Origin of the sequence: Bacillus nitratireducens (genome assembly GCF_036320425.1) — a bacterium.
In the GTDB taxonomy this organism is placed as follows: Bacteria; Bacillota; Bacilli; order Bacillales; family Bacillaceae_G; genus Bacillus_A; species Bacillus_A nitratireducens.
The window spans coordinates 173,015-213,402 of record NZ_JAUMJO010000008.1 but is presented as its reverse complement, the minus strand read 5'-3'; the positions used below and the strand labels follow the sequence as shown (position 1 = coordinate 213,402).

Genomic DNA, 40,388 nt, shown 5'->3' with positions numbered 1-40,388 from the left:
TCCCTGAAAGATGATCAGGTTGATAGGTTCGAGGTGGAAGCATGGTGACATGTGGAGCTGACGAATACTAATAGATCGAGGACTTAACCATATAATATGTAGCAATGTTATCTAGTTTTGAGAGAACATAAAAAACTTGTTGACTTTTGAAGTGAATAAGTTATAATAATGATTGTCTCAAAAGAATAATGTCTGGTAATGATGGCAGAGAGGTCACACCCGTTCCCATACCGAACACGGAAGTTAAGCTCTCTAGCGCCGATGGTAGTTGGGACCTTGTCCCTGTGAGAGTAGGACGTTGCCAGGCAATATTATTCCGCAGTAGCTCAGCGGTAGAGCTATCGGCTGTTAACCGATCGGTCGTAGGTTCGATTCCTACCTGCGGAGCCATTGGAGAGCTGTCCGAGTTGGCCGAAGGAGCACGATTGGAAATCGTGTATACGTCACAAGCGTATCAAGGGTTCGAATCCCTTGCTCTCCGCCATAGGATTTATGATATTTGGCCCGTTGGTCAAGTGGTTAAGACACCGCCCTTTCACGGCGGTAACACGGGTTCGAATCCCGTACGGGTCACCACTTTTGGAGGATTAGCTCAGCTGGGAGAGCACCTGCCTTACAAGCAGGGGGTCGGCGGTTCGATCCCGTCATCCTCCACCATATAAATTATATGAATAATATTGTCGCGGGGTGGAGCAGTACGGTAGCTCGTCGGGCTCATAACCCGAAGGTCGCAGGTTCAAATCCTGTCCCCGCAACCAAATGGTCCCGTGGTGTAGTGGTTAACATGCCTGCCTGTCACGCAGGAGATCGCCGGTTCGACCCCGGTCGGGACCGCCATTTTAATAAGGCTCGGTAGCTCAGTCGGTAGAGCAGAGGACTGAAAATCCTCGTGTCGGCGGTTCGATTCCGTCCCGAGCCACCATTTATTTTAATAAAATATGCCGGCTTAGCTCAATTGGTAGAGCAACTGACTTGTAATCAGTAGGTTGGGGGTTCAAGTCCTCTAGCCGGCACCATGTAAGTTTCGGAGGGGTAGCGAAGTGGCTAAACGCGGCGGACTGTAAATCCGCTCCTTCGGGTTCGGCAGTTCGAATCTGCCCCCCTCCACCATTTACATAGGGGCATAGTTTAAAGGTAGAACTGAGGTCTCCAAAACCTCCAGTGTGGGTTCGATTCCTACTGCCCCTGCCAAATATATATACACAACATGGCGGTTGTGGCGAAGTGGTTAACGCACCGGATTGTGGCTCCGGCATTCGTGGGTTCGATTCCCATCAGTCGCCCCATTTTTATTTTAAAAATTACAAATAATCTAATTGATACTTACATATAATTAAGTAAGAAATCGATGGGCTATAGCCAAGCGGTAAGGCAACGGACTTTGACTCCGTCATGCGCTGGTTCGAATCCAGCTAGCCCAGCCATTTTTGCGGAAGTAGTTCAGTGGTAGAATACAACCTTGCCAAGGTTGGGGTCGCGGGTTCGAATCCCGTCTTCCGCTCCATTTTAACTTCATATGGCGGCATAGCCAAGTGGTAAGGCAGAGGTCTGCAAAACCTTTACCACCGGTTCAAATCCGGTTGCCGCCTTTCTTATTGTGCCGATGTGGCGGAATTGGCAGACGCGCACGACTCAAAATCGTGTTCCTTCGGGAGTGTCGGTTCGACCCCGACCATCGGTATCAAGAACGGCGTAACATCAAGACTCTATACTAATTGTATAGAGTCTTTTTGTGTTTTCATTACACGACAAAATAAGCACTAATAGTGCGTAGGAGGTAGTGTGCGGTGGGTAAGCGACGAACTTTAGATACAGTTGGAAGAAACTATGAAGTACTAAAAGGATAAAACTGAACGTTCGGTTTTATCCTTTTATAGAATTTCAGTAGAATATTACATATACAATAATTTTTTCCAGCACTCTAGAGAGAATTTCTCCACCCAGGTGACATGAAGTTAAATCCGACACCACCAGTAGATATTAGTACATTATCAACGGTTAAGTTTGTAATTTCTAAAAACCTCTTTTCAAACTCTTCTCTGTTGTACTTGTACATAGTTGAGTGGCACGCCCACATTGGCGTTGAAGTACTCAACCAGTCCCCTAATTCCTTTAATTCAGGAAACAACTCAAATCGAATTGGTTCATCTAATTTCATGAATCTCACTTGATAGATAGTTGGGTTTAGCTTTTCTCCTATCCCTTTAAGACTATGTGCTTTTTTCTCATTTGAATGTTTCATAATTACTTTCCCCCATCTTTCCTTCAAATTTTTTCCTATTTTAATTATACAGCAATAGAAAGTGATTATAGGAATATTATGGGAATCGGTGATGTAAAAAGACTCTAACAGAAATGTTAGAGTCTTTTTTGTTAAATTATGTTACCTGATTCTAAAATTCGTAATAAACGTAGGAATTCATGTATAATATAACTTGTCGAAAGAACAAAATGATAGTAATTTATATTATGTCTGTAATATGAATCAAAAATGAACTTTTTATATTTCTTTTAAAAATGTGTTGAATACACATTATATTTCATATTAATATTTTTATGTAGATTTAAAATGGGAAAGAGAGTGGAAAGTATGGGTCGTAAATGGAATAATATTAAAGAAAAAAAAGCATCAAAAGATGCAAATACAAGCCGTATATACGCGAAGTTTGGACGTGAAATTTATGTGGCAGCAAAACAAGGCGAGCCAGATCCAGAATCAAACCAAGCGCTTAGAGTTGTATTAGAACGTGCGAAAACATACAACGTACCAAGAACAATTATTGATCGTGCAGTTGAAAAGGCAAAAGGCGGTTCAGAAGAAAATTATGATGAGCTTCGTTATGAAGGATTCGGACCAAACGGATCTATGGTAATTGTAGATACACTTACAAATAACGTAAACCGTACTGCAGCAGATGTACGAGCTGCATTTAGCAAAAACAGTGGTAACATGGGCGTAAACGGTTCTGTAGCTTATATGTTTGACGCGACAGCTGTTATTGGTCTTGAAGGTAAAACATCAGATGAAGTTCTTGAAATTTTAATGGAAGCAGATGTAGATGCACGTGACATTCTAGAAGAAGAAGAGTCTGTTATCGTTTATGCTGAACCTGATCAATTCCATTCCGTACAATCTGCACTTAAAGATGCTGGTGTTGAAGAATTTACAGTTGCAGAATTAACAATGCTTGCACAAAATGATGTAGAACTTCCTGAAGATGCTCAAGCACAATTTGAAAAAATGGTTGATGCATTAGAAGATTTAGAAGATGTACAGCAAGTTTACCACAACGTAGACTTAGGAGAATAATAAGACAGAAGATCCTTTCGTTTAACGAATAGGGTCTTTTTTTTGTGAAGTTAATTACGATGATGAATTATTAAAGGTGTTTTGTTGTAGTTATGGAATATGATTATAGATAGTATTTTAAATGATTGTATTTCTAGGAGGTATTTCTATGGAGCATAAAACACCAAAGCATATCGTTGCCGTAGCAGGCTATTTAACAAATGAAAAGAATGAGGTGCTTTTAACAAGAGTGCATTGGCGAGCGGATACGTGGGAAATGCCTGGGGGACAGGTAGAAGAAGGAGAAGCACTCGATCAAGCTGTTTGTAGGGAAATAAAGGAGGAAACAGGATTAACGGTAAAGCCTATCGGAATTACAGGTGTTTATTATAATGCTTCTATGCATATTTTAGCTGTTGTGTTTAAAGTGGCATATGTGAGTGGTGATATAAAAATTCAACCTGAAGAAATACAAGAGGCTAAGTTTATTGCTTTAAATGAAAAGAACATCGATGAGTATATAACGCGTCCTCATATGAAATCAAGAACTGTTGATGCGATGAGAGCAACGCATTTCATTCCATATGAAACGTGGGAAGTACAGCCATATAACCTTATAGGCAGGTTGTAAGAAAAGGGTAGCTATTTGAGATACACTCAAATAGCTACCCTTTTCTTATGTATATTACTTCAGAAAAAGGTCAAAATGATAATAAAGCTAGTATTGATTTTTAGAACGTTTGTTCTGTATAATGATGATATATCATATATAATTAGATTACTAGATGTTCAAAAATAGAAATTTATAGATGATATAATAAAAGAATAAAGTGGAATTAAGGAAGTATACTGCTCTTAATTTCTACGCTGCTATTGGTTATGAATGTTTTAAAATAATGTATATTCAACATTTCATATGAATAGTAGATAAAAAAGGACTGTGATACAATACATTTTTACACCTTACAATGTTGTAAGGTACGTGTAAGAGAAATCGATGGGATATTCTTTTACAACAAGGTATTCTTAAGTTAAGAGTTATATATGCTGTGTGGAAAAGAGGTGTTCGAGATGAAAGAACGAGTATTATCTAGAGTGAACTATCATCAAAAAGTTGCATTAAATCCATTAAATAAATTTCTTTATAAAGCCATTATATTATTATTATTGTTAAGTTTTGCATTATTATTCGTTGGAAATGTAATGATTGAGCGAAGTGATATTAGTAAATTACATGTACCTGCTAATTTAGAGGTGCCAGAATCATTAACACACGCATTTATTGCGACGGAAGATAAAAGATTTTATCATCATAACGGTTTAGACTATATAGCGATTATCAGGGCGTCTATTGAGAATATAAAAGCTGGTGGTGTTGTGCAAGGAGGAAGCACGATTACACAGCAGTTATCTAAAAATGCTTTCCTATCTAATGAACGTACATTTTCCCGTAAGTGGAAAGAAATTTTTTATACGAAAAAGATTGAACGTACATTCACAAAGGATGAGATATTAAAATTGTATGTAAGTAATATTTACTACGGAGAAGGCGCATGGGGGATTGAAAAAGCAGCAAACCTTTACTTCGGTAAAAAAGTGAATCAATTAACACTGGCTGAAAGTGCAATGATGGCTGCTGTAGTAAAAGCACCGGCTTATTACTCACCTGCACAAAATTATGATAAAGCAGTTGAGAGACGGAATGTAGTTTTAAGGTTAATGGAGAAAGAAGGCTATATAAATCATGATGAATATGTGCAAGCAGTTAGCGAGAAACTAGTAATTCGTCATGATATAAAAACAGAGCAATCCATGTTAAAAAATGCCCGTGAAAAAGCAGTAAGTTAAAAGAAGTTCCTATATAGGAGCTTCTTTTTTTGAATAATTTGTGACAAAAGACGACACAATATTGTCACAAATGTTGTATTTTTGTAATTTATGTGAGCGTGTTCATTGCGTGACCGATATAAGTGTTGATATTATGTGTATTGTGTACAATGCTGTATACAGAATATGAATTTAAAGAGGAATGTATATGAAATCAAATAAACTCATGGTTCTTGGTGTAGTTTTTTCTATCGCAGTATTGATTGTAATCGGAACAATTGCGTATAGCATCATAAATGACAAAAAAGATAAAGGGAATGAGATGTTTGCTTATTCTACGCAACAATCTTTAGGGAAAGATGATGCTCCAGTTAAGGTAGTTGAATTTGGAGACTTCAAATGTCCTGCTTGTCGTACTTGGGATGTAACAGTATTACCACGATTAAAAGAAGAATATATTGATAAAGGTAAAGTGCAGTTATATTTTATTAACTTCCCATTTATCGGAAAAGACTCTGATTTAGGTGCAGCTGCTGGTGAAGCGATTTATAAACAAGATCAAGATTCATTCTGGATTTTCTATGATGAGATTTATCAAAATCAAAAGAAAGATACGGAAGAATGGATTACAGAAGAATTACTTCTTAATATTGTGAAAGAAAAGCTTCCGAAAATTAATGTAGAACAGTTTAAAAAAGATTTACACAGTAAAGAAATGAAAGACAAAGTACGTAAAGATTCAGATCGTGCTCAAAAATTAAAAGTTCAAGGTGCTCCTTCAGTATATATAAATGGAAATCTTGCAAATCCTGATTTCGATAGTATGAAGAAGGCAATTGATAAAGAATTGAAAAAGTGATGAGTTATCTCATCACTTTTTCGACTTTTTTCGATAAAATTCTTGCTTCGTATTTTTTTACATGCTATACTACTTTACATAAGTTATTTTAATATCTTATATTTATTTCATATTTGCGGGTGTAGTTTAGTGGTAAAACAAGAGCCTTCCAAGCTCTGGTCGAGAGTTCGATTCTCTTCACCCGCTCCAAATTTTATTTAATGTTTTTCTAATAAATTGTGATCAACGCAGTGTTTCGTTTCTAAGATAAACGAGGCATTGCGTTTTTTAATGTTTGAAAAGCGTAATTGTATGCGAAAATAGAAGTAAAGAATAGTATTCCAAAAGTGAATTACTAACCAATATAGTCGTTACATAAGGGATAGATTCATCGGAGGAGGCGATAAAGAATGGATTTTGAACAATTAAAGCAAGAAGTAATTGCGTATAGTAAAACGATTGGTATAGATAAAATAGGGTTTGCTAGTGCATCACCATTTGAGGAATTAAAGCAACGATTAATCCAGCAGCAACAATTAAATTATCAGTCTGGATTCGAAGAGCCTGATATAGAGAAGAGAACGAATCCACAGCTTTTACTACCTGGTGCAAAATCAATCATTGCGATTGCTTTAGCGTACCCTTCAAAATTAAAAAATGCACCATTAAGTAAGCGTGGAGAACGCCGCGGGATTTTTTGTCGTGCTTCGTGGGGACAAGATTATCATCTCGTTTTACGAGATCGTTTGCAAAAGTTAGAGGCATATTTAATCGAGAAACTTCCGGATATAGAAGTGAAATCAATGGTCGATACAGGTGAACTAAGTGATCGAGCTGTATCAGAACGTGCCGGTATTGGATGGAGTGGTAAGAACTGCGCTATTATTACGCCGGAATTTGGTTCGTATGTATACTTAGGAGAAATGATTACGAACGTCCCATTCCCTCCGGATCAGCCAATAGAAGATCAATGTGGAAGTTGTACGAAGTGTATTGATATTTGTCCTACAGGTGCTTTAGTACAGGGTGGACAGTTAGACTCGAAGAAATGTATCGCATTTTTAACACAGACAAAAGGGTTTCTGCCTGAAGAATATCGCGATAAAATAGGAAACCGTATATATGGATGTGATACATGTCAGACTGTTTGTCCAAAAAATAAAGGAATGGATTTCCACAACCATCCTGAGATGGAGCCTGATCCTGAGTTAGTTAAACCGTTATTAACACCACTTTTAACAATTAGTAATCGTGATTTTAAAGAGAAGTATGGAATTATGTCTGGTTCATGGAGAGGTAAAAAACCATTGCAACGAAATGCTATTTTAGCACTTGCGCATTTTAAAGAAACAGCAGCAATTCCTGATTTAATCGGTGTTATGAAAGATGACCCAAGACCAGTACTTCGCGGAACAGCAGCATGGGCACTTGGGAAAATTGGCGGAGATGGAATAGGCGAAGCAATTGAAAAAGCGATGGAACGTGAGAAAGATGAAGAGGTTCTTCATGAAATGAATCGTGGACTTGAATTGTTAGCACAGAAAAAAGAGTAGATAATATCTCCCTTTTTCATATTGTAATATGGGAGGGAGACGAAATGGTTGTAAAAGCGAATATTGAAAAGCAAGTACAACAGTTTTTAGCATATATCACAGAGAAACGAACTGACGTGGATGGTATTGCTGAAGATTTATTACGAATGGTACAGAGAAAGAAACAATTGTTTCAAAAACGTAGTGCAGATATAGTGAAAGCAACTGCCGATATTTCTTTCATGAGACAATTAAATAGTAGTGAGCATCAAGAAATTGATTATCAAGTACACTTTAAATATTTAATTAAGCATAAAGAATTATTTTATATCGAAGAGGAACAATTAAAACGACGAGTTTGTCTGAAAAATAATCGTGTAATAGATGATTATGCTCTTGAGGTGTCAGAAGAAATAGGGATAGGTGAAAAGTTAGAACGAGAAGTCACGAAAGAAAAATACGGTTCATATCAATATAATCGTTTAGAGGCAGTGAAATATGCAGAGCGTTGGTGGGATGATCGCAATCCTGTATACCGTAATTTCCCTGATAATTGTACAAATTTCATTTCACAATGTCTGCACACTGGAGAAGTGCCAATGAACGGACATCCTAATATTCGTAAAGGGTGGTGGCAAAGGGGAAACCAATGGAGTTGGAGCTGGGCTGTAGCACACTCTTTTTATTGGTATTTGTCAGGTGCTACAACAGGGCTTCGGGCAGAAGCGGTAGAAAAGCCAGAAGACCTAATTCTTGGCGATGTAATTGCGTATGATTTTGAGGATGATGGTAGGTGGAATCATACGACAATTGTAGTAGCAAAGGACGCAGATGGTATGCCGCTTGTAAATGCACATTCAGCGAATAGCCGTCGGCGTTATTGGAATTATGAAGACTCTAGTAAATATACACCGCAAATGAAATATAAATTCTTTCATATTATTAATGGGTAGAGATTTTTCGTTCAAGTGGTATAATACGTAGTAGACAAAAAATAGAGGTGAATATCGCGTGGGAGTACATGTTGTTTTATATCAACCAGAAATTCCAGCAAATACAGGAAATATTGCACGTACGTGTGCAGCAACTGGAACAGAATTACATTTGATTAGACCGCTTGGATTTTCAACGGATGACAAAATGTTAAAGCGTGCAGGATTAGATTATTGGCAGCACGTAAAAGTTACGTATTATGATTCAATCGAAGAATTTTATGAGAAAAATAAAGATGGTGAATTCTTCTATTTAACAAAGTATGGCGAGAAAGCTCATACAGCATTTGATTATAGCAAACGTGAGAAGGATTACTATTTCGTGTTTGGAAGAGAAACAAATGGATTACCAGCTAATGTAATTGAAGAAAACTTCGATCATTGTTTACGTATTCCAATGACGGATAAAGTACGTTCATTAAATTTATCTAATACAGCAGCAATTTTAATTTATGAAGCGTTCCGTCAACAAAATTATCCAGGATTAGATTTAGAAATCGTTTATTAAAAGTCGCCATTTGGCGACTTTTTTATTTATTTTAGAAAATATGTAATCATACATTTTAAAAACGGTACATATTCATATAGAATGAGGTATATGAATAAAAATAGATAAGACAGGTTGAGATAAATATGAAGGAACAATATAACAATCAAAATACCTATTTAAGTATGATAGATATGGATTTAGTAAAACAGGGACTGCTACATGCTATTCAAGATTTAGTTTTTATTGTGAAAGTTATTGATGATGAAACTTTTAAATATATTTATGTGAATAAAATAGGAATGGATTATGCCAGGCTAGGAACAGAATGTTATGGAAAAACTTTTGCAGAAGTATTACCAGAAGATACGGCAAGGGTATTACAAAGGCAATATGCAAAAGTAATGAGAGAAGCGAGAGCAAATACATTTTGTGATGTAATTAGTTTACCAACTGGTAATATACATTATGAATCTTTACTTAATCCAGTATGTGATGTAAATGGAATATGTCAGTTTATTATTTGTATTACTAGGGATATTACAGCACAGGTTAAGGAAAAAGTGGAAATAGAAGAAAAACAAATGTTATTTAAGTCATTACTAGAATATAATAATGACTCCATTGTATCTGTAAATTCTATTGGGAGAATTACATATGCAAATCCAGCAACATATGAAATATTTGGATATCGATATGAAGAACTAAGTAATCAATTTGTTTTTCAGTTTATAAATAAGGAATATGAACAGGCTTTTCAAACTATATTTAAGGGGGTTTTACAAGGAAGAGCACAACAAATTGTTGCAAAGAAATATATTCATAAAGAAGGATATGAACTTTATATTTCCGTTAGGACAATCCCCATTATTGTGAATAGTGAAATCGTCGGGGTGTACATAGTTACGAGGGATGTTACAAGGCAAGTATTAAATGAGATGAAAACAGAATATTTGGCTTACTTCGATCAGTTAACAGGGTTAATGAATAGAATATCATGTACAAATAAACTAAATGAATTTTTAGCTGAGAATAAAAAATTCGCATTGGTTTTTATAGATTTGGATGAATTTCACCTTATTAATGATACATTTGGTCATAAAGAAGGAGATCAAGTCTTAAAAAAGGTTACTGAATGCTTACGAGACGTAAAAATAGAAGATATGCATTTATTTAGAGAACATGATGATCAATTTGTTATGTTAATAGAAAATATAACGAGAGAATGCGTAGAGGAAGTTGCACAAACAATACTAAAAAAAATTAGTGGGCATTTTGTACTAGAAGAAGAGGATGTTTATTTGAGTGCATCAATTGGGATTGTAATGGCCCCAGAAGATGGAATGGATGAAAAAATACTTTTCCAAAGAGTCGACGCAGCTTTGGAAAAAGCCAAGGAAAAAGGAAAAGGGTATTATCATTTTTATTGTAGTGGATTAGATTGTGAACGTGAACAAAGGTTTATAATAGAAAATCAGTTACATCGTGCTATAGAAAAAGATGAATTTTTCCTATATTATCAACCTCAAATTAATATTGAAACGGGAAAGATAGCCAGTATGGAAGCCTTAATAAGGTGGGAGAATAAGGAGCTAGGATTGGTCTCGCCAAATCAATTTATCCCGCTTGCTGAAAGAACAGGATTTATTATTAAACTTGATGAATGGGTAGTACATCAAGTGTGTGAACAAATACGTGAATGGTTAAATAAAGGGTATGAAGTTGTACCAATTGCAGTTAATATTTCAGCTAGACATTTTCGTTCTATTACATTGATAGAGATGATTACACGCGCTTTAAACAAGTACAATGTCCCACCTCATTTATTAGCAATAGAAGTTACAGAAGGGGCTCTTATACATAAAGATGTATCGAAAAGAGTGCTATTGCAGTTAAAAGAACAAAATTTAAAAATTCATTTAGATGACTTTGGAACGGGATATTCATCTTTAAGTTATTTAAAAACATATCCGATTGATACGTTAAAAATTGATCGTTCTTTTATGGAAGGTATATATATAGATGAAAGAGATACGAATATTACGGCTGCAATTATTCATTTAGCACATACTCTAGGATTAAATGTAATTGCAGAAGGAGTAGAAAAAGCGGAACAAATACAATTTTTAAAGGAAAAGAATGTGAAAATCGTACAAGGCTATTTTTATAATCGTCCTTTATCGATATACGATGTGGAAAATATTTATTTTAAATAGTTTATAAAAACAAGAAAAAAAGTGATGTGCTAAAAAGCACATCACTTTTTATGTGTACCTGGCGTATCGTTATAACCAGATGTGAAAATAGCTGTAAGAAATGTGAGTGATACACCTAAAATTAATAATAACTTCATACTAATTTCCTCCTTACTTTTTCGGTTTACGAATCTTATTTGTGAATCGAAATGTATGTAAGGTTCCTAGAAGAAAAGAATTTATTTACAATGAATAGTAGCGTGAAAACGTTAATACCCTTATTATACAGAATTTTCTTTGAATTTTGGAGAGAATTTTATAGAGCTATTATATATTTCGTTTTGATTTAAAGAATGTTTAAGGACATCCTAGCATACCTTTTATAATAATCCGATTGAACAAGGAGATGGGGGAGGAGCTATAATGGATATTCTAAAAAAGATTGAACAGCATCGAGCAGCAGAAGAACGTTTACAATGGGAAGGTACGTTTGCGGAGTATTTGGAGCTTGTGAAAGAAAGACCATGGGTGGCTCAAACAGCACACTCTCGCATTTACAATATGATAAAAGATGCCGGAATTGAAGAAGTTGATGGTAGAAGAAAATATAATTTCTTTAGTAATCAGCTGTTTGGATTAGAGGATGCGTTAGAACGCCTTGTAGAAGAATATTTTCATCCATCTGCAAAACGATTAGATGTTAGAAAACGTATTTTATTATTAATGGGTCCTGTTAGTGGTGGTAAATCAACTTTAGTTACGATGTTGAAACGAGGATTAGAAACATATTCACGTACAGATCGAGGGGCTATTTTCGCAATTAAAGGTTGCCCAATGCATGAAGATCCATTGCATTTAATTCCGCACCATTTACGTGATGACTTCTTTGATGAGTATGGAGTAAGAATTGAAGGGAATTTATCACCATTAAATGTGATGCGTTTAGAGCAAGAATATGGATCAAGAATTGAGGATGTAGTTGTAGAGCGTATTTTCTTCTCTGAAGATCGCCGTACAGGGATTGGTACATTTAGTCCATCTGATCCAAAATCACAAGATATTGCCGATTTAACAGGTAGTCTAGACTTTTCTACGATTGCAGAATATGGTTCAGAATCAGATCCTCGTGCGTACCGATTTGATGGAGAATTAAATAAGGCGAACCGAGGTATGATGGAGTTCCAGGAAATGTTAAAGTGTGATGAGAAGTTTTTATGGCACTTATTATCACTTACACAAGAGGGGAATTTCAAAGCAGGTAGATTTGCGCTTATTTCAGCAGATGAATTAATTGTAGCGCATACGAATGAAACAGAGTATCGCTCCTTTATAGCAAATAAGAAAAATGAAGCATTGCACTCAAGAATTATTGTAATGCCAGTTCCTTATAACTTACGAGTTAGTGAAGAAGAACATATTTATGAAAAAATGATTCGTGAAAGTGACGTGTCCAATGTTCACATTGCACCGCATACACTTCGAGTTGCAGCAATGTTCACTATTTTAACTCGTTTAAAAGATCCGAAGCGTCCGGATATTGATTTAATTAAAAAGATGCGTTTATATGATGGAGAAACGGTAGAAGGTTATAATGCGATTGATGTAGAAGAATTGCAACGTGAATATCAAGATGAAGGTATGAAAGGTATTGATCCTCGTTATGTTATTAACCGAATTTCTTCTACAATTATTCGAAAAGAGGTACCATCTATTAATGCACTAGATGTACTTAGATCGCTAAAAGACGGGTTGGATCAACATCCATCAATTAGTAATGAAGATCGAGAGCGTTATATGAATTTCATCTCATTAGCGAGAAAAGAATACGATGAAATTGCTAAGAAAGAAGTACAAAAAGCGTTTGTTTATTCATACGAAGAATCAGCTAAGACACTCATGGATAACTACTTAGATAACGTTGAAGCGTATTGTAATAAATCAAAATTACGTGATCCGTTAACGGGAGAAGAAATGAGCCCAGATGAAAAACTTATGCGTTCGATTGAAGAGCAAATTGGAATTTCAGAAAATGCTAAGAAAGCATTCCGTGAAGAAATTTTAATTCGAATTTCTGCTTATGCCCGTAAAGGAAAGCGCTTTGATTATAATTCACATGAACGTCTTCGTGAAGCGATTCAGAAAAAACTATTTGCTGATTTAAAAGATATAGTGAAAATTACAACATCAACGAAAACACCAGATGAAAATCAGCTTAAGAAAATCAATGATGTTGTTGCACGCTTAATTGATGAGCATGGATATAATTCTTCATCTGCGAATGAATTGTTACGTTATGTAGGTAGTTTGTTAAATCGATAGTTTGATAACAAAACGCTGTCTCTTGTTCTTGGGACGGCGTTTTGTTATCTATTGATACTTGTAAAAAGTGTCATAGCTTGTCCAAATATAATAAATTAAGATGCGATTTTATGAATTTATTGTCAATTATTTTTACAATATGCATATGATAGAGTAACCAACCATTCATACGAAAAAAGCCAACACAATACAATATGTTGCAATACGAAAATGTGTGCAACAATGCATTGTGTTTCTTTCTTATCAACGGCTGAATGTTTCTTTCTATTATGTGAGTGGCAAAATTTTGTTTAGGATGCTCGGAGTATTGTATGAAAAACGCTATATATGTTTATGGGATGATTTTCAATGGGCAGTTACCTTTCAAATATTCTAGCTTGGCATATTACAGAACAAAATTTATAGATTGCTGTTCATAGAGGAAGACAATTACAGTAAGGAGGGAAAGGAATGGGCGAAGAAAACCAACCAAATTATACGATTTCACAGGAAAACTGGTCCCTCCATCGCAAAGGATATGACGACCAACAACGCCATCAAGAAAAAGTGCAGGAGGCAATCAAAAATAATTTACCAGACCTTGTAACAGAAGAAAGTATAGTTATGTCTAATGGCAAGGATGTTGTGAAAATACCGATTCGTTCTTTAGATGAATATAAGATTAGATACAATTATGATAAAAATAAACATGTTGGGCAAGGAAACGGTGACAGCAAAGTTGGTGATGTCGTTGCGAGGGATGGATCAGGTGGTCAAAAGCAAAAAGGACCAGGAAAAGGGCAAGGGGCAGGAGATTCAGCTGGGGAAGATTATTATGAAGCGGAAGTCTCAATTTTAGAATTAGAGCAAGCGTTTTTCAAAGAATTAGAGCTGCCGAATTTAAAGAGGAAAGAAATGGATGAAAACAGGATTGAGCACATTGAATTTAATGACATTAGAAAAACAGGATTATGGGGAAACATTGATAAGAAACGAACGATGATATCTGCATATAAACGAAATGCAATGGGCGGCAAAGCATCCTTCCACCCGATTCACCAAGAAGATTTAAAGTTCCGTACTTGGAATGAGGTGTTAAAGCCAGATTCGAAAGCCGTTGTATTAGCGATGATGGATACGAGTGGATCGATGGGAATATGGGAGAAGTATATGGCACGTAGCTTCTTCTTTTGGATGACAAGATTTTTGCGCACAAAGTATGAAACGGTAGATATTGAGTTTATTGCCCATCATACAGAGGCAAAAGTAGTTACAGAAGAAGAGTTCTTTTCAAAAGGAGAAAGTGGCGGAACGATCTGTTCTTCCGTATACAAAAAAGCACTTGAGCTAATCGATAATAAATATTCACCAGACCGCTATAATATTTATCCATTCCATTTTTCAGACGGTGATAATTTAACTTCGGATAATGCTAGATGTGTAAAGCTTGTTGAAGAGCTGATGAAAAAATGTAATATGTTTGGGTATGGGGAAGTGAATCAATACAACCGCCACAGTACGCTGATGTCAGCCTATAAAAATATTAAAGATGAGAATTTCAGATATTATATTTTAAAGCAAAAAGCAGATGTATTCCATGCGATGAAGAGCTTCTTTAAAGAAGAATCAGGTGAAAAGATGGCATAATCCCTTTTAAAGGGATTATTTTTTTGTAAACTTTTTATTTTTTTAGTTGACAATGATAATGAAAATCATTATCATTTATTCAAGAAATGATAATATTTGGATTTATAGATTTTGGAGGAGATGTAAAGTTGAAAAAAACTAAAAGAAAACATATCAATGCAATGCTAGTGGCGGCAGCCTTAGCGCTACCGTTTGCTGTGTATTCAACACCTGCTTTAGCAGCGGTAGCAATCGAGGCTAATAAAACGGGGTATGCTTTAGAAGATGGTACATATGATGCTGTTATTAAAGCGTATAAAGATAAAACGAATGAAGAGTCTATGGCAGCTGTTTATATAAAGGATCCTAAGTTAACGATTGAGAATGGAAAGAAAATTGTAACGGCAACGTTAAGTGAGAGTGATTTCTTCAAATACTTGAAAACAGAAGATATTCATACTCCTGGTGTGTTTCATGATGTAAAAGTAATATCAGAAGATAAAAAGAAAAATGGAACGAAAGTGATTCAGTTTGAAGTAGGGGAATTAGGAAAGAGGTATAATATGCAAATGCATATTTATATTCCGACAATGGCCTATGATAATAAGTATCAAGTGCAATTTGAAGTAAATACATTGAATTTAGAAAACAATGTTCCAGAAGAACAAAAGGAAAATAAAGAGGATAAAGTGGATCAACAAGATGAAAGTGGAAATGTAATAGTAGATAAGCAATTACAAATGCATATTAATAAATATAACTTGAATAGAGAGAATCTAAATACGCCAATAACTAAGGAAGATTTATTAAAAGTTAAATCTTTAATAGTTGTTGAGGCAAAAAGTAAAGGGATAAAAGATGTAAGCGGTCTAGAATATATGACGAACTTAGAAAACTTAACGTTGGAAGAAGTTAAGTTAGACAATATGCAGTTTATCTCGAAGTTGAGACAGTTGAAATCAGTAAATATAACTTATAGTGAACTTCAAAATATTGAACCTTTGGCTGAGTTAGAGAATATTGAGAATTTAAGTTTAAGAAACAATAAAATTTCAGATGTAAGCCCATTGAGTCAAATGAAGAAGATTAAAATATTAGATTTAAATAGTAATGATATAAAAGATATAACACCATTGTTTACAGTAACTTCTTTAAGGACTCTAACTTTGGCAAATAATCAAATTAGTAATGCTAATCTTGCTGGGATTGAGCAATTGAAAAATGTGAAAAATTTATCTTTAAGTAACAATGGACTTACTAATATCGAGCATATTACCTCAATGAAAAAATTAGTGGAGTTAGACCTTTCTAAAAATGAATTAAAAAACATCGAACCTTTATTAAGATTATCTACTGTACAATCACTTAATTTAGAGGAAAACTATATTTCAGATATAACGCCACTTAGTCAATTAACAGGTTTATATGATTTAAAGCTGGGTTCGAATGAAATTCGTGATGTTAGACCTGTTCAAGAATTAGGAAAAAGAATGTATATCGATATTCAAAGACAAAAAATCTTTTTAGATGAAGCAGGCGTGGATGAAGAAATAAAAATTCCAATATACAATCTTAAAGGAGAAACACTTCAAAATATTTATGTGAAAAGTGAAGAGGCTACTCTGAATAACGGGTTTATAAAATGGAATAGTCCTGGAGAAAAAATATATGAATTCAAACTAGATACGAATTCTGCTGAAAGTAAAATAAGATTTAATGGGACGGTTATACAAAGTATAGTTGAAAAACAAACAGAAAGTAAAAATGTAATTCTTGATGGAAATTTACAACAGCATATTAATAAAAAGAATTTTGGTAGAGAGAATCTAAATGCCCCTATAACAAAAGAAGATTTATTACAGATTAAAACTTTAGAGATACTTAAAGAAAAAGGAAAAGAGATAAAAGATCTAACTGGTTTAGAATACATGACGAACTTAGAAAACCTCACTTTAGAAGGAGTAGGGTTGAAAAATATTGAGTTCATTTCAAACTTGAAACAATTGAAAGAGGTGAATGTATCTCATAATAAAATTGAAGATATAACGCCGTTATCTTCACTGGAAAATTTACAGTGGTTAAACCTTGCGGATAATCATATTAAAGATGTATCAGTTCTTGGTTCAATGTTAGACCTACTCAGTTTAAAATTAGCTGGAAATGAGATTCGTGATGTAAGGCCGTTAATACAATTAGGTCAATGGTTTTCAATTGATGTTGGAAGACAAAAAATCATTTTAAATGAAGCAAAAGTAAATGAAGAAATTCAAGTTCCCGTATATGATTTAGAAGGAGAAACTATTGAGAATATTAAACTAACAAGTGAGGGTGGAACGTTTAATAACGGAGTAATGAAATGGAGTACTCCAGGTGAAAAGGTATATAAATTTGATTTAGATTCGGATGAAACTAGTATAAGTTTTAACGGAACAGTAATCCAGAATATAGTTGAAAAAGAAGAAGTAAAAGAACCAACAACGGAAGTTGAAGGGTCAAAAGAAGAAGTAAAAGAACCAACAACGGAAGTTGAAGGGTCAAAAGAAGAAGTAAAAGAACCAACAACGGAAGTTGAAGAAGCAAAAGAAGAAGTAAAAGAACCAACAACGGAAGTTGAAGGGTCAAAAGAAGAAGTAAAAGGACCAACAACGGAAGTTGAAGAAGCAAAAGAAGAAGTAAAAGAACCAACAACGGAAGTTGAAGGGTCAAAAGAAGAAGTAAAAGAACCAACAACGGAAGTTGAAGAAGTAAAAGAACCAACAACGGAAGTTGAAGAAGTAAAAGAACCAACGACAGAAGTTGAAGAAACGAAAGAAGAAGTAAAAGAACCAACGACAGAAGTTGAAGAATCAAAAGAACCAGCAAAAGAAGCTGAAGGCTCGAAAGAAGAAGTGAAAGAGCTAACAACAGAGGTTGAAGGGGCGAAAGAAAAAGAAGTAGCACGAGAGATTGAAAAATTGAAAGAAGAAATAAACCAATCCACAGTAGTTCAAGAACAAAACGTGAATAATCAGGTTGTGACAGAAAAAGTAGTAGAGAATCAAAGCATGAAAGAAAATGAACCAGTTGTTAATAAACAAGAAGAAAGTAAGAAATCGCTAGGAGCAACAGGTGGACAAGCGAATACATCAACGTTACTTTCAGGCGTAGCATTAGTTCTTTCAGCACTGAGTATGTTTGTATTTAGAAAGAGATTATTTAAGAAATAAAAACGTTTTATCTTATTATAATGTAAAATAATTATATAAATTTTTGAGAAGACATTATCATGGCGATTTTATTTTGAAATATGCTTATGATGATGTCTTTTTTTAGAAGGATATAAATGGAGAAAGTGTAAATGTATTAGAGAAGGAGGAGAGATTATGCATGTTAGTTCTATTTTGAAAATTGAAGAGGTGGCATCATTTATTGCGAATATGAATAAAGATGCTACGCATCATGTTGGTTATTGTGGAGATGAGAAAGAGGAGTTATTACAGACAATTATCCATGATTTTTCTGATATAGGCTGGGAACAATCTTTTGCTGTTACTTATGAAAATAATAAAATAATAGGTGTATTAGGATTTGATGTGGATGAAGTAAAAAAATGTGCAGAAATATGGGGGCCTTTTATTATTGCAGAGAATTGGAAAGAAGTTGCTTTACATATGTGGAAGGAACTTATAGAAAAGGTGCCTTTTCATATTGAGAAATTTTATGGTTTTTATCATGTAGAAAATAATAATTGTGCCCGCTTAATGAAGGATTTACATGCTAAAGAACAAGATCGACATAGTATTTTCATTTTAAATAATATTGCGGGACAACGTATTATATGTAATGTAGAAGAAGCTTTACCAAAAGTATTTGAGCAGTTTATCGCTTTGCACAATAATGTTTTCCCTAATACATATTATGAAGGAAATGAAATTATCGAACGTTTAAGTGATACGAATAAATTATTTGTAAGTATGAAGAATGATAAGTTAGAAGGTTATGTATATGTTGAAGTAAATCCGGAGTTTCAAGAAGCGAATATAGAATTTATTGCAACCACTGAAAATAGTAGAAGAAAAGGTGTTGGAGAGCGGTTATTACAAGGTGCAATTCAGTATATTTTCTCCTTTCAAGGGATGAGAGAGATAGAACTATGTTTGAATACGAATAATGATCGTGCGATGAAGTTGTACAAGAAAGTAGGTTTTGAGGAGAAAGCATGTTTACAGCACTATATAATAGAGTAAAAACCCATTCGTATGAAAATTATATTTCATACGAATGGGTTTTATTTAATTTACTTTGCCGCCCTCAGTAATAACGGATTCAGGATTAATTTGAGGACCGAATACCCCCATTGAGAAGAGGTGCTAATTGTTACATAACCTTTTTTATTTTTTGCGGAACTTCTTTTGTTTGCGAATTAACATCTTCTTTTCTCAGCTCTTTAAAGAGCGAAGTAACCATAAGAACGACTACGATAGAAAATGGTAGAGCTGCGATTATAGCTGCAATTTGTAGTGCATTTAGTCCTCCTGCTTGTAATAAAATAGCTGCAATTATCGCGATTGTTAATCCCCATATAAGTTTTAAACTGTTTTTCGGTGATAAGCTTCCGTTACTCGTTTGCATTGAAACAACAAATGTTGCCGAGTCGGCAGAAGTAACGAAAAATGTGGCTACTAAAATTAACCCGATAATTGTTAAAAATGTAGAGAATGGTAGGTGTGAAATAACAGCAAATAATCCAATCTCTGTACCATTTTTTGCGATTTCATCAGCTATTCCAAGCGATTGGAACATTTCCATATGGATAGCGGTACCACCAAATACTGCAAACCAAAATGTACAGATAAGAGTTGGAACTAATACAACTCCAAAAATAAATTCTTTTATTGTGCGCCCTTTAGAAATACGGGCGATGAATGTACCAACGAATGGAGACCAAGAGATCCACCATCCCCAATAAAAAATAGTCCAGTTTTCAATCCACGAAGAAGATTTTTCATTAAATGCTCCTAAATTTAATCCCATACTAGGTAAAGCCCCAATATAAGAACCGAGTGTAGATGTGAAATATTTCATAATAAATACGGTTGGTCCTAAAAGTAAAAAGGAGACGAGTAAAATACCTGCAAGAGAGAAATTTAAGTTACTCAAATATTTAATCCCACGATCTAAGCCAGTTTGTGCACTTGTTAAATATAAAACAGCGAAGATGGCGATAAGTACAAGCTGTGTAAGTAAAGTGTTATGAATAGAAGGGAATAAATAGCTTAATCCTCCGGCGATTTGTTGAGCACCGATCCCAACAGATGGCACAATACCGAATACTGTGGCTAAAACAGCTAAAATATCGACTGTTTTTCCGATAGGAGAATTTTTCGATCGATTAAATAATGGAGTAACTGTAGCCCCAATTGTGCTACCTTTTTGTTTGCGGAACGTGAAATATGCAATTGTTAAAGCAACCATCGCGTATAGTGACCACGGAAAGAGTCCCCAGTGGAAAAATGAATATTGCATAGCGAGCTTGGCGCTTTCTTCTGTGCCTGCTTTTCCTGTTAATGGATCTGTAAAATGTGAAATCGGTTCAGTAATTCCGTAAAAGAGGAGTCCAATTCCCATTCCTGCCCCAAACAACATGGATAGCCAAGATGGATAACTATACTTTGGTTTTTCTCCATCTTTACTAAGACGAATAGATCCATACTTAGAAAATGCTAAATAAGTAGCTAAAATAAGCATTGAGGTCATAAGTAGAGAGTAAAACCATCCAAATTTATTGAGAATGAATGAGTTTAAAGAAGATGTAACGCTTTGTAAATCATAGCCTTGTATCCAACTTGCCGGGGTAATTCCCCATATGATGAATAATGTTGTTAGCAAGATGGAGATATAGAATACACTGTTCTCTTTTTTTATCATAGAATCCCACCCTTATTTAATAAAGTTAACAATTATATTAATCATAACAATTAAAGGTTTAATTGTCAAAAAATTCGATTTTTATCGTGTGTAAAAGGACAGTTTAATCGCTATAGATTCATAATCATTGGAGGTTAGATAAAGGCAAGGGCGTTCACTATATGTTCAAAATGCAGGAAGAAATAATATGAAATATTGCATTTTATATTGTTGTATCCAAATTTTATGTTAAATTCTTGAATGGAATATTTAATTAGGGGGACAATGGTATGAACAAAAAATCAAAGATTAATAAAGTTATGCTTAGTATTAGTACAATGGCTCTATCGTTAGGAGCACTTCAAACTCATGCATCAGCGGAAGAAAAAGTACCGTATAATGTGTTGAAAACGAAACCGGTTGGAATTGAAAAACCAGTAGATGAAGTTGGGCATATTTCGAAAGTTGATGAAACATTATCGTTTCAAGAACGTTTACAAGTAGGAGACTTTTCACAGCGACCAGCATCTATTATGAAGAGTTCAGAAGTAAAGCAAGTTAAAGAAAGCTATTCAATGGCTGATTTAAACAAAATGAATAATCAAGAATTAGTTGAAACGTTAGGAAGTATTAAATGGAATCAAATTGCAGACTTATTCCAGTTTAATGAAGATGCAAAGGCTTTTTATAAAGACAAAGGGAAAATGCAAGCAGTTATAGACGAATTAGCTCATAGAGGTAGTACATTTACAAAAGAGGATTCAAAAGGAATTCAAACGTTTACTGAAGTGTTACGTTCAGCTTTTTATCTTGCCTTTTACAATAATGAATTAGGCGAATTAAATGAGAGAAGTTTCCAGGACAAATGTTTACCTGCTCTAAAAGCAATTGCAACAAATCCAAACTTTAAGCTCGGTACATATGAGCAAGATTCAGTCGTATCTGCATATGGTAAATTAATTAGTAATGCTTCAAGTGATGTTGAAACGGTTCAATATGCGGCTAATATTTTAAAACAATATAATGATAACTTTCATACATATGTAGACGATCGTATGAAAGGACAAGCTGTATACGATATGATGCAAGGTATTGATTATGATATGCAATCTTATTTATTTGAAACTCGTAAAGAGGCAAAAGATACAATGTGGTATGGGAAAGTAGATGGGCTTATTAATGAAATAAATCGTATTGCTCTTTTAAATCAAGTAACATCAGAAAATAAGTGGCTCGTTAATAATGGAATTTATTTTGCTAGTCGTTTAGGTAAGTTTCATAGTAATCCAAATAAAGGATTAGAGGTTGTTACACAGGCAATGCATATGTACCCGCGTTTAAGTGAGCCGTATTTTGTTGCGGTAGAACAAATTACAACAAACTATAATGGGAAAGATTATAGCGGGAATACGGTAGATTTAGAGAAGATACGTAAAGAAGGAAAAGAGCAATACTTACCAAAAACGTATACATTCGATGATGGATCTATTGTATTTAAAACTGGGGATAAAGTGTCAGAAGAGAAAATTAAGAGATTATATTGGGCTGCGAAGGAAGTAAAAGCGCAATATCACCGTGTGATCGGAAATGACAAAGCTTTAGAACAAGGTAATGCAGACGACGTATTAACGATAGTAATCTATAATACTCCAGACGAATACCAGTTAAATAGACAATTGTATGGATATGAAACAAACAACGGTGGAATTTATATTGAAGAGACAGGGACATTCTTTACATATGAGCGTACGCCAGAGCAAAGTATTTATAGTTTAGAAGAGTTATTCCGTCATGAGTTTACTCATTATCTTCAAGGGAGATATGAAGTTCCTGGTTTATTTGGAAGAGGAGATATGTATCAAAATGAAAGATTAACTTGGTTCCAAGAAGGGAATGCAGAATTTTTCGCAGGATCTACTCGTACAAATAATGTAGTACCGAGAAAGAGCATAATTAGCGGATTATCATCTGATCCTGCAAGCCGTTATACAGCAGAGCGTACACTATTTGCTAAATATGGTTCTTGGGATTTCTATAACTACTCGTTCGCATTGCAGTCTTACTTATATACGCATCAATTTGAAACGTTTGATAAAATTCAAGATTTAATTCGTGCGAATGATGTGGGAAATTATGATACGTATCGTGAGACTTTAAGTAAAGATTCTAAGTTAAATAAAGAGTATCAAGAGTATATGCAGCAGTTAATTGATAATCAAGATAAGTATAATGTACCGGAAGTAGCAGATGATTATTTAGTTGAACATGCACCAAAAGCATTAACAGAAGTGAAGAAAGAAATTAGTGATACGTTGTCTATGAAAGATACAAAAATGACAAAGCATACATCTCAATTCTTTAATACATTTACATTAGAAGGCACGTTCACAGGTAGTGTAACAAAAGGTGAGTCAGCAGACTGGAAAACAATGAGCAAAAGAGTAAATGAGGCTTTAGAACAATTGATGCAAAAAGAATGGAGCGGCTACAAAACGGTTACAGCGTACTTCGTTAATTATCGTGTGAATAGTTTAAATGAATTTGAATATGATGTAGTCTTCCATGGTATCGCAAAAGATGACGGAGAAAATAAAGCTCCGACGGTTAATGTAAACGGGCCTTATAATGGGGGTGTAAAAGAAGGAATTCAATTCAAAAGTGATGGATCAAACGACGAAGATGGAAAAATCGTTTCTTATTTATGGGATTTTGGAGACGGCAGAACAAGTAAAGAAGTTAATCCAGTACATGCATATGAAAGAGAAGGAACTTATAAAGTAGCGTTAAGAGTAAAAGATGATAAAGGAAAAGAGAGTAGAAGCGAAACAACTGTTACAATTAAAGATGGAAGTTTAACAGAATCAGAACCAAATAATCGTCCAGAAGAAGCGAATCATATCGGGCTAAACACTACTATAAAAGGTAGCCTTATCGGCGGGGATCACACTGATACTTATACATTTAATGTAGCATCAGCGAAAGATATCGATATTGCTGTTCTAAATGAATATAGAATTGGGATGACATGGGTACTTCACCATGAATCAGATATGCAAAATTACGCAGCTTACGGTCAAGCTAATGGAAATCATATAGAAGCAAAATTTAATGCAAAACCAGGTAAGTATTACTTGTACGTATATAAATATGATAATGGCGATGGAACGTACGCATTATCAGTAAAGTGAAACTATAATTAGTGGGGGTTCTGTTCATCCCCCACTGATTATTAGCCCACAAATAGCGGGATAAAATAAGTGCTTTTCCAATGTATGTTTAACTTTACTTTTTGTGGAAAATAGTATATTATATAGATATACAATATATCGGTTATTTACTAGGAGGAGCCTGTCACAATGGGTTTCTCCTGTTCTTTTTTAGAGACCTGTCTTACAGGTTTTTCTTTAAAAAGTAAATAACTGAAAATTAAGATTAATAATCTTTGAAAGAGGTGGGGCATACACATAACAAAAAAGGATTGTTTAAGAAAGGGGGATAAAAATGACCTTGTTCGGTTATCCACTTGAAACAATTTATTTATACGGATTTATAATTGCAACTATACTTACTGTTATTTATATCTTTTTTGGAGATATTTTTGAATCAATATTTAGTTTTGGAGGCGGATCTGTATCCGTTGTAACGTTGCTACTTAGTTTTTTCGCCATGTTATGTGGACTTAGTTATATAGGGGAATATTTATACTCCTATAATAGTCTCGTTATTTTCGGGGCCTCATTTGCTATATCTTTTATCGGTGTTTTCATAATGAAAATACTAATTTTAAAACCAATTGCAGAAGCAGAACAAAATACTGTCCAACGCATGGATGAATTTATCGGATGCAAGGGAGAAGTCATTACTACAATCCCTAGAGAAGGGTTTGGTGAAGTATTAATCTCCTCCCAATTTGGAAGTAATGCAATACCAGCTAGAGCAATTGGAAAAAAAGATATTTCACAAGGAACTGAGGTCATTATCGAGGGAGTTCAAGATGGTGTTTTACTTGTAAAAAACATCGCTTATTCTTTAAAGAAACCAAAATTATAAGGGGGAATTTACATGACGATTCCATTAATTATCGGTGGAGTTTTAATCGCAATTTTACTTCTACTCATTTTAGTATTCATTACAAAGTATCGTACAGTTGGTCCAGATGAAGCGTTAATTGTAACAGGGAACTGGCTTGGCGGTGGAAAGAATGTCGTTACCACTGATGATGGAAAGAAGATTAAGATTATCCGCGGGGGCGGTACATTCGTAGTTCCAATTATGCAAAGAGCAGAGCCTTTAAGCCTATTAAACTACAAATTAGAAGTTGGTACACGTGATACGTATACGAAACAGGGTGTACCGATTACAGTAAATGGTGTTTCTATTATTAAAGTAGGATCCACAATTGAAGAAGTTTCTACAGCAGCTGAACAATATTTAGGAAAAGAAACAGAAGAGTTAAAAATAGAAGCAAAAGAAGTTTTAGAAGGGCATCTACGTGCTATTTTATCTTCTATGACAGTAGAAGATGCTTATAGTAATAGAGAGCAATTTGCTCAAAAGGTACATGAAGTAGCTTCAACTGATTTGAAAAAGATGGGGCTTCGCATCGTTTCCTTTACAATTAAGGAGATAATGGATAAGAACGGTTACTTAGATGCACTTGGTCAGCCACAAATTGCAATGGTTAAACGTGATGCAACAGTTGCGAATGCAGAGCGTGAAAAAGAAGCACGTATTGAAAAAGCTCGTGCAGAGAAAGAAGCGAAAGAAGCAGAGTATCAGCGTGATGCACAAATCGCTGAAGCTGAAAAACATAAAGAATTAAAAGTACAATCTTATAAACGAGAGCAGGAACAAGCTCGCGCAGATGCGGATCTTTCTTACGAATTACAACAAGCGAAAGCGCAACAAGGTGTTACAGAAGAGCAAATGCGCGTTAAAATCATTGAGCGTGAAAAGCAAATTGAGTTAGAAGAAAAAGAGATTGCGCGTCGTGAAAAGCAGTATGACGCAGAAGTAAAGAAAAAAGCAGATGCAGATCGCTATGCTGTTGAGCAATCAGCTGAAGCTGAAAAAGTAAAACAAATTAAAAAGGCAGATGCGGATCAATATAAGATTGAAGCTGAAGCAAGAGCACGTGCAGAAGAAGTACGTGTAGAAGGTTTAGCAAAAGCAGAAATTGAAAAAGCGCAAGGTCAAGCGAAAGCGGAAGTACAAAAAGCGCAAGGTACAGCGGAAGCAGATGTTATTAGGTTAAAAGGTTTAGCAGAAGCAGAAGCGAAACAAAAAATTGCAGAGGCGTTTGAATTATATGGTCAAGCGGCAATTATGGATATGGTTCTTAAAATGCTTCCAAGTTACGCGAAAGAAATTGCAAGTCCACTTAGCAATATTGATAAAATTACAGTTGTTGATACAGGCGGCGGTGGTAAGAATAGCGGTGCCGGGAAGGTTGCAGGCTATGCGACTGATTTAATGGCAACAATGCAAGAAACGTTAAAAGCTTCTTCTGGCATTGATTTAAAAGAATTACTGGAAGGATTCGCTGGAAAAGGTGCCGTGCAACAACTATCAAATGATAAACCTGTAGTATCAGTAGTAGAAGATGAGAAGAAAGAAATAAAAAAAGATAAAGAATAGCAAGATGAAAAGAATCTCTAGTAAATGGCAGAACTACAAGTAATGATTGGTAAATTTAAAGTGTAATAACAAATATTAAGAAACGAGGTAGTAATTTTACTTCGTTTCTTTTTTTATGAAGATAAAGATAAAGAAATATATAGTAACCGTGTTATGATTAAAGGCGATAATAAAAAAACTGTATTTTCTTTAAATTCTATCTTTAATCATGTTAGGGGAATGGTTTTGAAATTAAAAAAATTAAAGCTGCAACCGAGAATTACATTAACTATTAGCACACTTATTCTTGTTGTACTGCTGTTAACAAGCTATTTATTTTACTATATACTATCTGAAACAGTAGAGGAGCAAATTGGAAAAAGAGCGTTGCATGTTGCGAAAACAGTTGCTGCTATACCAGAAATTGGGGAAGCTTTTCAAAAGGAAAATCCAGCTTCTATTATTCAGCCAATTGCAGAGAAAATTCGAATCGAAACAGATGCGGACTTTATTGTAGTTGGAAATAAAGATGGTATTCGTTACGCACATCCTATGCTTGATAAAATAGGAGAGAGAATGGTTGGAGGAGATAACACAGGGGTTCTATTAGAGGGGAAGTCTTACGTTTCGGAAGCAACGGGATCATTAGGGCCTTCATTACGAGGAAAAGTCCCAATTCGTAATCAGGATAATGAAATTATTGGCGTAGTTTCTGTTGGATTTTCAATGGATGATATTCATGGAGCGATAGAAGTATATGGAAAGCGTGTGTTTTGGATTACAATAATAGGTCTGTTAATTGGGATAATTGGCTCTATATATTTAGCAAGAAGTATAAAACGAATGATGTTTGGAATGGAGCCAGAGGAAATTTCATCTTTATATGAGGAGCATAGTACAGTTATTCAATCTGTACGCGAAGGGATTGTAGTAATCGATAAAAATGGAATGGTTAGTTTAGTAAATCAAGCAGCAAATGACATTCTTTCTTTAGATAAACGACAAAATATAATGGGCGAATTTATTTTAAATGTTATTCCTAACTCATCGATACTGGACGTACTTCAAACTGGCGAAGAACAATTTGACCGTCAATTAAATATAAAGGGACAGGATGTTATTGCCAATCGCCTACCTATTAAAGTCAATAATAAAGTAACTGGTGTAGTATCCAGCTTGCGCTTGAAATCTGAGATGGATCAATTAACAGCGGAATTATCTCAAACACGGCAGTATACAGAGGCATTGCGGGCGCAAACGCACGAATATAACAATTTGTTGTATACGCTTTCAGGACTTATTCAATTAGAGTCTTATGAAGATGCTTTAGAGCTTATTCATAAGGAAACGGCAGTATATCAAGACTTCGTTCAATTTATTATGAAGAGAATTCAAAATCCATGGCTAGGTGGAATTTTAATTGGATTTTACAATAGGGCACGAGAATTGAAGATTGATTTTGTGTTAGATAGAGAAAGTAGTTTAGAGAAGCTAAGTCCGCATATTGATAGTAATTACGTTGTTTCTATTTTAGGGAATTTGATCACGAATGCATTTGAAGCAATTGAAAGAAATCAAGATCATGATAAGAAAGTAAGAATGTTTGTAACAGACATTGGGGAAGAAATATTAATTGAAGTAGAAGATTCAGGACAAGGTGTTCATGATGAAATAATTACAAGTATATTCTATAAAGGTTTTTCGACGAAAGTGGGCGAAAAACGTGGATATGGATTAGCAAAAGTAAAAGAGTTAGTAGAAGATTTAAACGGGAGTATTGCGATTGAAAAAGGGGATTTAGGTGGTGCTTTATTTATCATTGCATTACCGAAAGAGAGAGGCGAATTGTAATGAATGAGGGGATTGAAGTATTGATTGTAGAAGATGATATTCGGATTGCAGAGATTCATCGGCGTTTTACTGAAAAAATTGATGGGTTTAAAGTGATTGGGACGGCAACGACTGGGGAACAAGCGAAGGAATGGTTAGAATTTGTGAAGCCACAGCTCGTTTTATTAGATGTATATTTACCTGATATGCAAGGGACTGAACTCGTCACATATATTAGGCATAATTTACATGATACAGATATTATTATGATTACAGCCGCATCAGAAACAGATGTAGTGCGGCATGCTTTACGAGGCGGAGTAACAGATTATATCGTAAAGCCGCTTACATTCGATCGATTTAAAACAAGTTTAGAAAATTATCAAAAAAAGATTACGCAATTAAAGAAAAGCGCTCAATTATCACCGGAACAAATTGAACATCTATGGTCTCAAAGAGGTGTGCAGGCAAATCATATAGAATACGCCCCGAAAGGGATAGATCCATTAACGCTAGCAAAAATAAAAAAGCATATGCTGACTGTTAATGAAGATGGAATTACTGCAGAGATGTTAAGTTCAATGGTAGGTGTTAGCCGATCAACAGCGAGGCGCTATTTAGAGTATTTAATTTCTGGAAAGAAAGTGCATGCAGAGCTTATATATGGAAGTGTGGGGAGGCCAGAAAGAAGGTATTTCCGTGTTTCTTCATAGTATGTTTCCATAAAAAAACAGTAGAGGATTACATTTCTCTACTGTTTTTTTGAATCTCATCTTATATTGGAATAATCCCAATTACAATTCCAGTAATCAACATAACCATTGTCGTTCCAACAGCCCAAAGTAAAGTAAAGCGTTGGTGTTCACCAAAATCAACTTTGGCCATTCCGACTAATAAATAAGTGGAAGCGACGAGAGGGCTTAGTAAGTGAACAGGTTGCCCGAGTAATGAAGCGCGTCCCATTTCAGCTGCACTAATTCCGTAAGCAGCAGCAGCTTTTGTTAAAATGGGTAGTACACCGAAGTAAAAAGCATCATTGGACATGAAAAATGTGAACGGCATACTAAGAAGAGCTGTAATAATTGGTAGTTGTGGTCCAAGTGCATCTGGTATAAGAGTCACTACACTTTGAGCCATTGCATCTACCATTTTTGTCCCTGATAGAATACCAGTGAAAATTCCAGCGGCAAATACGAGAGAAACAACGGCTAATACGTTTCCAGCGTGAGAGGCAATACGTTCTTTTTGTTGTTCCAAGCTTGGATAATTAATCATCACCGCAATAGCAAAAGCGACTGTAAATAACACAGGTAACGGCATAACTTCTAGTATGAGACAGACGAGTAGGGCAACAGTTAATAAAAAGTTAATCCATAGCAGTTTAGGACGTTTATGTACTGCAGCTTCGACTGTTGCAGCTTGCTCATCCATTGTTTGCATTTGTTTTAAATATTGTACATCCATAATTCCTAAACGTTTCCTTTCCTTTTTTCCAAGGTAGTAGGCAACGAAAACAACCCAAATGGCACCAGCAATCATTCCTGGTATAAGCGGTGTGAAGAGCTCTGATGCATCAAGTCCAAGAGCACTCATAACCCGAGCGGTTGGTCCACCCCAAGGTGTAAGATTTGTAACACCTGCCCCTAACATAACAACCCCAGCTAATATAAGTGGATTCATCCCAAGACGTTTATATAGTGGATACATTGCGGAAACTGTAATCATATATGTTGTTGTTCCGTCACCATCTAATGAAACGATAATAGTAAGAATAGCTGTACCAACAACAATTTTTAAAGGATCTCCTTTTACAAATTTTAATATTTTACTAATGACAGGATCGAATAAACCGCTATCAATCATAATTCCGAAATATAAAATGGCGAACATAAGCATAATGCCAGTAGGTGCTAGCTTTTGAATTCCTTCTAACATCATAGGGCCCATATTGGCATAAAAGCCACCAATTAATGCGAAAATAATTGGAACTAATATTAATGCTACTAGTGCAGACATACGTTTCGTCATAATCAAAAACATAAAGACAAATACCATTGTAAATCCGAGTAATGCTAACATGTAATCTCCCCCTCAAAAAAATGATTACGCTTTCAAAATAAAATAAAAATTCAGATAAAAGGTTTTTTGTTTATAATAAAAGTTTCAATCTGAATGGTAAATAATTTGAAAAATAACATCATTAGAAGCATAATCTTTATTTTGATCATTTTGTTCACAGGGTAATTTTGAATTTTTAAAAAGATAAATGCCTTCGTACAAGAATGGTAGAATAAGATGGAAATAGCGAAGCGTGAAGTAGGGAGTAGATTTTGAATGCAAACAAGAATAGAAGAAATTTATAGTTCGTGTAAAGGAAAAGTAGAGGAGATTTTTATTAATGAATCCTCTTACGTATATGAATGGGAAAAGTTAATGATGATCCGAAAAAGTGACGGTGAAATTGAAAAAATCGCAGTAGGTATTAGTGGGAATATAAGATTAGTAAATGTAGAAGTTGGACAAAACATTGATACGGACACATTATTAGTTAAGTTAGAAGATGATTTATTAATTACTGGTTGTGAATGATGAGGGATGTGTAGAAGTAACTGCACATCTCTTTTTTGTTCCATATATTACAAAAAGAACATTATTTTTTCACAAATCTCACACAACCTTTTGGTATTCTTTTCGTGGAGTATACGGTTTCTAGGGAGGAATATTGATGAAGGTAAAATATGTCGCACTTGTTATATGTTTATGTTTCATATTTACGATAGTAGGATGTGGGAAAAAAGAACTAACAGCTGTTGCGATTAATGAGAAAAATGATAAGTGTGATATTTGTCAAATAGGGGTAATGGATAATCAATTCGCAACAGAAATTATTTTGGAGAATGGAAAAGCGTTAAAGTTTGATGATATCGGTTGTATGTATAAATGGATGGAGATCAATTCAGGTGAAAAGACGAAAGAAAAATTTGTTCGAGACTATGATTCGAAAGATTGGGTTTCGTTAGAAGATGCCACTTACGTATATGATAAAACAATAACGACACCAATGGCTTATAATGTCATTTCATTTAAAAATAAAAAAGATGCAGAGAGCTTTGTATCTAACTATAAGGGGAAAGTTCTTTCATATAAAGAGCTAGCGGAGCATAAATGGGAAATGAATAAAGAGATGATGGGGAAACCGAAAACAGGAAATCACGGTGGGCATCATTAATAATAGAAAAAGACAACTATATAGTTGTCTTTTTCTATTATTACTCAGGTGCAAATATAGAAAAGGTGTAAAATTTTTAGAAGAACGGTTACAATGGAATATAGTAACCTAAAGCAATCATTTATGTACTTTTTAGAAATGTATACAAATGCGGTAAAAACGTGCTAAACTAATTGCTTCATAATGTTAATGATGAGGCCATCAGGCGTATCATTCCAATAGGTTGAGAAACATCGATATAAGTTTAGGATAATCCGATTAAAGAAGGAATCTAAAGGGCTTATGGATAAATGTATTCAAGAAGAATTATTGTATGTGATGGAGGAATGGTTAAGAAAACATTATCTTTCATAGGAGCTGTAGTTGTGAGAAAACAAAAAATTTTATTATGTATGTTATTAGGACTTTTAATGACGGTAGTGGCTTGCGATAAGCAAGAGGAGCCAGAATCAAAACCGGTTCATGTGAAAAACGAAAAGAAAAAAGAAAAGCATAAAGAACAGGAAGAATCTAAAGAAGAAAAAAGTATAAATTTAATGGACAAACAGTTGCTACTTTCTGCGACGCTTGGAGACACAGAAACAGCTATGAAGCTGATCCAAGATGGAGCGAATATCAATGTAGAAGGTGACAACGGAGAAACGCCTGTCCTTGCAGCGACGTATCAAAATCATGTAGAGACAGTTAAAGCATTAATTGGTGCAGGTGCTAATATTGAAATTAAAGATGAGAAACAAAGCAATCCACTTCTTTCTGCAAGTAGAGAAGGATATACGGATATTGTAAAAGTATTAATTAATGCAGGAGTTAATACGAAAGAAACGACTAAGTCAGGTGGAACAGCACTTATTTCTGCATCTGAGCGTGGCCATGTAGAGGTTGTTAAAGAATTATTAGAGCATACAGATATTGATGTGAATTATAAGAATGAACGTGGTGGAACAGCTTTATTAGAAGCAATTGTATTAGGAAATGGTAGTGAAAGTCATAAGAAAGTAATTCAAATGCTTATTGACCACGGGGCAGATGTAAATATGGCCAATAAGGAAAATATTACGCCGCTGCAATATGCTGAAAAAAGAGGTTTTAAAGATATTGCGAATATGTTGAGGATAGCTGGAGCGAATGAAGTAGTACAGCCGCAACCACAACTGGCGGAATAATAAGCTGAATAAAAAAGTACCAAATAATCCCATTTAGATAGACAGAATGAAGAAATCAGTTAGTATATGATGGATTCAGTAATGTGTATTTGAATGGGATTTTTGTTTTGAAAAAATTATTTAAAAAGAGGAATAGATAAGGAATTCTTATGTGCGTATTCTATAAAGCTTTGCTAAATGGAATTTATATACATAGTAACTAAGGAGGCTACAAATGAAATTTTCAGAACTTGAGTTAATAGCAATTCAGGCAGAGGTTTTATTTGTTCATAATCAAGTAGGAAGAATAAAGAGTGTAAATGAAAATGGAAATCTGAAAGCGCCGCGTTTTTTTCTTGGCCGAACACGTGAAGGGAATATAACGAGATATCATTATAACCTGGATAGTGAAATGATAAGTAAGATTGAGAAATTAATTCGAGAACGCTCAAATCACATAGAGATAGCAAAAATCATTAAAGTATTAAATGAAGAGAGAACGGTGGAGAATATTTGGATGGGTCCTGCTTTCATGTTCCCTAATAATTTACATAAACCAACTAGAACAATACAAATAACAGAGAAAAATAAAGAGCTTTTGCGAGAAAATTTTTCTAATCTAATAGAACAGATGGAATGGAAGAAACCTTATTTTGCAATTGTAAAAAATGAAAAGGTAGTTTCTATATGTTGCAGTGCCAGAAGTACACCCGTAGCTGCTGAGGCAAGTGTGGAAACTTTAGCGGAGTTTCAGGGGAATGGATATGGTGCTGATGTCGTTACAGCCTGGGCAATATCAATACAAGAGGAAAAGCGCATTCCGCTTTATAGTACTTCTTGGGATAACTTTGCTTCGCAAGCAGTGGCAAGAAAACTAAAACTCATTAATTATGGAATGAATTTACATATCGATTGAATTTTAAACATCGTTGTGTTCTGTTGGTTTATATTTATATATCCGGATTATTGTAAATCATGATGTGGTGAATATTAACATTCGGTTAACACCTAATTAACAATCTATCAAAACTGACTTAATAAATGCGTAATATAGTAAAGGTAACAAAATAACTAGGGTAGAGAACATTTGAGAACACCCGCTTACATATAACGTGCCGCTTTCTTAAGTGTGCTCTATTCCCTAGAGTTCAAATAAGGAGAAAGGTGTTCTATGTAAGTAGGTGTTTTTAGTTTGGATAAAAATAGAAAAGCTAGGTGGAATGAATGTTTGAAGAACTTTATATAGCGATGATAAAGGATTGGAAAGGGTACAAAACATACAAAAAATTACCGAAAACAGTTTTTCTTATGACGGGTTCAATGCTGGAGTTACCAGAGCGTGTATACGAATTACAGAAACATGGACATGATGTATTTCTTCATTGTGATTTTATACAAGGTTTAAATACGAATACAGAGGAAGCTCTTTTGTATATTCAAGATGTTATCGGAGCACAAGGCATTATTTCAACAAAAGGTTCGACAATTCGAAATGCCAATAAAATTGGATTAAAAACGATTCAACGTATTTTTATTGTCGATACTTTATCTCTTACAAAATCAATTGAAAATTGTAAAACGACTAAACCGAATGCAGTAGAGATTATGCCTGGTATTATGCCTTCAATTATTAAGCAGCTAGCAGCGGAAATAGAATTTCCCATTATTGCAGGCGGATTGATTCAAACGCGGGAAGATGCGGAAATTGCCATTCGTGCAGGAGCAAGTGCGATTTCAACGAGTCATTATGAAGTATGGATACAAGAAGAAAAAAGGAGTGCAACCTTGTGATCGAATTGAAAGATGTTTCAAAGGTATATAAAAATGCGGAAGAGACAGCGGTTAAAGACGTATCAGTTCATATTAAGAAGGGAGAATTTTTTGTTTTAGTTGGACCTTCGGGATGTGGAAAAAGTACATTACTACGAATGATCGCTGGCTTAGAAGAAATCTCTTCGGGAGATTTAATGATTAATGAACGTGTTGCAAATGATTTAGAGCCGAAAGACCGTAATCTATCAATGGTATTTCAAAATTATGCATTATATCCACACCTAACTGTAGAAGAAAATATTTTATTTGGACTTAAGGTAAGGAAAGTACAAAAAGAAGAGCGACAAAAACGATTAATGGAAGCCATTGAAATGGTAGGACTGAAAGAGTATGTGAAAATGAAACCGGGCCAATTATCAGGCGGGCAAAGACAGCGTGTTGCGCTTGCCAGGGCGATCGTGAGTCAAGCACCGATTTGTTTAATGGATGAACCACTTTCGAATTTAGATGCGAAATTACGTGCGCAAATGAGGATTGAAATTAGAGAAATTCAGCAAAGACTAGGAATTACGATGATTTACGTTACTCACGATCAAATAGAAGCGATGACTATGGGAGATCGTATCATGGTCTTAAATAAAGGAAGTATACAACAAGTTGGAACACCTCTTGATATATACAACGAACCAGCAAACGAATTTGTTGCAAGTTTTATAGGTTCTCCTTCTATGAATATAAATGATGGAAAAATGGATAAAGAAAAAGGCGTATTACATATAGGGCAATTGCAAATTCCATTATCTATTGGACAGTTAAAGCAATTACCAGAAGGAACAATTCGAATCGGCATGCGGCCTGAGCATATTGCATTGTCTGAGGAAGGACAAGAAGTTACGCTGCAATCTGTAGAAGTATTAGGAAATGAATCTATATTAAACTTTGCGGTAAATGGAACAACTTGGAGTGCGAAAGTCATTGGACAGTTACTCCTGAACAAAGGTGACAAAGTAAAATTATTATTCTCGCAAGAAAAACTATGCTTCTTTCACCAAAATACGAATGAACGATTAAAAGTGGTGGCTGAAGAAGAGTTGAAAGTGGTGGCGAAATAATGATTGAAGTAGGTAAGTTACCAGTTCAAACAACAGTGTCAAAAAAGAAGAGTTTATGGGGCAGAACGAAAGATTTAAGAATAGGATTATTGTTTTTGGCGCCATCTATTTTGTTATTTTCAATTTTTCTTTTCTATCCATTGTTTAGGACGATCTACTATAGCTTTTATTTAACAGATATACACGGAGAAGCTAATCTTTTCGTTGGTTTAGAAAATTATCAATATTTATTTTCTGATCCTGCTTTCTACAAAAGTATAAAGTCAACTTTATTATTTGTTTTATATACAGTGCCTACTAGCATTGTATTCGCCTTATTTCTTGCATTAATTGCAAATGAAAAAGTAAGAGGTATTGGATTGTTCCGAGTTCTTTTTTCTTCAACGATGGGAATATCAGTAGCTGCTAGTGCAGTGATTTGGCTATTTTTATTTCATCCAAGTGTAGGGTTATTTAATAATATATTAGCCTCTATGAATCTTCCTGCAATCGCATGGTTAACGAGTCCAGAATGGGCACTGTTTTCTGTATCGGTTACAACGGTTTGGGTGAATACGGGATTTGCATTTTTAGTTATATTAGGTGGTTTACAAAATATTGATACGTCTTTATATGAGAGTGCATCTATAGATGGTGCCAGTTATTTGTATAAGCTTCGCCGCGTTACATTACCGATGCTATCACCAACTTTATTTTTTATCGTGACAGTAACGTTAATTAGTGCGTTCCAAAGCTTTGGACAAATTGATATTTTAACGCACGGTGGACCAAATGATGCAACGAATTTAATTGTGTACTCGATTTATAAAGAAGCATTTGTGAATCATCAATTTGGAACAGCAAGTGCACAAGCGATGGTATTATTCGTTTTCATTTTTATTGCTACATTGATTCAATTCAAGTTTGCTGAGAGAAAGGTGCATTATAAATGATCGTTAAACAGTGGAAACAAAATTTCCTATTATACATGCTGCTCATTATTAGTGCAGTAATGGTGTTTTTTCCTGTACTCTATGCGTTTTTAATAAGCTTTATGACACCAGATGATATTCAAATGAGAAGGTTATTTCCGACCCAATTTACTTTCGATAATTTTATTAATATCTTTCAAAAAGTACCGCTTTTTACATACTTGTACAACAGTTTAATTGTATCGACGATTGTTATGATTGGACAACTTATCGTATCCAGTTTAGCAGCTTATGCTTTTGTTTTTCTTCAGTTTAAAGGAAGAAACATAATTTTCTTCCTGTTTATTTCAACGATGCTTATTCCGTGGGAAGCAACGATGGTGCCGAACTTTTTAACGATTCAAAACTTTGGTTGGATCAATAGCTTTGCTGGGATGACAGTGCCATTCTTTGCAACAGCTTTCGGTATTTTCTTACTACGTCAACATTTTATGACACTTCCGAATGAACTGAAAGAAGCTGCTTTTATTGAAGGGATTGGAAATGTAAGGTTTTTATTCAGCGTTGTAATTCCGTATTGTAAAACGAGTTTTATTACGCTTGGAGTATATAGCTTTTTAACAACGTGGAATATGTATTTGTGGCCGCTCTTAGTAACCACTGATGAAAAAGTAAGAACGGTTCAAATTGGTGTGAAGCAGCTTCAATCTCAAGAAGTTGCAACTGATTGGGGCAGTGTAATGGCCGGTGTTACGGTTATCGTCATTCCAACGTTGATTTTACTATTTTTAGGGCAAAAGCAATTACAACAAGGATTAACAAAAGGTGCAATTAAATAAGCATACATAGGAAAAGGTGGGATTGAGATGAGTTTATTGAAAAAAAGTGCTGCTCTTTTAATGGCAGCCACAATGGCATTAACCGGGGCAGCTTGTTCAAATAGTAAAACAGAGGGGAAACCTGAAGCGCAGGCAAAAGTAGCTCCAGTTGAAAAGAATGGTGATAAAACTGTAATTCGTTTCTGGCATGCAATGGGTGGAAAAACACAAGGTGTACTAGATGGGCTTGTTGCAGACTATAATAAATCGCAGAATAAATACGAGATAAAGGCAGAGTTTCAAGGAACATACGAAGAGTCTTTAACGAAGTTTAAAACGATGTCTGCAACGAAAGAAGCGCCAGCTCTTGTTCAATCGAGTGAAATTACAACGAAGTATATGATTGATAGCAAAAAGATTACGCCTATCGATAGCTGGATTAAAAAAGATAAGTACGATACATCGAAATTAGAAAAAGCAATTACGAACTATTATTCAGTTGATGGAAAAATGTATTCTATGCCGTTTAATTCATCTACACCAGTATTAATTTATAATAAAGATGCTTTCGCAAAGGCTGGATTAGATCCAGAGAAAGCTCCGAAAACATATGCGGAGTTAAAAGAAGCAGCGAAAAAGTTAACGATTAAAGAAGGCGGAAATGTAAAGCAGTATGGATTTTCAATGCTGAATTATGGTTGGTTCTTTGAAGAATTGTTAGCGACACAAGGTGCTTTATATGTAGATAATGAAAATGGTCGTAAAGATGCTGCACAGAAAGCAGTATTTAACGGTAAAGAAGGTCAAAAAGTATTTGGGATGTTAGATGAATTAAATAAAGCTGGTGCGCTTGGAAAGTATGGAGCAAGTTGGGATGATATTCGTGCCGCGTTCCAATCTGGACAAGTTGCTATGTATTTAGATTCTTCGGCTGGTGTTCGTGATTTAATTGATGCATCTAAGTTTAATGTAGGCGTTTCGTATATTCCGTATCCAGAAGATTCGAAACAAAATGGTGTTGTTATTGGCGGTGCATCATTATGGATGACGAATATGGTTTCAGAAGAAACGCAACAAGGTGCTTGGGACTTTATGAAATATTTAACGAAGCCAGATGTACAAGCAAAATGGCATACAGCAACAGGATATTTCTCAATTAATCCAGATGCATATAATGAGCCGTTAGTAAAAGATCAATACGAAAAATATCCACAGCTAAAAGTAACAGTAGAACAATTGCAAGCGACGAAGCAATCTCCAGCAACTCAAGGAGCATTAATTAGTGTATTCCCAGAATCAAGAGATGCAGTTGTAAAAGCATTAGAAGCAATGTATGACGGAAAGAATAGTAAAGAAGCTTTAGATGAAGCCGCAAAAGCAACAGATAGAGCAATTAGTATTTCAGCTCGTACGAGTCAAAAATAAGAGAAAGCCGCATCCTTTTTCAGGATGTGGCTTTCTTTATTGGGAGATAAGGGATCAAAAAAATGATGAAGTCTTATCTCTTTTATATGAGTAAAGGGTCTAGAATGAATTTTGTCCTTTTCATTATTTGTTTAACTCCATTGCAACCTGTTTCCCATTTACAAAAACCTCTGCCACCGCTACTACAACTTCCATCACTTTTTTCATATCTCATCTCTCCTTGTTTTTTGTTTCATTTCTTACTTTTAGTATAAGGAAATACAGTAATTGCAACCATCGAATTGGATGACATGAGACTTACATTGTTGTAAGGATAATAGTTTTAGTTTGTAATAAATGTGATTCAGAAGTTTCTGTCGTTTTGAATTATAATTAGAAAGAGAATGGTTTAGAAAGAAGGGGATAATATGAAAAGAATTCTTGTTATTAGTGATATTCATGGAGAAATAGAAAAGTTCGAACAATTATTGGAAGAAGCTCACTACGATGCAAAACAGGATCAACTAATTTTGTTGGGGGATTATGTAGATCGTGGCCCGAATGCAAGTGCTGTCATTGAAAAGGTAAAAGAGTTAAAAGAAGAGGGAGCCTTCGTTTTAAAGGGAAATCATGAAGATATGATGATTAAGGCGTTAACGACAGATGAGGAACGTTCATGGAACCATTGGGTAAAAAGGAATGGTGGAGATAAAACGTTATATAGCTATGGATTTGTAGAAGAAGACATTGCGGTTAAGGAGGAAAACTTCCAAAAACCGATTTTACAATCTCATATATTAGAGGAACATGTAACGTTTATTCAAGGATTAGATCATTACATTGAAACAGAAGAGTATATCTTTGTACATGCTGGTGTTGAGCCAATGAAACAAGTTTCTGAATCTGAACCATACACGTTAATGTGGATCCGTAATGAGTTTCATAGTGGATATAGTGGCAAAAAGTTTGTTGTATTTGGTCATACGGAAACAAAAACGCTTCATGGTAGTGAGAATTGTGGAGTATATTTTGGCAGTAATCGTATTATAGGAATTGATGGTGGTGCGGTTTATGGTGGTCAGTTAAATTGTTTAGAATTGCCGAGTAAAAAGGTGTATGTAGTAAAAAATTGAAAGGGATAAGGGAAATCTTATTTCTTTCAATTTTTTATTAAGCAAAATTTAAGGGAGAGCTTTTATAATAAATCTTCCAAATTTTATATCGAGAAAAACGTTAAAATGTAATTATAAATAGAATTGAACTATATGGTGGAAGGTGAGAATATGCGCTTACTTGTAGTAGAAGATAATGCTGCTTTATTGGAGTCTATCGTACAAATTTTACGCGATGAATTTGAAGTGGACACGGCAATCAATGGGGAAGATGGCTTGTTTTTGGCATTACAAAATATATATGATGCAATACTACTTGATGTCATGATGCCAGAAATGGATGGATTTGAAGTTATTCAAAAAATACGAGATGAGAAGATTGAAACGCCAGTTTTATTTTTAACAGCAAAAGATTCTTTGGAGGATCGAGTAAAAGGGTTAGATTTTGGCGGAGATGATTATCTCGTTAAG

31 protein-coding genes, 16 tRNA genes and 2 rRNA genes (1 of these 49 cut by a window edge) are annotated in these 40,388 nt (G+C 34.8%); 46 read left to right on the top strand and 3 right to left on the bottom strand.

The features are described from left to right. The 17 genes from Q3V31_RS25435 to Q3V31_RS25355 form a co-directional block, all read left to right on the top strand. Nucleotides 1-91, top strand: a 23S ribosomal RNA gene (locus tag Q3V31_RS25435); the annotation flags it as partial. Nucleotides 92-191: 100 nt separating this feature from the next. Then, nucleotides 192-307: ribosomal RNA gene (rrf, locus tag Q3V31_RS25430) — 5S ribosomal RNA — on the top strand. A gap of 8 nt (nucleotides 308-315) precedes the next feature. After that, nucleotides 316-390, top strand: a tRNA-Asn gene (locus Q3V31_RS25425). Between the two features lie 2 nt (nucleotides 391-392). After that, nucleotides 393-484 (top strand) — tRNA-Ser (locus Q3V31_RS25420). Nucleotides 485-501: 17 nt separating this feature from the next. After that, nucleotides 502-576, top strand: a tRNA-Glu gene (locus Q3V31_RS25415). A 5-nt stretch (nucleotides 577-581) separates the two neighbouring features. Beyond that, a tRNA-Val gene (locus Q3V31_RS25410) sits at nucleotides 582-657 on the top strand. Nucleotides 658-681: 24 nt separating this feature from the next. Further along, nucleotides 682-758: transfer RNA gene (locus Q3V31_RS25405), tRNA-Met, on the top strand. Between the two features lie 3 nt (nucleotides 759-761). After that, a tRNA-Asp gene (locus Q3V31_RS25400) sits at nucleotides 762-837 on the top strand. 9 nt (nucleotides 838-846) lie between these two features. Beyond that, a tRNA-Phe gene (locus tag Q3V31_RS25395) sits at nucleotides 847-922 on the top strand. A gap of 18 nt (nucleotides 923-940) precedes the next feature. Beyond that, nucleotides 941-1,016, top strand: a tRNA-Thr gene (locus Q3V31_RS25390). Between the two features lie 10 nt (nucleotides 1,017-1,026). After that, nucleotides 1,027-1,110: transfer RNA gene (locus Q3V31_RS25385), tRNA-Tyr, on the top strand. 7 nt (nucleotides 1,111-1,117) lie between these two features. Then, nucleotides 1,118-1,191: transfer RNA gene (locus Q3V31_RS25380), tRNA-Trp, on the top strand. Between the two features lie 19 nt (nucleotides 1,192-1,210). Further along, nucleotides 1,211-1,286: transfer RNA gene (locus Q3V31_RS25375), tRNA-His, on the top strand. 63 nt (nucleotides 1,287-1,349) lie between these two features. Beyond that, nucleotides 1,350-1,424, top strand: a tRNA-Gln gene (locus Q3V31_RS25370). Between the two features lie 5 nt (nucleotides 1,425-1,429). Next, nucleotides 1,430-1,504: transfer RNA gene (locus Q3V31_RS25365), tRNA-Gly, on the top strand. 14 nt (nucleotides 1,505-1,518) lie between these two features. Beyond that, nucleotides 1,519-1,589, top strand: a tRNA-Cys gene (locus Q3V31_RS25360). Nucleotides 1,590-1,599: 10 nt separating this feature from the next. Further along, nucleotides 1,600-1,681 (top strand) — tRNA-Leu (locus Q3V31_RS25355). A gap of 240 nt (nucleotides 1,682-1,921) precedes the next feature. Here the strand turns inward: Q3V31_RS25355 and Q3V31_RS25350 are convergent. After that, nucleotides 1,922-2,242, bottom strand: a complete 321-nt coding sequence (locus Q3V31_RS25350; RefSeq protein WP_000682914.1) for a DUF3884 family protein — start codon at nucleotides 2,240-2,242, stop codon at nucleotides 1,922-1,924. 348 nt (nucleotides 2,243-2,590) lie between these two features. On the opposite strand from Q3V31_RS25350, the gene Q3V31_RS25345 reads away from it, so the two are divergent. From Q3V31_RS25345 to Q3V31_RS25285, 13 genes are all read left to right on the top strand, one after another. Then, the gene (locus Q3V31_RS25345) at nucleotides 2,591-3,310 is read left to right on the top strand and encodes a YebC/PmpR family DNA-binding transcriptional regulator (protein ID WP_016128625.1); all 720 of its coding nucleotides are present in this window, start codon (nucleotides 2,591-2,593) and stop codon (nucleotides 3,308-3,310) included. Between the two features lie 148 nt (nucleotides 3,311-3,458). After that, entirely contained in the window at nucleotides 3,459-3,920 is a 462-nt protein-coding gene (locus tag Q3V31_RS25340; RefSeq protein ID WP_000400466.1) for an NUDIX hydrolase, read from the top strand. Between the two features lie 440 nt (nucleotides 3,921-4,360). Further along, nucleotides 4,361-5,137, top strand: a complete 777-nt coding sequence (locus Q3V31_RS25335) for a transglycosylase domain-containing protein (RefSeq protein ID WP_000664693.1) — start codon at nucleotides 4,361-4,363, stop codon at nucleotides 5,135-5,137. 187 nt (nucleotides 5,138-5,324) lie between these two features. After that, nucleotides 5,325-5,975 (top strand): DsbA family protein, encoded by a 651-nt coding sequence (locus Q3V31_RS25330; RefSeq protein ID WP_000841326.1) that lies wholly within the window; start codon nucleotides 5,325-5,327, stop codon nucleotides 5,973-5,975. Nucleotides 5,976-6,090: 115 nt separating this feature from the next. Continuing rightward, nucleotides 6,091-6,164: transfer RNA gene (locus Q3V31_RS25325), tRNA-Gly, on the top strand. 200 nt (nucleotides 6,165-6,364) lie between these two features. Continuing rightward, nucleotides 6,365-7,507, top strand: coding sequence for a tRNA epoxyqueuosine(34) reductase QueG (queG, locus tag Q3V31_RS25320; protein WP_000345233.1), 1,143 nt, complete (start codon nucleotides 6,365-6,367; stop codon nucleotides 7,505-7,507). 44 nt (nucleotides 7,508-7,551) lie between these two features. Then, nucleotides 7,552-8,439, top strand: a complete 888-nt coding sequence (locus Q3V31_RS25315; protein ID WP_000260426.1) for an amidase domain-containing protein — start codon at nucleotides 7,552-7,554, stop codon at nucleotides 8,437-8,439. Nucleotides 8,440-8,497: 58 nt separating this feature from the next. Then, on the top strand, nucleotides 8,498-8,986 hold the full coding sequence (gene trmL, locus Q3V31_RS25310; RefSeq protein WP_000538149.1) for a tRNA (uridine(34)/cytosine(34)/5-carboxymethylaminomethyluridine(34)-2'-O)-methyltransferase TrmL: 489 nt from the start codon (nucleotides 8,498-8,500) through the stop codon (nucleotides 8,984-8,986). 125 nt (nucleotides 8,987-9,111) lie between these two features. After that, the gene (locus Q3V31_RS25305) at nucleotides 9,112-11,181 is read left to right on the top strand and encodes a sensor domain-containing protein (protein ID WP_329767432.1); all 2,070 of its coding nucleotides are present in this window, start codon (nucleotides 9,112-9,114) and stop codon (nucleotides 11,179-11,181) included. A gap of 402 nt (nucleotides 11,182-11,583) precedes the next feature. After that, entirely contained in the window at nucleotides 11,584-13,479 is a 1,896-nt protein-coding gene (locus Q3V31_RS25300; protein WP_000353273.1) for a PrkA family serine protein kinase, read from the top strand. A gap of 450 nt (nucleotides 13,480-13,929) precedes the next feature. Beyond that, nucleotides 13,930-15,105, top strand: coding sequence for a sporulation protein YhbH (gene yhbH / locus Q3V31_RS25295; RefSeq protein WP_000503521.1), 1,176 nt, complete (start codon nucleotides 13,930-13,932; stop codon nucleotides 15,103-15,105). A 128-nt stretch (nucleotides 15,106-15,233) separates the two neighbouring features. After that, nucleotides 15,234-18,290 (top strand): NEAT domain-containing protein, encoded by a 3,057-nt coding sequence (locus Q3V31_RS25290; protein ID WP_329767429.1) that lies wholly within the window; start codon nucleotides 15,234-15,236, stop codon nucleotides 18,288-18,290. 156 nt (nucleotides 18,291-18,446) lie between these two features. Further along, nucleotides 18,447-19,310, top strand: a complete 864-nt coding sequence (locus Q3V31_RS25285; protein WP_329767428.1) for a GNAT family N-acetyltransferase — start codon at nucleotides 18,447-18,449, stop codon at nucleotides 19,308-19,310. A 130-nt stretch (nucleotides 19,311-19,440) separates the two neighbouring features. Here Q3V31_RS25285 and opuD read toward each other — a convergent pair whose 3' ends face one another. Further along, the gene (opuD, locus tag Q3V31_RS25280; RefSeq protein ID WP_000591600.1) at nucleotides 19,441-20,991 is read right to left on the bottom strand and encodes a glycine betaine transporter OpuD; all 1,551 of its coding nucleotides are present in this window, start codon (nucleotides 20,989-20,991) and stop codon (nucleotides 19,441-19,443) included. A gap of 269 nt (nucleotides 20,992-21,260) precedes the next feature. Here opuD and colA point away from each other — a divergent pair, with 269 nt between their 5' ends. The 5 genes from colA to Q3V31_RS25255 all read left to right on the top strand — a co-directional run bounded on the left by colA (nucleotide 21,261) and on the right by Q3V31_RS25255 (nucleotide 29,129). Next, nucleotides 21,261-24,158 (top strand): collagenase ColA, encoded by a 2,898-nt coding sequence (colA, locus tag Q3V31_RS25275; protein WP_329767427.1) that lies wholly within the window; start codon nucleotides 21,261-21,263, stop codon nucleotides 24,156-24,158. Between the two features lie 313 nt (nucleotides 24,159-24,471). After that, nucleotides 24,472-25,020 (top strand): NfeD family protein, encoded by a 549-nt coding sequence (locus Q3V31_RS25270; protein WP_000171834.1) that lies wholly within the window; start codon nucleotides 24,472-24,474, stop codon nucleotides 25,018-25,020. 12 nt (nucleotides 25,021-25,032) lie between these two features. Further along, nucleotides 25,033-26,607, top strand: a complete 1,575-nt coding sequence (locus tag Q3V31_RS25265; RefSeq protein WP_016128652.1) for a flotillin lipid rafts scaffold protein FloT — start codon at nucleotides 25,033-25,035, stop codon at nucleotides 26,605-26,607. Between the two features lie 219 nt (nucleotides 26,608-26,826). Beyond that, the gene (locus Q3V31_RS25260; RefSeq protein ID WP_080119844.1) at nucleotides 26,827-28,437 is read left to right on the top strand and encodes an ATP-binding protein; all 1,611 of its coding nucleotides are present in this window, start codon (nucleotides 26,827-26,829) and stop codon (nucleotides 28,435-28,437) included. Continuing rightward, the gene (locus tag Q3V31_RS25255) at nucleotides 28,437-29,129 is read left to right on the top strand and encodes a response regulator (RefSeq protein ID WP_001002006.1); all 693 of its coding nucleotides are present in this window, start codon (nucleotides 28,437-28,439) and stop codon (nucleotides 29,127-29,129) included. Before Q3V31_RS25260 ends, Q3V31_RS25255 begins: the two co-directional genes overlap by 1 nt. A 61-nt stretch (nucleotides 29,130-29,190) precedes the next feature. Here the strand turns inward: Q3V31_RS25255 and Q3V31_RS25250 are convergent, their stop codons facing one another. After that, nucleotides 29,191-30,495, bottom strand: a complete 1,305-nt coding sequence (locus tag Q3V31_RS25250; RefSeq protein WP_000880481.1) for a CitMHS family transporter — start codon at nucleotides 30,493-30,495, stop codon at nucleotides 29,191-29,193. 255 nt (nucleotides 30,496-30,750) lie between these two features. Between Q3V31_RS25250 and Q3V31_RS25245 the strand changes: the two genes are divergently transcribed. From Q3V31_RS25245 to Q3V31_RS25195, 11 genes are all read left to right on the top strand, one after another. Beyond that, the gene (locus Q3V31_RS25245) at nucleotides 30,751-31,005 is read left to right on the top strand and encodes a hypothetical protein (RefSeq protein ID WP_001194765.1); all 255 of its coding nucleotides are present in this window, start codon (nucleotides 30,751-30,753) and stop codon (nucleotides 31,003-31,005) included. Between the two features lie 136 nt (nucleotides 31,006-31,141). Further along, on the top strand, nucleotides 31,142-31,645 hold the full coding sequence (locus tag Q3V31_RS25240; protein WP_000865655.1) for a nitrous oxide reductase accessory protein NosL: 504 nt from the start codon (nucleotides 31,142-31,144) through the stop codon (nucleotides 31,643-31,645). A 290-nt stretch (nucleotides 31,646-31,935) separates the two neighbouring features. Continuing rightward, the gene (locus Q3V31_RS25235) at nucleotides 31,936-32,808 is read left to right on the top strand and encodes an ankyrin repeat domain-containing protein (protein WP_000287319.1); all 873 of its coding nucleotides are present in this window, start codon (nucleotides 31,936-31,938) and stop codon (nucleotides 32,806-32,808) included. Nucleotides 32,809-33,022: 214 nt separating this feature from the next. Further along, entirely contained in the window at nucleotides 33,023-33,703 is a 681-nt protein-coding gene (locus Q3V31_RS25230) for a GNAT family N-acetyltransferase (protein WP_000672308.1), read from the top strand. Between the two features lie 308 nt (nucleotides 33,704-34,011). Then, nucleotides 34,012-34,578, top strand: coding sequence for a glycerol-3-phosphate responsive antiterminator (locus Q3V31_RS25225; RefSeq protein WP_016128654.1), 567 nt, complete (start codon nucleotides 34,012-34,014; stop codon nucleotides 34,576-34,578). Next, nucleotides 34,575-35,672, top strand: coding sequence for an ABC transporter ATP-binding protein (locus Q3V31_RS25220; RefSeq protein ID WP_016128655.1), 1,098 nt, complete (start codon nucleotides 34,575-34,577; stop codon nucleotides 35,670-35,672). The genes Q3V31_RS25225 and Q3V31_RS25220 overlap by 4 nt, the downstream gene beginning before the upstream one ends. Further along, complete coding sequence (locus Q3V31_RS25215; protein ID WP_000573577.1) at nucleotides 35,672-36,604, top strand: carbohydrate ABC transporter permease; 933 nt, start codon at nucleotides 35,672-35,674, stop codon at nucleotides 36,602-36,604. Before Q3V31_RS25220 ends, Q3V31_RS25215 begins: the two co-directional genes overlap by 1 nt. After that, nucleotides 36,601-37,422 carry a carbohydrate ABC transporter permease gene (locus Q3V31_RS25210; RefSeq protein ID WP_000635943.1) on the top strand — a complete coding sequence of 274 codons (822 nt, stop codon included), beginning with the start codon at nucleotides 36,601-36,603 and terminating at the stop codon, nucleotides 37,420-37,422. The genes Q3V31_RS25215 and Q3V31_RS25210 overlap by 4 nt, the downstream gene beginning before the upstream one ends. A 27-nt stretch (nucleotides 37,423-37,449) precedes the next feature. Next, nucleotides 37,450-38,826, top strand: a complete 1,377-nt coding sequence (locus tag Q3V31_RS25205; RefSeq protein WP_000054806.1) for an ABC transporter substrate-binding protein — start codon at nucleotides 37,450-37,452, stop codon at nucleotides 38,824-38,826. A gap of 407 nt (nucleotides 38,827-39,233) precedes the next feature. Continuing rightward, nucleotides 39,234-39,938 carry a metallophosphoesterase family protein gene (locus tag Q3V31_RS25200; RefSeq protein WP_000821956.1) on the top strand — a complete coding sequence of 235 codons (705 nt, stop codon included), beginning with the start codon at nucleotides 39,234-39,236 and terminating at the stop codon, nucleotides 39,936-39,938. Between the two features lie 150 nt (nucleotides 39,939-40,088). Beyond that, nucleotides 40,089-40,388: the beginning of a response regulator transcription factor gene (locus Q3V31_RS25195; RefSeq protein WP_001238606.1), read on the top strand. 372 nt of this gene lie beyond the right edge of the window; the window shows 300 of its 672 coding nt (coding positions 1-300); it begins with the start codon at nucleotides 40,089-40,091; its stop codon lies beyond the right edge, outside the window.

Bases quoted from the DNA above. Each gene is read 5' to 3' on its own strand.
- Q3V31_RS25340 (WP_000400466.1), top strand. From the start codon at position 3,459: ATGGAGCATAAAACACCAAAGCATATCGTTGCCGTAGCAGGCTATTTA.
- Q3V31_RS25205 (WP_000054806.1), top strand. From the start codon at position 37,450: ATGAGTTTATTGAAAAAAAGTGCTGCTCTTTTAATGGCAGCCACAATG.
- Q3V31_RS25235 (WP_000287319.1), top strand. From the start codon at position 31,936: ATGTATTCAAGAAGAATTATTGTATGTGATGGAGGAATGGTTAAGAAA.
- Q3V31_RS25255 (WP_001002006.1), top strand. From the start codon at position 28,437: ATGAATGAGGGGATTGAAGTATTGATTGTAGAAGATGATATTCGGATT.
- Q3V31_RS25225 (WP_016128654.1), top strand. From the start codon at position 34,012: ATGTTTGAAGAACTTTATATAGCGATGATAAAGGATTGGAAAGGGTAC.
- Q3V31_RS25215 (WP_000573577.1), top strand. From the start codon at position 35,672: ATGATTGAAGTAGGTAAGTTACCAGTTCAAACAACAGTGTCAAAAAAG.
- Q3V31_RS25250 (WP_000880481.1), bottom strand. From the start codon at position 30,495: ATGTTAGCATTACTCGGATTTACAATGGTATTTGTCTTTATGTTTTTG.
- Q3V31_RS25335 (WP_000664693.1), top strand. From the start codon at position 4,361: ATGAAAGAACGAGTATTATCTAGAGTGAACTATCATCAAAAAGTTGCA.
- Q3V31_RS25315 (WP_000260426.1), top strand. From the start codon at position 7,552: ATGGTTGTAAAAGCGAATATTGAAAAGCAAGTACAACAGTTTTTAGCA.
- Q3V31_RS25345 (WP_016128625.1), top strand. From the start codon at position 2,591: ATGGGTCGTAAATGGAATAATATTAAAGAAAAAAAAGCATCAAAAGAT.
- Q3V31_RS25265 (WP_016128652.1), top strand. From the start codon at position 25,033: ATGACGATTCCATTAATTATCGGTGGAGTTTTAATCGCAATTTTACTT.
- Q3V31_RS25270 (WP_000171834.1), top strand. From the start codon at position 24,472: ATGACCTTGTTCGGTTATCCACTTGAAACAATTTATTTATACGGATTT.
- colA (WP_329767427.1), top strand. From the start codon at position 21,261: ATGAACAAAAAATCAAAGATTAATAAAGTTATGCTTAGTATTAGTACA.
- Q3V31_RS25210 (WP_000635943.1), top strand. From the start codon at position 36,601: ATGATCGTTAAACAGTGGAAACAAAATTTCCTATTATACATGCTGCTC.
- opuD (WP_000591600.1), bottom strand. From the start codon at position 20,991: ATGATAAAAAAAGAGAACAGTGTATTCTATATCTCCATCTTGCTAACA.
- Q3V31_RS25245 (WP_001194765.1), top strand. From the start codon at position 30,751: ATGCAAACAAGAATAGAAGAAATTTATAGTTCGTGTAAAGGAAAAGTA.
- Q3V31_RS25260 (WP_080119844.1), top strand. From the start codon at position 26,827: ATGGTTTTGAAATTAAAAAAATTAAAGCTGCAACCGAGAATTACATTA.
- Q3V31_RS25300 (WP_000353273.1), top strand. From the start codon at position 11,584: ATGGATATTCTAAAAAAGATTGAACAGCATCGAGCAGCAGAAGAACGT.
- Q3V31_RS25350 (WP_000682914.1), bottom strand. From the start codon at position 2,242: ATGAAACATTCAAATGAGAAAAAAGCACATAGTCTTAAAGGGATAGGA.
- Q3V31_RS25200 (WP_000821956.1), top strand. From the start codon at position 39,234: ATGAAAAGAATTCTTGTTATTAGTGATATTCATGGAGAAATAGAAAAG.
- queG (WP_000345233.1), top strand. From the start codon at position 6,365: ATGGATTTTGAACAATTAAAGCAAGAAGTAATTGCGTATAGTAAAACG.
- Q3V31_RS25285 (WP_329767428.1), top strand. From the start codon at position 18,447: ATGCATGTTAGTTCTATTTTGAAAATTGAAGAGGTGGCATCATTTATT.
- Q3V31_RS25330 (WP_000841326.1), top strand. From the start codon at position 5,325: ATGAAATCAAATAAACTCATGGTTCTTGGTGTAGTTTTTTCTATCGCA.
- Q3V31_RS25240 (WP_000865655.1), top strand. From the start codon at position 31,142: ATGAAGGTAAAATATGTCGCACTTGTTATATGTTTATGTTTCATATTT.
- Q3V31_RS25230 (WP_000672308.1), top strand. From the start codon at position 33,023: ATGAAATTTTCAGAACTTGAGTTAATAGCAATTCAGGCAGAGGTTTTA.
- yhbH (WP_000503521.1), top strand. From the start codon at position 13,930: ATGGGCGAAGAAAACCAACCAAATTATACGATTTCACAGGAAAACTGG.
- Q3V31_RS25305 (WP_329767432.1), top strand. From the start codon at position 9,112: ATGAAGGAACAATATAACAATCAAAATACCTATTTAAGTATGATAGAT.